This window comes from Chitinophaga costaii (assembly GCF_900094705.1).
Classification (GTDB): Bacteria; Bacteroidota; Bacteroidia; order Chitinophagales; family Chitinophagaceae; genus Chitinophaga; species Chitinophaga costaii.
This window is the reverse complement of the sequence record NZ_FMAR01000019.1, coordinates 1-57,671: the sequence shown is the minus strand read 5'-3', so window position 1 is coordinate 57,671 and position 57,671 is coordinate 1. Positions and strand designations below refer to the sequence as shown.

General features: G+C 48.4%; 49 protein-coding genes and 1 rRNA gene (1 of these 50 running past the window's edge). 22 read left to right on the top strand and 28 right to left on the bottom strand.

Going from position 1 to position 57,671, the window contains the following annotated elements:
• From GA0116948_RS19465 to GA0116948_RS19455, 3 genes are all read left to right on the top strand, one after another.
• Positions 1-80, top strand: partial view of an RDD family protein gene (locus GA0116948_RS19465; RefSeq protein WP_089715339.1) — the 3' end only. Its footprint begins 397 nt before the window's first position; 80 of the gene's 477 nt are visible here — the last part of the coding sequence; the start codon falls outside the window, past its left edge; the stop codon is at positions 78-80.
• Between the two features lie 145 nt (positions 81-225).
• Positions 226-717, top strand: coding sequence for an RDD family protein (locus tag GA0116948_RS19460; protein ID WP_170876092.1), 492 nt, complete (start codon positions 226-228; stop codon positions 715-717).
• 62 nt (positions 718-779) lie between these two features.
• A complete protein-coding gene (locus GA0116948_RS19455; RefSeq protein ID WP_240619266.1) occupies positions 780-1,214 on the top strand; it encodes a DUF5684 domain-containing protein in 435 nt (144 codons plus the stop codon).
• A 78-nt stretch (positions 1,215-1,292) separates the two neighbouring features.
• Here GA0116948_RS19455 and GA0116948_RS19450 read toward each other — a convergent pair whose 3' ends face one another.
• Entirely contained in the window at positions 1,293-2,018 is a 726-nt protein-coding gene (locus GA0116948_RS19450; protein WP_089715335.1) for an RDD family protein, read from the bottom strand.
• A gap of 93 nt (positions 2,019-2,111) precedes the next feature.
• Here GA0116948_RS19450 and GA0116948_RS19445 point away from each other — a divergent pair, with 93 nt between their 5' ends.
• Genes GA0116948_RS19445 through GA0116948_RS19425 form a run of 5 tightly spaced genes read left to right on the top strand, consistent with a single transcriptional unit; the run spans position 2,112 to position 7,693 of the window.
• Positions 2,112-3,104 (top strand): stage II sporulation protein M, encoded by a 993-nt coding sequence (locus GA0116948_RS19445; RefSeq protein ID WP_089715333.1) that lies wholly within the window; start codon positions 2,112-2,114, stop codon positions 3,102-3,104.
• Between the two features lies 1 nt (position 3,105).
• Positions 3,106-4,098, top strand: coding sequence for a DUF4129 domain-containing protein (locus GA0116948_RS19440; protein ID WP_089715332.1), 993 nt, complete (start codon positions 3,106-3,108; stop codon positions 4,096-4,098).
• Entirely contained in the window at positions 4,095-5,333 is a 1,239-nt protein-coding gene (locus GA0116948_RS19435; protein WP_089715330.1) for a DUF4350 domain-containing protein, read from the top strand. The genes GA0116948_RS19440 and GA0116948_RS19435 overlap by 4 nt, the downstream gene beginning before the upstream one ends.
• A 3-nt stretch (positions 5,334-5,336) precedes the next feature.
• Complete coding sequence (locus tag GA0116948_RS19430; RefSeq protein WP_240619267.1) at positions 5,337-6,326, top strand: AAA family ATPase; 990 nt, start codon at positions 5,337-5,339, stop codon at positions 6,324-6,326.
• 29 nt (positions 6,327-6,355) lie between these two features.
• Positions 6,356-7,693, top strand: a complete 1,338-nt coding sequence (locus GA0116948_RS19425) for a DUF58 domain-containing protein (protein ID WP_089715366.1) — start codon at positions 6,356-6,358, stop codon at positions 7,691-7,693.
• A gap of 561 nt (positions 7,694-8,254) precedes the next feature.
• On the opposite strand, the gene GA0116948_RS19420 is transcribed toward GA0116948_RS19425, so the two are convergent.
• Positions 8,255-10,870 carry a family 20 glycosylhydrolase gene (locus GA0116948_RS19420; protein ID WP_089715328.1) on the bottom strand — a complete coding sequence of 872 codons (2,616 nt, stop codon included), beginning with the start codon at positions 10,868-10,870 and terminating at the stop codon, positions 8,255-8,257.
• A gap of 132 nt (positions 10,871-11,002) precedes the next feature.
• Positions 11,003-11,575 carry an NADPH-dependent FMN reductase gene (locus tag GA0116948_RS19415; RefSeq protein WP_089715326.1) on the bottom strand — a complete coding sequence of 191 codons (573 nt, stop codon included), beginning with the start codon at positions 11,573-11,575 and terminating at the stop codon, positions 11,003-11,005.
• A 291-nt stretch (positions 11,576-11,866) separates the two neighbouring features.
• On the opposite strand from GA0116948_RS19415, the gene GA0116948_RS19405 reads away from it, so the two are divergent.
• Positions 11,867-12,118: a hypothetical protein gene (locus tag GA0116948_RS19405; RefSeq protein WP_089715323.1), complete on the top strand. Its 252-nt coding sequence runs from the start codon at positions 11,867-11,869 to the stop codon at positions 12,116-12,118.
• A 102-nt stretch (positions 12,119-12,220) separates the two neighbouring features.
• Here the strand turns inward: GA0116948_RS19405 and GA0116948_RS19400 are convergent, their stop codons facing one another.
• The 8 genes from GA0116948_RS19400 to GA0116948_RS19365 form a co-directional block, all read right to left on the bottom strand.
• On the bottom strand, positions 12,221-14,803 hold the full coding sequence (locus tag GA0116948_RS19400) for a phosphoenolpyruvate carboxylase (protein WP_089715321.1): 2,583 nt from the start codon (positions 14,801-14,803) through the stop codon (positions 12,221-12,223).
• A gap of 169 nt (positions 14,804-14,972) precedes the next feature.
• Positions 14,973-16,850: a monovalent cation:proton antiporter-2 (CPA2) family protein gene (locus GA0116948_RS19395; RefSeq protein ID WP_089715319.1), complete on the bottom strand. Its 1,878-nt coding sequence runs from the start codon at positions 16,848-16,850 to the stop codon at positions 14,973-14,975.
• 32 nt (positions 16,851-16,882) lie between these two features.
• Positions 16,883-17,467, bottom strand: a complete 585-nt coding sequence (gene kefF, locus GA0116948_RS19390) for a glutathione-regulated potassium-efflux system oxidoreductase KefF (protein ID WP_089715317.1) — start codon at positions 17,465-17,467, stop codon at positions 16,883-16,885.
• An 86-nt stretch (positions 17,468-17,553) separates the two neighbouring features.
• Positions 17,554-18,363, bottom strand: a complete 810-nt coding sequence (locus GA0116948_RS19385) for an N-acetylmuramoyl-L-alanine amidase (RefSeq protein WP_089715364.1) — start codon at positions 18,361-18,363, stop codon at positions 17,554-17,556.
• Positions 18,364-18,539: 176 nt separating this feature from the next.
• Positions 18,540-19,262: a 6-phosphogluconolactonase gene (gene pgl, locus GA0116948_RS19380; RefSeq protein ID WP_089715362.1), complete on the bottom strand. Its 723-nt coding sequence runs from the start codon at positions 19,260-19,262 to the stop codon at positions 18,540-18,542.
• A gap of 160 nt (positions 19,263-19,422) precedes the next feature.
• Positions 19,423-20,934: a glucose-6-phosphate dehydrogenase gene (gene zwf / locus GA0116948_RS19375; protein ID WP_089715360.1), complete on the bottom strand. Its 1,512-nt coding sequence runs from the start codon at positions 20,932-20,934 to the stop codon at positions 19,423-19,425.
• Positions 20,935-21,015: 81 nt separating this feature from the next.
• On the bottom strand, positions 21,016-22,422 hold the full coding sequence (gene gndA / locus GA0116948_RS19370) for an NADP-dependent phosphogluconate dehydrogenase (RefSeq protein WP_089715315.1): 1,407 nt from the start codon (positions 22,420-22,422) through the stop codon (positions 21,016-21,018).
• Between the two features lie 327 nt (positions 22,423-22,749).
• Positions 22,750-23,586, bottom strand: a complete 837-nt coding sequence (locus tag GA0116948_RS19365; protein ID WP_089715314.1) for a CvfB family protein — start codon at positions 23,584-23,586, stop codon at positions 22,750-22,752.
• A gap of 250 nt (positions 23,587-23,836) precedes the next feature.
• On the opposite strand from GA0116948_RS19365, the gene GA0116948_RS19360 reads away from it, so the two are divergent.
• Both GA0116948_RS19360 and GA0116948_RS19355 read left to right on the top strand, forming a co-directional pair.
• Positions 23,837-26,125 carry a GH92 family glycosyl hydrolase gene (locus GA0116948_RS19360; protein WP_089715312.1) on the top strand — a complete coding sequence of 763 codons (2,289 nt, stop codon included), beginning with the start codon at positions 23,837-23,839 and terminating at the stop codon, positions 26,123-26,125.
• A 66-nt stretch (positions 26,126-26,191) separates the two neighbouring features.
• On the top strand, positions 26,192-26,908 hold the full coding sequence (locus GA0116948_RS19355; protein ID WP_089715310.1) for a basic secretory protein-like protein: 717 nt from the start codon (positions 26,192-26,194) through the stop codon (positions 26,906-26,908).
• Between the two features lie 81 nt (positions 26,909-26,989).
• Here the strand turns inward: GA0116948_RS19355 and GA0116948_RS19350 are convergent, their stop codons facing one another.
• Positions 26,990-28,057 carry a LacI family DNA-binding transcriptional regulator gene (locus tag GA0116948_RS19350; protein WP_089715308.1) on the bottom strand — a complete coding sequence of 356 codons (1,068 nt, stop codon included), beginning with the start codon at positions 28,055-28,057 and terminating at the stop codon, positions 26,990-26,992.
• A 294-nt stretch (positions 28,058-28,351) separates the two neighbouring features.
• Here GA0116948_RS19350 and GA0116948_RS19345 point away from each other — a divergent pair, with 294 nt between their 5' ends.
• Positions 28,352-29,155 carry a hypothetical protein gene (locus GA0116948_RS19345; protein WP_089715307.1) on the top strand — a complete coding sequence of 268 codons (804 nt, stop codon included), beginning with the start codon at positions 28,352-28,354 and terminating at the stop codon, positions 29,153-29,155.
• A gap of 186 nt (positions 29,156-29,341) precedes the next feature.
• Positions 29,342-30,907: a S41 family peptidase gene (locus tag GA0116948_RS19340; protein ID WP_089715305.1), complete on the top strand. Its 1,566-nt coding sequence runs from the start codon at positions 29,342-29,344 to the stop codon at positions 30,905-30,907.
• Between the two features lie 154 nt (positions 30,908-31,061).
• On the opposite strand, the gene GA0116948_RS19335 is transcribed toward GA0116948_RS19340, so the two are convergent.
• Positions 31,062-31,946: a hypothetical protein gene (locus GA0116948_RS19335; protein WP_089715303.1), complete on the bottom strand. Its 885-nt coding sequence runs from the start codon at positions 31,944-31,946 to the stop codon at positions 31,062-31,064.
• Positions 31,947-32,292: 346 nt separating this feature from the next.
• Here GA0116948_RS19335 and GA0116948_RS19330 point away from each other — a divergent pair, with 346 nt between their 5' ends.
• Both GA0116948_RS19330 and GA0116948_RS19325 read left to right on the top strand, forming a co-directional pair.
• Positions 32,293-33,078, top strand: a complete 786-nt coding sequence (locus GA0116948_RS19330) for an SDR family NAD(P)-dependent oxidoreductase (protein WP_089715302.1) — start codon at positions 32,293-32,295, stop codon at positions 33,076-33,078.
• 339 nt (positions 33,079-33,417) lie between these two features.
• Positions 33,418-34,224, top strand: a complete 807-nt coding sequence (locus GA0116948_RS19325) for a phytanoyl-CoA dioxygenase family protein (protein ID WP_089715300.1) — start codon at positions 33,418-33,420, stop codon at positions 34,222-34,224.
• 157 nt (positions 34,225-34,381) lie between these two features.
• On the opposite strand, the gene GA0116948_RS19320 is transcribed toward GA0116948_RS19325, so the two are convergent.
• From GA0116948_RS19320 to GA0116948_RS19295, 5 genes are all read right to left on the bottom strand, one after another.
• A complete protein-coding gene (locus GA0116948_RS19320) occupies positions 34,382-35,761 on the bottom strand; it encodes a di-heme oxidoreductase family protein (RefSeq protein WP_089715298.1) in 1,380 nt (459 codons plus the stop codon).
• Between the two features lie 55 nt (positions 35,762-35,816).
• Positions 35,817-36,899: an imelysin family protein gene (locus GA0116948_RS19315; protein ID WP_089715296.1), complete on the bottom strand. Its 1,083-nt coding sequence runs from the start codon at positions 36,897-36,899 to the stop codon at positions 35,817-35,819.
• Complete coding sequence (locus GA0116948_RS19310; RefSeq protein ID WP_089715294.1) at positions 36,896-37,342, bottom strand: QcrA and Rieske domain-containing protein; 447 nt, start codon at positions 37,340-37,342, stop codon at positions 36,896-36,898. The genes GA0116948_RS19315 and GA0116948_RS19310 overlap by 4 nt, the downstream gene beginning before the upstream one ends.
• Before the next feature lie 103 nt (positions 37,343-37,445).
• Positions 37,446-38,714, bottom strand: coding sequence for a hypothetical protein (locus GA0116948_RS19305; protein ID WP_089715292.1), 1,269 nt, complete (start codon positions 38,712-38,714; stop codon positions 37,446-37,448).
• 273 nt (positions 38,715-38,987) lie between these two features.
• Entirely contained in the window at positions 38,988-39,884 is an 897-nt protein-coding gene (locus tag GA0116948_RS19295) for an aldo/keto reductase (protein ID WP_089715287.1), read from the bottom strand.
• 101 nt (positions 39,885-39,985) lie between these two features.
• Between GA0116948_RS19295 and GA0116948_RS19290 the strand changes: the two genes are divergently transcribed.
• Positions 39,986-40,450 (top strand): VOC family protein, encoded by a 465-nt coding sequence (locus GA0116948_RS19290; protein ID WP_089715285.1) that lies wholly within the window; start codon positions 39,986-39,988, stop codon positions 40,448-40,450.
• A gap of 35 nt (positions 40,451-40,485) precedes the next feature.
• On the opposite strand, the gene GA0116948_RS19285 is transcribed toward GA0116948_RS19290, so the two are convergent.
• The 3 genes from GA0116948_RS19285 to GA0116948_RS21835 all read right to left on the bottom strand — a co-directional run bounded on the left by GA0116948_RS19285 (position 40,486) and on the right by GA0116948_RS21835 (position 44,298).
• Positions 40,486-41,793 carry an alpha-L-fucosidase gene (locus GA0116948_RS19285; RefSeq protein ID WP_089715283.1) on the bottom strand — a complete coding sequence of 436 codons (1,308 nt, stop codon included), beginning with the start codon at positions 41,791-41,793 and terminating at the stop codon, positions 40,486-40,488.
• A gap of 905 nt (positions 41,794-42,698) precedes the next feature.
• Positions 42,699-44,018, bottom strand: coding sequence for an APC family permease (locus GA0116948_RS19280; RefSeq protein WP_108675067.1), 1,320 nt, complete (start codon positions 44,016-44,018; stop codon positions 42,699-42,701).
• A 10-nt stretch (positions 44,019-44,028) separates the two neighbouring features.
• Positions 44,029-44,298, bottom strand: coding sequence for an ATP-binding protein (locus GA0116948_RS21835; RefSeq protein WP_394363575.1), 270 nt, complete (start codon positions 44,296-44,298; stop codon positions 44,029-44,031).
• 170 nt (positions 44,299-44,468) lie between these two features.
• On the opposite strand from GA0116948_RS21835, the gene GA0116948_RS19270 reads away from it, so the two are divergent.
• The 4 genes from GA0116948_RS19270 to GA0116948_RS19255 all read left to right on the top strand — a co-directional run bounded on the left by GA0116948_RS19270 (position 44,469) and on the right by GA0116948_RS19255 (position 49,369).
• Positions 44,469-45,569, top strand: a complete 1,101-nt coding sequence (locus tag GA0116948_RS19270) for a hypothetical protein (RefSeq protein WP_089715277.1) — start codon at positions 44,469-44,471, stop codon at positions 45,567-45,569.
• Positions 45,570-45,787: 218 nt separating this feature from the next.
• Positions 45,788-46,810: an aldo/keto reductase gene (locus tag GA0116948_RS19265; RefSeq protein WP_089715276.1), complete on the top strand. Its 1,023-nt coding sequence runs from the start codon at positions 45,788-45,790 to the stop codon at positions 46,808-46,810.
• Positions 46,811-46,988: 178 nt separating this feature from the next.
• Positions 46,989-48,011, top strand: a complete 1,023-nt coding sequence (locus GA0116948_RS19260) for a DUF6807 domain-containing protein (protein ID WP_089715274.1) — start codon at positions 46,989-46,991, stop codon at positions 48,009-48,011.
• Positions 48,011-49,369, top strand: a complete 1,359-nt coding sequence (locus tag GA0116948_RS19255; protein WP_089715272.1) for a Gfo/Idh/MocA family protein — start codon at positions 48,011-48,013, stop codon at positions 49,367-49,369. Before GA0116948_RS19260 ends, GA0116948_RS19255 begins: the two co-directional genes overlap by 1 nt.
• A gap of 433 nt (positions 49,370-49,802) precedes the next feature.
• Here GA0116948_RS19255 and mnmE read toward each other — a convergent pair whose 3' ends face one another.
• The 6 genes from mnmE to GA0116948_RS19225 form a co-directional block, all read right to left on the bottom strand.
• The gene (mnmE, locus tag GA0116948_RS19250; protein ID WP_089715270.1) at positions 49,803-51,185 is read right to left on the bottom strand and encodes a tRNA uridine-5-carboxymethylaminomethyl(34) synthesis GTPase MnmE; all 1,383 of its coding nucleotides are present in this window, start codon (positions 51,183-51,185) and stop codon (positions 49,803-49,805) included.
• Between the two features lie 83 nt (positions 51,186-51,268).
• Positions 51,269-52,123 (bottom strand): energy transducer TonB, encoded by an 855-nt coding sequence (locus tag GA0116948_RS19245; protein WP_089715268.1) that lies wholly within the window; start codon positions 52,121-52,123, stop codon positions 51,269-51,271.
• Between the two features lie 291 nt (positions 52,124-52,414).
• Complete coding sequence (locus GA0116948_RS19240; RefSeq protein ID WP_089715266.1) at positions 52,415-53,248, bottom strand: energy transducer TonB; 834 nt, start codon at positions 53,246-53,248, stop codon at positions 52,415-52,417.
• Positions 53,249-53,292: 44 nt separating this feature from the next.
• On the bottom strand, positions 53,293-53,877 hold the full coding sequence (locus GA0116948_RS19235) for an ExbD/TolR family protein (RefSeq protein WP_089715264.1): 585 nt from the start codon (positions 53,875-53,877) through the stop codon (positions 53,293-53,295).
• 33 nt (positions 53,878-53,910) lie between these two features.
• Positions 53,911-54,576: an ExbD/TolR family protein gene (locus tag GA0116948_RS19230; RefSeq protein WP_089715261.1), complete on the bottom strand. Its 666-nt coding sequence runs from the start codon at positions 54,574-54,576 to the stop codon at positions 53,911-53,913.
• 66 nt (positions 54,577-54,642) lie between these two features.
• Complete coding sequence (locus GA0116948_RS19225) at positions 54,643-55,224, bottom strand: MotA/TolQ/ExbB proton channel family protein (RefSeq protein ID WP_240619268.1); 582 nt, start codon at positions 55,222-55,224, stop codon at positions 54,643-54,645.
• A gap of 45 nt (positions 55,225-55,269) precedes the next feature.
• On the opposite strand from GA0116948_RS19225, the gene GA0116948_RS21635 reads away from it, so the two are divergent.
• Together GA0116948_RS21635 and GA0116948_RS19220 are read left to right on the top strand one after the other, a co-directional pair.
• Entirely contained in the window at positions 55,270-55,431 is a 162-nt protein-coding gene (locus GA0116948_RS21635) for a hypothetical protein (RefSeq protein WP_240619269.1), read from the top strand.
• Positions 55,432-56,451: 1,020 nt separating this feature from the next.
• Entirely contained in the window at positions 56,452-57,498 is a 1,047-nt protein-coding gene (locus GA0116948_RS19220) for a LacI family DNA-binding transcriptional regulator (protein WP_089715257.1), read from the top strand.
• An 88-nt stretch (positions 57,499-57,586) separates the two neighbouring features.
• On the opposite strand, the gene rrf is transcribed toward GA0116948_RS19220, so the two are convergent.
• Positions 57,587-57,671: ribosomal RNA gene (gene rrf / locus GA0116948_RS19215) — 5S ribosomal RNA — on the bottom strand; the annotation flags it as partial.

The window sequence follows — 57,671 nt, the reverse complement described above, 5'->3', positions numbered from 1 at the left end:
CATTTGAAGTTTTCTCCGGGTTTGGCAATCAGCCCTGGCACGACAGTTGGTCCGGCACGGTGGTGGTGAAGAAAAAATAAAATATAATACATTCACCCACAATTCTTAGCAAGCCCCGGCCATGATGCGCCGGGGCTTTTGTAATGGAAATGGCCAGCGGCCGGGCCTTTTTGCCCATATTTTGCTTACATTTATTGACCACCACTGCCGGGTGGATTTATGCTTATGGCCATAAACCAGCACCTTACCGAACTACATCTTGAAGATATAGAAAAGCGTTCATGGGCGATCGCTTCGCCATGGGCGCGTGCCGTGAGTTTCCTGGTAGACGGATTCTTGTTTTATGTGAGCCTTTTCTTATTAAATTTCATGTGCCTGTACCTGCCAATGTTTGTATTTGGCTACACCCCTCCCCAGGCGGTACACCGGCCTTTGGCGGAGGGGTTGCCCAGCATTTTTACGCTGCTCTATGGAGTAGGTTGTATAGTGGCGTATCTGCTATATTATACCCTACAGGAAACCTGGCTAAGCGGCCAAACGCTGGGCAAGCGGCTTACCGGTACCGAGGCAGTGATGGTCGGAGGTGGACGTATTAATTTTTCGCGGGCGCTGGCTCGCAGCATATGCCGCCTCATACCCGGCGATTTTATATTTGGCCTCACCATTCGTGGGCCGCTCCACGACCGGTTATCCAACACTACCGTGATAAGGTTATGAGATATGGGGATATTTAATTATTTTCCAGGCTTGTATTAAAACCCTTTAAACACAAAACAACTATGAACGACTATTATTCCGAATCTTCTAGTGCTAGTCTTGCCGTCTTTGGCCTAGGCTTCTTCCTGTTCTGGTTTGCGGTGATGCTGCTGCTGACTATCTCCAACTGGAGAATTTTCACCAAGGCCGGCCAACCCGGATGGGCAGTGCTGATCCCAATTTACAGCACCCTGGTTCTCTTAAAAATCATTGGCAAACCAGCTATCTGGCTTTTATATTTGTTTATTCCATTTTACAATATTTACATTGCCATCGTGATGATCAATTTGTTGAGCAAAAGTTTTGGTAAGGATTCCGGATTTACGGTAGGGCTTATTTTTCTGCCCATCATTTTTTACCCCATCCTCGCATTCTCCAGCAACATTCGTTACATCGGCCCTGGCGGCCAGCCGCTGGAGAACCTGGACACTACCATTGGCAGCATTGGCCTTAGTTGATTTTCCGTTTTAGAGATTAAACGAAAAGCCCTGTCAGCAAAACCTGACAGGGCTTTTTCATATGGTGCGGATAAGGGGTTAGGCCCTTGTTACCAGGTAATTATAATCGTTTAGCAAGGTTTCCAGGAATTGCATATCGCTCATGTTTGTTTCTATTTTCAATACCGTTTTTACACGTTCGGCCACCCGGGCAGCCAGTACTAAATCGTGCTGCTTAGCAGCCCTGTCCAGCAGTTCTTTCACTTTGTTCAGGTCTTTGTCGGACAGTTTAAGAATCTGGTAAAATTGCGGTTGATAATCCATCTGCGACATATCGCGGAAAATGGTATCCTGAATGGAGTGTTTGGCCTTGGTATTTACGACGATGGTGCCGGCCACCAGGTCGCCCAGGCGCTGGCTGTAAGGGGAGCGGGCAATGGCTATCAGCGGCACTACGGCCCAGAATACCGCCGGTGTTTCAATGATGCGTAAAAGGCTGCGCAGCATGATCTGACCTACAGAGGGCTGATTGCCCAGGAGGCTTACCACTTTAATACCCATGGCTAGCTTACCTGGCGACTGCCCAGCCATGAGCCATTCGGTCAGGAAGAAATAAAGCGTCATGGGCAGGCCTACTACGAGTAAAATCAGCACTATTTGGGTCACTTCGTTGCGGATAAAAACTATGATGAGCCAGTAGGTAAGCAGGATGTAGGCCACCCGCACTACGTTATCAATCAGGTAGGCAAACAATCTTTTCCCGCTGTCGGCTGCTTCAAATTCAAGATCTATGTTAAAGGCAGTGGGTATTTTAATATAAGCCATGAACGAATTTACAAAAATGATTATATCTTGTGAGTGCTTAAAAAATCTTATTCTTTAGCCCGCATTTCTACAGCGTCCCCGTAAATTTAAGGCATGAGAGAGTCACTTTTCATAAAACGTAACCTGGAGCGCTGGCAAAAAATTCAGCAGGAGCCTGCCAAAGATCCTGACGAGATGGCCGCCGAGTTTACCACCCTGCTGGACGACCTCGCCTATGCGAAAACTTTTTACAGCTACAGCAAGGTAACCCGCTACATCAATGGGATGGCTGCGGGCATTTACCAGCGCATCTATAAAAACCGCAAGGAAGACCAGGGCCGCATCCGCAGCTTTTTCGCCCTGGAGCTGCCCCTCCTTTTCCGCCGTAACCAGGGCATTTTTTTGTTCACCACCCTGTTTTTTATTTTTTTCTGCGTAATAGCTGCTTTTTCTGCCGCGCATGACGACACCTTTGTGCGGGGCGTGCTGAGCGATAGTTACATCAATATGACGGAGCAGAATATTGCCAAGGGCGATCCCTTTGGGGTGTACAACGATGGCAACGAACTGCTCATGTTCCTGGAGATTGCCAAAAACAATATTAGCATTGCCTTGAGCTGTTTTGTAACGGGCATTGCATTATGCCTGGGCCCTGCTTACCTGCTGGTGGTGAATGGGATGATGCTGGGTGCCTTCCAATATTATTTTTTTTCCAAAGGGCTGGGTGCCGCCTCTGTGCTGGTGATCTGGATACATGGTACGCTAGAGATATCGGCTATTATTTTGTCTGGCACCGCTGGTTTTGTGATGGGCAGCAAAATATTATTTCCCGGTACCCGCAAACGGGTGGATGCCCTGAAACAAGGGGCCAAAGACGGGTTGAAAATTATGGTGATGGTGATCCCGATGCTACTCTGCGCCGGATTCCTGGAAGGTTTTGTAACCCGGCATACGCACATGCCGCTGGCAGCCAGCATTTCCATCCTGGCCCTGTCTTTGTCTTTTGTGGTGGGTTATTTCGTGTTTTATCCTATTTACCTGCACCGCAGGGGATATGTGCTGGAGCCAGACGGCGCCATTATCCGGCCCGCAAAAAAGAATGTGTAGCATGCGTTTTCCTTGTCAACATTATGTTTTCCTTACCCTGTTAGCTTGCTTATTGCTGACGGGTATAGCAGTCCATGCCCAACAAATCGTTGCTCCTGCGCAAAATACTGACGCACGCCAGACCCTGATAGGCCATGCCATCGAGGATACGATGTCTCAAAGAACCAATGTAAGGAACGGGTTGCTTAAAACTGCGCTCCACCCGGAGGCACCCGAAGACACACAGCCTACGGTAGAAGATACAGTGCCCATTACTGAAGACACAATAGCCTCCGATGCAGCCACCACCATTCCTTCGGCAGACGATCCTTACGCCACACGGGAAGAGCAGATCCGCAGTACCCAACGGGAGCTGTACGACAGTGTAATGCCGGAAGATGATGCCCGCGAAGGAATAGATTATGCTACCATCTGGTCGCGGCAGTTGCCCGCCAATGCTGCCCAATCGCTGCGTAGCAAAAAAGAATTCAATTACGAAACCACACCTAAGCCACCGCCCAGGTTTTTGGTCGTGCTGCTGGGCATACTGAGCCGTATTTTTACGCCCGTATTAATTGTACTACTGGCGGCCACGCTTATTTTTGCCATCCTCTATATTTTGCGCAATAATGATATCAAGTTATTTGCCCGCAAGCAAAAGCCCATGGCGTTGCCAGATGTGGAAGAAAAAATGGTGGAAGACATACAAAACGCCAATTTTCAACTCCTGCTGGAACAGGCTATTCATGCGGCCAATTGGACCGCCGGTGTACGGTATCTTTACCTTTACACTTTGCAACAACTGCAACGGAAAGGGCTTATTCATTTGGGACCTAACAAGACTAATCGCGATTACCTGCGTGACCTGACAAATACACGCTGGCACAACAACTTCTCGGTATTGACGCTGGATTACGAATATGTGTGTTACGGCAATTTCCCCCTGAGCCAACAGGACTTTGAGCTGATCCGTCAGCAATTCAACACTTTTAAAAACGAGCTTGGACCATCGTGAAACTAAAATTCATCATCATACCCGTGGCTATCCTGCTGGTGTTATTCATCATCCTGCTGATCTTAAGCAAGGTGGGGGAATCGCCAACAACGCCGCTGGACATGCAACAACCCGGAAACGTTACCTTCCAGTACAAAGACAAAAATCCGTATGGCGGCTATGTGGTGTACCAGTGGCTGGGTAAGTTGTGGAAAGATCAAACGCCTTCGGTGATTACCCGCCCCTTTGCATCGGCTTACAACAAAAACGCTTCTATGAAAAGTGGAGGCAATGTGTACGTGATACTGGCCAAACAAAGTTTTACCGACGCGGCAGATGTGCGGTCTATGGAGTCGTTTGTTATGGATGGCAATACGCTGGTATTGGGCGTCTGCGCTCCCGATACCTTGCTGCAACAAACATTTGGATTTACCATCAGTGACAGCCTTCCAGGTCTATACAACACGGCAGGCTTGAGCCGGGCAGAACATTTTGTAAGCCCCCGCATAGACACGCCAAGCTTTTTCTACAAGGGCATTATGTCCGAAAATTATTTCACCTCCGTAGACACTGCGGTGACCACTATCCTGGGAGAAAATAATATAAACCAGCCTAACTTTATCCTTGTGAATAAAGGCCAGGGCCACCTGCTGGTGTTGCTAGATCCGGTAATCCTTACCAATTACCCGCTGTTACATAAAGACAACAGCAAAATGTTGGAAGCCGTCATGAACTATGCGCCAGAGTATGAAACGAACAATACACTGTACTGGGACGAATTTTATAAATTACAAACCAAGCCCCGGGAGGGAGATTTCTCCGAATGGCAGGTACTGATGCGCTACCCGGCTATGCGCTGGGCATTCTGGCTCACGATACTCACGGCGCTCTTTTATGTGCTGTTTGAAAGCAAACGCCGGCAACGCATTATTCCCGACATTCCACCGCTTACCAACACCTCCGTGGAGTTTGTGACCACCCTGGGCAAATTATATTACGAACATCACGACAACAGCAACCTGGCTCACAAAATGGTGCAACACCTGTTGGAGTATATCCGTACCCGTTATAACCTGAACACCCAGCACCTTAACGAAGAATTTGCAGAAACGCTGGCCCGCAAATCGGGCTATCCCAGCGAACAAACCCGGCAGCTTATCCAGTACATACACCAGGTACGCCTGGAACCGCAGCTTAGCGACTTGCAGTTGCATAATTTTTATACCGCTACTCATCAATTTTATCAAAATAGTTAGTCAATGGAAGAAATGGAATTGCAAAGTTTTCAGACCCGCACCGATTTCTCTGCCCTGCATGAGATCATCAACGCCATCCGTGCGGAGATCGGAAAAGTGATCGTAGGCCAGCACGGCATGGTGGACCTGCTGATCACCGGCCTGCTTTCTGAAGGACATATACTCATAGAAGGTGTGCCGGGGGTGGCCAAGACCCTGGCCTCCAAACTGCTGGCCCAATGCGTGGACGCGCAATTTGCCCGCATACAATTTACCCCAGACCTCATGCCTGCCGATGTATTGGGTACTGCTGTATTTAACCCCAACAGCCGGGAGTTCGAATATAAGAAAGGTCCTGTGTTTGCCAACATTGTGCTGACGGATGAGATAAACCGTGCCCCGGCCAAGACCCAGGCCGCACTCTTTGAAGTGATGGAAGAACAGCAGATCACTAACGATGGCATTACTTATAAACTGGACGGACCTTTTATGGTGATTGCCACGCAGAACCCCATTGAACAGGAGGGCACCTACCGCTTGCCGGAGGCCCAGCTAGACCGTTTCCTGTTTAAGATCATCGTACACTACCCTACTGCGGCGGAAGAGGTTACCATGCTGCAATTGGCCCACCAGCAGCACCGCAAAGGCGGCAGCGCGCTGAGCGCGGCCAAGATAGTGAGTGGGGCGCAGATTAAAGCTTTCCAGGAGCAAATCCGTAGCGTGGTGGTAGAAGATAAGCTACTACATTATATTTCCGATATAATACAAGCCACCCGGCTCAATGCTTCGTTGTTCATGGGAGCATCGCCCCGGGCATCGCTGGCGGTGATGAACTGTGCCAAAACCGTGGCTGCTATGGCCAACCGCGATTTTGTAACACCAGACGACATCCGCTATATTGCCCCCCACATCCTGCGCCATCGCATTATACTCACCCCCGAGCGCGAGATGGAAGGCATTTCTACCGATGAAGTGATACAGGATATTTTGAAAAATGTAGAGGTACCCAGATAGGCCACCTTTATGCAATGCAGCATACCCATATGCTTAAACGATTCTATAAGGCACTCTTTTTTACCACCCGCTTTTACCTGGCGGCTGGCGTTATCGTGCTGCTGTTTGTCCTCGCCTTCTTTGTGCCACCCCTGCTGGCCGTGGCGGAGTTCTGCACCCTGGCCCTCACCCTGCTGGTGATCACAGACTTGCTGCTGCTATTTGCTATCAAGGCCCCGGTTACAGCTTTGCGTAAAATGAGTGCCCGCTTCAGTAACGGGGATGATAACAGTGTAATGCTCACCGTTAGCAATCCGCTGCGCTATCCCCTATGGATAAGCGTGCTAGAGGAACTACCCTTCCAGTTTCAGCGCCGTGATTTTGTGATGACGGCCCGGCTGCCCCCTCAACAAAGCCATATTTTTTCCTACACCCTGCGTCCGGTGGAGCGGGGAGAATACCGCTTTGGCAACAGCAACCTGCTGGTCACCACCTTCTTTGGCCTGGTGCAACGATTGTTTGCGGGCAAAACCGAACAACCGGTAAAAGTATATCCCTCCTATCTACAGCTTCGCCAGTATGAGCTGATGGCATTTCAAAATAAAATGCAGGATCTGGGCGTACACAGACGCCGCATGATAGGCCATAGCATGGAGTTCGATCATATTAAAGAATACACCCAGGGCGACGATGTACGCACCCTGAACTGGAAAGCCACCGCCCGCCGTGGTGTACTGATGGTCAATAATTATGTGGAAGAAAAATCGCAGCAGGTTATCTGCGTGATCGATAAAAGCCGCAACATGAAAATGCCCTTCGACGGCATGACGCTGCTGGACTACGCAGTGAACGCTACCCTGGTATTCAGCAACGTTGCCTTACAGAAAGGCGATAAAACCGGCCTGGTAACCTTTGTAGAACAACACATAGAATTTTTGCCCCCGGCCAATAAAAAAATACAATTGAATAAGATCCTGGAAATGCTGTATGCTCAGGAAACCCAATGGCAGGAAAGCGATTTTGAGCGGCTAAGCGTTCATTTGCGTACCTCGCTTTCCCAACGCTCCCTGCTGGTATTGTTTACGAACTTTGAATCCTTATCCAGCATGCAGCGCCAGCTACCCTACCTGCGCAAGTTGGCCAAGTATCACCTGGTGATGGTAATTTTCTTTGAAAACACCGGCTTGCGTGCGCTCACCACCGGCAGTGCCGTGACCACGGAAGATATTTATATACAGACCATCGCTCAGAAGTTCATCGACGAGAAGCGGCTCATTGCCAAGGAGCTATTACGTTACGGCATTGTGTCGGTGCTATCCACACCGGAACAACTGACTATTGACGTAGTGAATAAATACCTGGAACTGAAAGCCAGTATGCAGTTATGATGGCTGCTGATGTGTATGCGTTATAAAAAAAAGAACAGCAACTCATCGATCACTTGCTGTTGCCCCTCAGCCGAGCGTTCGCTTTTAGACAACCATTTTTTTATACGCGCAAAAATCACGAAACTCGTGGTAAATTTATTTATCTGCATCATTGGCGAGCCATTCACCGGCAATCGTACCCTGATGATGGTATAAGCTGACACACAACAACTTACCCTCTCCATGCTCCGCGTAGAAGGGGTATCAGTAGGCAACTGTACTTAAAACATATTTAAGGATATTTTATTAGGGATGTAATCGCAGTTACGGATATCCATCCGGTTACTGCTTACTTTTTTAAAATCTAAAAAGGAGCAACGGGTTCACACCCATTGCTCCTTTTTCATTGGCATTTGCCCCTTAAAAGCGCATTGTAGCGTATAATCGGGCGTTGTACTTTCTTACTCTTATGGCTGCGTTTATTGTACTTACCCAGCGGCATAACCTTACGCCGAGTACTTTGCGAAAAAGCATAGCCTAAAAAGGGGCAACGTAGCAAATAAAAGGCATACCCCACTTATTTTATGGTAGTGGCGCACCTTCCACGCTAGGGGTGGCAGGAGAAGGCAATATTTTCACAGGTGCATTTTCCAGCTCTGTACGGCCATTGCTGCTGAAAGCTTTAAACTGCAAGCGTGGATTGGCGGGCAAGGGGCTGGTGTATAGGCTACTTTTGGCGGTGGGCGTACTGCCATCGGTGGTGTAGCGGATCTGCAGGCCGGGAAACTGTACATTGGCGCTGGTAAGGCCTTGCACTGTACTTACCCCCACCGGAGGAATGCGGTAATTGTATCCTTTGTTATACACATCCAGCCGTGGCAGCTCCCGCTTGCCCAGCACGTTGGCGAATACAGACCAGGCCTCACTGTATAATTGCGCGCGGCGGGTACTGTCTGCTTCCTGCGCCCAGGCCGGATCTGGCGCCCAGGCACGTTCCGCCAGTGCAAGCAACTTGGGTAGCAACATATATTCCAGGCGTTTGTCGCTGGTAATGTTTTCACTCCAAAGCAGGCCTTCAAGCCCCTCAATATTGGAAGCGCCGTAGGCAGTAAGGCCATCTTTGCCCAGGAAGGTTTCAGCACCCACCGGGTTATTTTGGGCATCCACCGTAGCGTTTTTGTAATAGTTAAATGGAATAAAGTAAAAAGGTTTGTCCACATCCACATAACCACCCCAGTAATAGCCTGGTTCCGCAAAAGTTTTAGTGTAGGCCATATCGAAATAAAAGTTGCTCACTCCGCCCAGCACTATCTTATACCCGGCATTGGCCAGGCGATAGGCCAGGTCTTCTGCCCCACCGCCAATCACGTTGTTCCACACCACCAGGTGCATGCGGCTGTTCACAAAATCGGGATTGGGAATGTTGAGATCTTCCCCATTCATCCTGGTTGTTTTGCGCATGCCCACTTCTTCCCAACCATATAGTTGCAATCCGCGCTGCTGGAGTATTTTATTCACCCGGCCATAAAAATAATACCAAAGGTCCTGCGTACTTTTCAGGGAATCCTGCTGCATCAGCGCCAGGCAGGCAGGCGATTTTTGCCACACCCCTGCAGGTACTTCATCACCGCCCATGTGAATAGAAGATAGTTCAGCGCCGGCTTCGTTGTACATGGCTTTTATTTCGTCCACTACTTTTTCCAAGAAGGTGTAAGTAGAGGGCAGGGCTACGTTTATTACATTATCGTTCCAAAATTGCACGGAGTGATATATGGACTGGTCGTCCGGATCGGCGAGCAGGTATTTGTGCGCCCCGGCTATATCGTCGGCGGCCAGTAATTTCCGGTAACGCTGGGTCATGGAATACACGGCTGCACGGGCATGGCCGGGGGCTTCTATTTCCGGTATCACGCGAATGTGGCGGGCTTTGGCGTATTGCAGTATGGCTATAAAATCGGCCCGGGAAAAATAACCGCTGCCGGCTGCCTGCGTAGTATCTGGTCCGGAGCCGTAAGAAGGCAAGAGCATGGGCGCATCTGTAGGATCGGGGGCGTACCCCCGTTTGCCACCAATGGCGGTGAGTTCAGGCAGGCCGGGAATTTCCAGCCGCCAGCCTTCATCGTCGGAAAGATGAAAATGAAAGACGTTGAGTTTGTATAACGCCATCACGTCAAGTACCCTTTCCACTTCCTCCTTCTGGTGAAAGTTGCGGGCCACGTCCAGCATAAAACCCCGGTAGGCGAAACGAGGGGTATCGCTCACAGTTACGCCGGCTATTGGAATGCTTTTTTGAACAGCCTTCCAGTATGCAGCTGGGATAAGGTTTTTCAATGATTGAATGCCGTAAAAAACACCTGCCTCATCGCCCGCGCCGATGCTAATGCCGCCAGGCGTAACATTTAGCGTGTAGGCTTCATGCGGTGCATTTATTTTGTGCAACGCAATCACATGGCTGCCGCTGCCGCCCACAGCAGGCGCTTTCCCCAGGAGTGTTCCCAGTTCTGCAGCTAACGTACTGGCTTGGGCTGCAAAATCGGCATCGGCCTGTATGCTGGTATTTTTATCAAGCAGGAAAGGGTTATTATTTTCGATGTAATGAGTGGGTGTAGGAAAAATCTTCGGCAACTTTTCCGCCGCGAGGTCTTGTATGCCGGCATTTTGCGCATATATATCCGCAGCGGTTAGTACGCCTGTTTTATCCTGTGGACCACTGAGCAATTGCTTGGGCAATACAGAGGGCCGTATACTGAAATCACGGATCGCATATCCTTTGTCCGGCTGCTGATCCCACACGATGAAAAAACCGGAAGGGGCATCGGTGAAATTGATCGTCCACGCACCGGCCAGAAATTCCATACGCACCGAGTCGCCCGGCAACACCTGCTGGAAACCCGCTTCGGGAGCCAATTTGTAAACATCTCCATTTACATGCGAGGCCACCAGGTGAGCAGGTAAACTACCGGGCGTTATAGGGCGGTCGAAGTTAAAATAGAGCTGCCATCCACTGGCAGGCAATGGCTTTTTCGACTTATTAATAAGTGTAATAGCCGACAGTACTTCGTCTTTTCCTTCGTGGTGATTTTCCACCACTTCCCAATGTAGTTGCAGCCGGGCGGCATCAAGGGGCTGGGACGATTGTGCAAATCCCTGGCTGGTTATGCCCAGCAGGGCTGTTAGTAAAAATTTGTGGCGAAACATCAAGTGAAATTAAGGTGTGGGCTGAAGATAGAAACTTTGAGGGGTTATTTAATGCCCCGGAGAGTGTATTTTTATTTGTTTCCTGGCGGATGAAATTAAAAACACCACTTCCCGGGGAGAGAGGAAGAGTAGTTAGTGGGTTTGCCCTAATAGTTTTTTGGCGTGTACGGCGCTGGCCAGCCAGAGAAATTCTTTGAGGAAATCGGTGGCTTTGGTTTCAAAAGTGGTATCAGTAAATTCTGCATTATGATTCACTTTATCCTGCACCACGGGCACCAGCAACATTTGCGGCAAGGCTATGCCCCCTATGGCCAACACCAATTGTTGCATAGACAATGCCCCTCGCAGGCCGCCCAGGGCGCCAGTACTCACGCTTACACAACCAATTACTTTACGTGCAAATTCTTTCTTTCCCAAAGAATCTACCATGTTTTTCAGCGCGGGCGTGTAAGTACCATTATACTCCGGCGATACAAAAATAATAGCGTCTGCACTTTGCAACAAGTCGGACACTTTTTGCAGGTCGGCGCTGGGAATACTTTGTTTATCCAGCCTTTCCTCAAAAACAGGAATATGGTAAGCGGCAAGGTCTATCATTACCGGCACCTGGCCGGTGAGGTGTTGCAGCTTGGCTGCCAGCACGAGAGATACGTTATGGGAAAGTCTGCCGGTGCGCGTACTGCCGGAGACGATAGCTATGATCATGATCGCGGGCTTGTTTAAATATAGCAAAACGAACCGCAGTGTATGCACAACGGCCCGTGGATGATATGAAAAAACAATATTACGGATTATTTCCCCTGCTCAAAACACTTTTATCACCCTCCCTCCGCCCGCGCCCAGTACGCTTTTCGGGCACGCGGCCAATTTACCGTGCTTGGCCATGGAAAAGAAACACAACTGTATAGGCTTTAAGAAATACCGCCAGCAGGCCAATGCCACCGCCTGACACGGCACGGCGTTTGCCGCTATTTCCAGGTAAATACAATTAAACATATGGATCCATTTCTCCTAAAATTTGAATACGAAGGCACCCCACATATTATTACCGTAACGCCACAGGTGTCAGGTTATACCACGTCTTTTGTGCTTACAGTATCCGGCGTAGAAGTGCGCTACGAGGCAGATGAAGAAGGTTATTTACGCGCCATCGCCAAAGACCCTTCTCAAAAAAATTTGCCGGAAGGCCTGCTCCATGAAGTGGGCATACAACTGATACAGCATTTAAATACCTCCAATCCTGCATAACTTAGCACTGCTATTTATGCCCTATGAAATAAAAAATCCATGCACCGTAGTACATGGATTTTAATAGTTTACGCTTTTCTTTTGTAAAAGTATTTGCCTGGACTAAGCAGAATTGCGCCCCGCGTTAATGATTCCGAAGGAACAACGTACTACCAGTTTTTCAAACACTTCTTTTGCGGCATGGTGGTTATCGCCGCTTTCATCAAACTCACGGATGCGGTTGAGTGCATATTGCTGAATGGTATTGAGCGGCAGCACCACGCGTTCGCGCATCTGTATCGACAATTGGTCTACCGGGTTGCCAGACATGAGGTCTGCACCGCCAGAAAGTTTCAGCAGGTATTTTTTAGTAAGCTCAAATTCATCGTGCATTACATTCCATACATCACCAAAGTCGGGATGTTCCGACAGGTAGGCTGTAAGAGGGAAGTAACTTTTTTTCATGGCCATCTCGCTATTATCCAGCAGGGTTTTGAAAAACATAGAATGTTCATAAAGATTTTCAATCTCTTTCCAGTGGCCGGTTTCCTCCATCTTCCGCAGGGCGGAGCCTACGCCGAAGTAGCCAGGTACGTTTTGCTTCAATTGGCTCCAGGCACCCACATAAGGCACGGCGCGCAGGTCGTCCAGGTTTAGCTTAGCGGTATTACTACGTTTAGATGGGCGGCTGCCAATGTTGGCCTCTGCATAATACCGCAGCGGGCTTACACGTTGCAAGTAGTTGAGGAACTGCGGATGGGCTTTCAACACACTGAATGCTTTATAGCTTTCATCGGCCAGGGTTTGCAGCAAACTTTCCTCCTGCGATTTCAACGTCACTTCACGGGAAGAAAATAGTTCATTGGCAATGCCGGCATGCAGTAATTGCTCCATGTTAAACTGCGCCGTATCGATGGTACCAAAGTTGGAGCTTACGGTTTGCCCCTGTATGGTGAGCTGTATTTCTTTATTGGCAATGTTGCGGCCCATGCTCGCATAGAACTGGTGCGTTTTGCCACCACCACGGCCAGGAGGGCCTCCACGGCCATCGAAGAAGACCACGTTCACACCGTGATGGCGGGAAATGCTGGTAAGTTGTTCCTTGGCTTTGTAAATGCTCCAGTTGGCCATCAAATACCCTCCATCCTTGGTACCATCGGAAAACCCCAGCATGATCGTCTGGGTATTGCCCCGTTGCGCCAAATGACGGCGGTAAATTTCATTTTCGTACAATGCCTCCATAACACCACCGGCATTGCCCAGATCATCTATGGTTTCGAACAGGGGTATAATGTCTACCGTAAGAGCCTCGTTTTTCCAGCCGCTCAGGCGCAGCAGGCCATACACTTCCATTACACTAAGTACGCTGGTGCTATGGCTGATAATATAACGGTGGCAGCCTGCCTCGCCGTTGTTATGCTGGATAGTTTTAATAGCCTGCATAGACAGCAGCGTATCGCGGTACAGTTCATTTTCCAGTTGCTGCGGGTCCACGGTTTTTGTGGCTTTTAGCAGGGCATTTATTTTTTCGTCGGTCGAAAGGTCTTTGTAATTTTTAGGGAGTACGTCGGTTTTAGCGGCAATGGCTTCTACTGTTTTGGTATGCACGGTACTGTCCTGGCGTATGTCCAGGGAGGCAAAATACAGCCCAAACAACTCTACCTTGCTAATCAGTGAATCTACCAGGTCTACAAACAAGCCATTGTGCTGGCTGATGATGATCTCCCGCACCTGGTGCAAGGTACCCAGTATTTCCTGCTTGGATAAGTGAGTACGCTGGCCGGGTATAAAAAGGTTATTGAATAGTTTTACTTCCAACGCCGAGAGCAGGTTCTCAACGCCCTTAAAAGTAAGCCGTCGTTTAAGGCGGCGCACATCCAGGTAATAAGATTTAATAATACCGCCACGCAGCGCATCTGCCACTTGCAGGGTGGTCTCGGCTTTTACAAACGGGTTACCATCCCGGTCGCCGCCCGGCCAAAAGCCCATGCGGATCAAAGGATTCAGGGCGTTGATAACGCCCGGAAACTGCGATTTCAGGTGGTTAATAATGCGGGCTGCAGACTGATAAAATACATTTTCCAGGAACCACAGCAGGCTCATGGCCTCGTCGTAAGGAGTGGGCTTTTCTTTTTTAAGAAATGGCGTTTTCCCCAGTTGTTGCAGATAGGTGTTAACCAGCGCGGTGTTGTCTTGCTGCAATGCTTTGGACAGGTCGTTAATAATGCCCAATACCTCGCCGGGATAAAACTGGGTGGGATGCGCGGTAAGCACCAGGCGTACAGAGAAGTCGCTGAGTTTGCGGGCCAACGCATCCTCGGTATGCGTTTGCAGTATTTCGGACTGCAGGTGCTTCAACGTTCCGGCGCCATTAATGTCATGAATATCTTTAAAGGCAGCGTCTTCCAGCGCGTCGAACAGTACTACCTGGCGTTCGGTGTATTGTACAAAACGGAACAGCAGGTCTAGTTGTTCCTGTTCTGTAGCGTAAGCGGTATATTGCTTCAGGAAAGTGTCGATAATCGTCATCGGGCTTTCTTTGCGGCCAAATCCTTCTTCGCAGTGTAATAAGAAAAGCGACAACAGTACCCCGGTCTTCTCAATTTTATGAAAAGGCAATGCGGTGAACAAGCTATTGTATAACTGAAACTTTACCCCGACCAGGTTCCTAAACTGCTGCAATGTATTGTTAACGGGCACCTCCATAATTGTTGTATTTAACTTCCGGACTAAAACATCCTCCAAAGCGGCAGAAAATTACAGCGTTCCTATTGAATATAGTAACGTTAATAAGTAAAATTAGAAAATATCAAATTATGAAAAAAGCCAATAGCGGCGCGGGAGGGGCATTAGCGCTTCTGTAACAGGGGCAAAATTACTGAATGTCTTTGTCTTCCTGCAATGATTCAGTATCCCAACCCACATCTTCCCGCAGCATGTTGCGTTTGTCGGACTCCATCATCTGTTGCAGGTCGGCAATGCGCTGGCGCATTTGGTGTTCAAACAGGTTAGAATCGTCATGGATGGAGCTAAGCTCTTTCAACAGGCGATCGTCGTGGCGCAGGAAAAGTCGGGCAGCACGCTGGGTGTGGTAAGCGCGGTAGCCCAGGGCCACCAGTACATCGGCCCCCATGCGCAGCGAGGTATCGGAGGTTTCCCGGTAAATGTGCAGTACACCGGCATCCATGAGTTCATAAGAATCCAGGTTGCCCACTGCGCGCACGTACATGCGCAAGTGAGGGAAATGTTTTTTCACTACTTTCACGGCATCCATGTTTTTCTCCGCGGTATCCAGGGCCAGGATAATGATTTTAGCAGTGTCTGCGCCGGCGGCCAGCAGCATGTCGTGACGGGTACCATCGCCATAATACACTTTCATGCCCAGCTTGCGCAGGGTATCTACCCGGTCGCTATCCATGTCCAGGATGGTGGCGTTAATGCCATTGGCCCGGATAAAACGCCCGGCCATGTTACCAAAACGGCCAAAGCCGCAGATGATCACATCGGAGCGCTCGCTGATCACGTCTGCCTCGCGCACTACGTCTTCCGGGCCATCATTGATCAAAGGCCCCAGCCACTTCTCGTAGATCATCAGCACCAGTGGCGTCAGCACCATGCTCACGGCTACAACCACGGTAATCAGGTTGGTCACGGCGGGCTCCAGTGCATAAGTGGTGCGGATAAAGGAAATGAGTACAAAGGAAAATTCACCCACCTGGCAAAGCGCGAGGGAGAACAATAAATTTTGCCGGAAACTCAACGTAAAAAATTTGCCTAAGGCCAGTAGTACTAACGTTTTCACCAGCATTACCCCCAGCACCAGCCCCAGGATCAGCAGTGGCTTTTCCAGGATCAGTTTAAAATCGATGGTGGCACCCACGGCCATGAAAAAAAGACCCAGGAGCAAGCCTTTAAAGGGCTCAATGTCTGCCTGTAGTTCGTGACGGTACTCACTATTGGCCAGCACCACTCCGCCGAGAAAGGCCCCCAGCGCGGGGCTGAGGCCCACCATGGTCATTAGCACCGTTACAGAGATCACGAGCAGCAACGCCGTGGCGGTAAATAGTTCGCGGATGCCGGTACGGGCCACAATATTAAGCAGGGGCCGCACAAACAAATACCCGCAAATAATAATCCCTGCAACGCCTCCCAGCGCAATGAGCGACTGCTGCCAGCCTGCCATCCTGGAAAGCCAGGCCGTTGCTTCCTCCGAATGTCCGCCAGGCGCGGCACGAGGGGCCAGCAAGGGGAAAATGGCCATCATCGGGATCACCGCAATATCCTGGAAAAGCAGCACAGCAAATGCGTTCTCACCCGCCGTGGTATCAAGCAGGCCTTTTTCTTTCAATGATTGCAGCACAATGGCGGTGGAAGACAAACAAAGCGTCATGCCCACCATGGCGGCAATGCGGGGGTCCAGTCCTAGCAAAAAAGCCAGGACACTGAGTACTACCGCCGTGATGACCACTTGCAGGCTACCCAGCCCCAGCACCGATGCTTTCATTTTCCACAGCAGCTTAGGCTCCAGTTCCAACCCCACCAGGAAAAGCATCATCACCACCCCAAACTCGGCAAATTCCATGATGGCATGCCTTTCCGTACCAATTACGCCCAACACTGCTGGCCCAATGATAATGCCGGCCAGCAGGTAGCCCAGCACAGAACCCATACCAATGCGCTTTGCCAGCGGCACGCATACAACGGCTGCTGCAAGAAAGACCATGGCCTGGAAAAAAATAGTGTGTTGGTGCATATGGAGGTAATTGGGAGTTGGGTAAAATAGTTTTATAACAAATCGTTTAAGTATTGCGCTTGCTGCCAGACTGCCGGCGTGAACTTGCTTTGCTGCAATAATAATAACGCGCGTTTAAATTTTTCGCCCCACGCCAGTAGTTCCGGCTCCGCTATATGATGTACGCCATGCACCACAAAGGGTGGCAGGTACTGCATGCGGCATATTTTGGCAGTTTGTTCTATAGGGTAAAGAAATTCCCGCAAGGGGTGGTTATGGGCCTCTCCTACCGCATAACTTTGCTGCTGGGTACCGGCGGAAAGTGCCTGCAAAAACAGCTTTCCATCCAGCGCATGCCCTTCATGGCCATAGGCCCAGCCATGGACAAGTACCAGGTCTATCCACTGTTTCAGCAGGGCGGGCATGCTATACCAATAAAGTGGGTGTTGCAAAATGATGATGTCATGTACCTGCAATAGTTGCTGTTCTTTCTGCACATCTACGTCAAAGTCGGGATAACGCTCATATAGGTCCCGAAAAGTAACACCCTGCACTTGCTGCGCAGCAGTGGCGAGTACTTTTTGTGCGCGCGACCGCTCATATACCGGGTGCGCAAATAAGATCAGTATTTTTTTCATGTGATTGACCGCTAAGAAAGCAAAAAATACACCATGGAGGTAGTGTCATTCCGGAATGCATAAAAGTTCCATGGGGTTACACCATCTTAATATTTTCCGGAAACATCGTACAGTATCTTTTTCTCACCATCGTCCAGCACACGGGAAGAATCCTGGGGGATAAAGTGCCGCTTAAAGGCCAGCACCGCGGCGGTGCTATCTTTTACATCGTAACCGATGAGGTGAAGGGCTTGCAGGGAATTAAAATTTTCCGGCACCGTTACGCGGCTGGTATCACCATACCATTGACCAAAACCGTTGGCTGCCAGTCGATCCCAAGGAAAATAGGCACTAGGATCTACCTTCCGGCCCGGGGCGATGTCGCCATGGCCAATAAAATTACTGACCGGAATATTATACCGGTGCTTCAAGGTGTCCAGGAGCACCAGCAGTCCATGAAGCTGGGGGGCGGTAAAGGGTTCCTCTCCGGAATTATCCAGTTCAATACCGATGGAACTGGAGTTTATATCGCTCACGTTGCCCCACTTGCCCACGCCGGCATGCCAGGCGCGCAGGTAGTCATTGAGCATATGGTGAATACTACCGTCCTTACAAATCACGTAATGGGCACTTACCTGCGAGGCCACGGTGGTAAAGGTTTGCAGGGTTTTATCGCACGCGTGCTGGGCAGTATGGTGAATGACGACGAAGTTGGGCTTGCGCAGGTTAAAGTTTACCGTGCCGGCCCACCAGGCTCCTACCGGTACTGAGTCTGCCGGGATGGGCGCCGGCTGGGCGCGCAGGGTCTGTGCAAAGGCTTTCACCTGGCGTTTGTATTCTTTGTTGCTCGTAGCATATGGATTGCGGGCGCAGGCTGCCAGCAGGGCAAGGCAAAAAAGCAAAGACAGGTGTTTCATGTAGACATGTTTAAGGTAAACGTACAGCGGCATATCATTTATAATAGCCCGGAACGATGATGGCGCTGCCGTAAAAATAAACAGAAAAGCTGTTAGGAAAGGCCGGACTTTGCAATGGATGCAAGTAACCTGCCATTCCTAACAGCTTCCCCTATTTTCAGCGGGTAGCCGGAGCATTACTCCATAGCTGCCGCAGCGGCTTCGTCCACAAACCAGTGTAGCGACCCGTTGCTGGGCCGGATCTGCTGGGAAGGATACAGATCTGGATTATATTCTCCTTCTATCACATTTTTTAATGTCAATGCTTTTGCATTGCCGGTGGCCATGAATATAATGCAGGCGGCTTTATTTACCACCGGGGCAGTAAGGGTAATGCGGAACATGTCCTGCGCAGGCAGCCAAAAGGCAGTCACCCATTTTTGGTCCTCGTGAACCACTTTGGTGCCGGGAAAGAGGGACAGGGTATGCCCGTCATCCCCCATACCCAGCAGCACCAGGTCGAAGGTGTTAGTTTGGCCACGGAAATAATGTTCCAGGAACTTTTCGTATTCAGCAGCGCTGGCCACGGCGTCTCCTTCAGTTTTCATTACGTGGATCTGTTCCGGTTTTACGGGTACATGATTCAGCAAAGTATTGTAAGCCATGAGGGCGTTATTACGGCTGTCTTCAAACGGTACGGCGCGTTCATCGCCCCAGAAAAAGTCCAGCTTTTCCCAGGGGATCATGGTATTGTAAGGCGGCTTGGCCAATAGCTGGTAAAGGGCCTTAGGCGTACTCCCACCGGATAGCACGAAAGAAAAGCGAGGTTTATCCTGCAATACTTCCAGGATGTAATTACTGATCCAGGCCGCCAGGTTTTCGCTGAGCTGTACCGGGTCTTTCGCAATGTGTAGTTCCATTTTGAAAAAATTTCCTGATTTCAATTTCAAATACATTTCCAAAAAATCTTCCCACTGATATGCACGTTCCTAAAAACCAATTTCCAACTTCAAATCTATTCATCTGAAGTTGGAAATTGGTATTGAATGTTATGTTCAGTTGGAACCAGATCTTTGAAAACTAAGCTTTCGCCGGCGATAAATTTGTCCAGGCATGGCCATCGTTGGTAATCAACTTATCGGCAGCCTCGGGGCCCCAGCTATCCGGAGTATAGTTCGGGAAGTCGGGCTCTGTATTTTCCCAATGCTCCTGGATGGGCATCACTACTTTCCAGGCGGCTTCTACCTGGTCGGCGCGCATAAACAGGGTGGCATCGCCTTCCATTACGTCCAGCAGCAGCGTTTCGTAGGCCTCAGGGGCATCGTCGCGGCCATAAGCTTCGTCGTAATTAAAGATCATATTCACCGGGTCCAGCGTCATCGTCTGACCAGGGCGTTTGCTCTGGAAGCGGATACGGATATCCATTTCCGGCTGAATGCTGATAGTCAGTTGGTTAGGACGCCAGGTCTTGGTGCTTTCCGGCGGAAATGCAAAGTGCGGCGCTTCCCGGAAAGTGAGGGTGATATTGGTAGACTTTTGTTTCAGGAATTTACCCGTGCGCACGTAGAATGGAATACCCTGCCAGCGCCAATTGTCGATAAAGAATTTCACAGCGGCGTAGGTCATGGTCTTGGATTTTTCGGCCACGCCTTTTTCTTCGCGGTAGCCTACTACTTCCTTGCCTTTTACCACACCAGGCCCATATTGACCGCGTACCGCCACTTTATCTACATCTTCGGTTTTAATAGGGCGGATGGCATTCAGCACATCCACTTTCTTATTTCTTACCTCGTTTGCATCGAAAGATACGGGAGCTTCCATGGCTACCATGCAAAGCAATTGCAGAATATGGTTCTGCACCATATCGCGCAGCGCACCACTCTGGTCGTAGTAACCGGCGCGGCCTTCCAGGCCTACGGTTTCTGCCGCAGTGATCTGTACGCTTTCAATATAGTTGCGGTTCCACACGGGCTCAAACATGGCGTTCGCAAAACGCAGCGCCAGGATGTTCTGCACAGTTTCTTTACCCAGGTAGTGATCGATGCGGTAAATCTGTTCTTCGGTGAACATGCTTGCCAGCAAGGCGTTCAGTTCATGCGCGCTTTTAAAGTCATGGCCGAATGGCTTTTCTACCACGATACGGGTATTGGCCTTCTCCTTGGTGAGCGTAAGCTTACCCAATTTGGTGGCTATGTCTGGCACCAATTGTGGTGCTACGGCCAGGTAGAAAATTACGTTGGGTTCCTCCCCCCACTCCCCGCCCTTGGCTTTTACCAGGTCGGTGATTTTCTGGAAATCTGCCTCATTTTCGGCGTCCAGGTGGAGGTATTGCACGTGTTGGGCAAACTCGCCGAATTTTGCAGCATCTACATCTTTGCGGCGGGAAAATTTAGTAACACCATCCAACAGGCGGGTATGAAAATTATCATCCGTGTAAGGAGTACGGCCCAGGCCTGCAATATGAAATTTTTCCGGCATCCATTGGTCCAGGAAAAGATTGTATAAAGCAGGAGTCAGTTTCCGGAGGTTCAGGTCTCCGCTACCACCAAATATAAAAAGCACGGTGGAGGCAGGACGTTTGTGTTGTTCCATATTTTGGTTTTGATATGATACTTTCAGCACGTGTAGCAGGAAAGGCTTCTTCGCTCATGCCTGCCACCACGCACCTGTTTCTTATTGCCATTCTGTGTGGAAAGTTCCTTCAATATCAGTACGCTGGTAGGTATGTGCGCCAAAGTAATCGCGCTGTGCTTGTACCAGGTTGGTGGGCAGTCTTTCTGTGCGGTAAGCATCGAAGTAAGACAGGGCTGCGGAAATTGCTGCCACTGGTATACCTGCCTTGGCTGCTTCACCCACGATGATACGTGTTTTGGGCAGTTTGGATTTGATTAGGCCTGCAATGGTTTCATCCAGCAACAGGTTACTTAAAGCAGGATTTTTGAGGAAAACTTCGTAGAAGGTTTCCAGCAAACCAGAACGGATAATACAACCACCTCGCCAGATACGCACCACGTTTTGCAGGGGTATCTCCATTTTCAGTGCGGAAGATGCAGATTGTAACATGGCCAGGCCTTGGATATAGCTGATAAGGGTGGCGAAATACAATGCGTCGTGTACCTGGCCGATCAGCTCTTCCTGGCTGATGTTGATCTTATCCACACCGGGGAAAATTTTCGCAATCTTTACACGGTCTTCCTTAAAAGAAGAAATATTACGCAAAGCCACCGCCGTATCAATTACGGTAATGGGTACCGGCAGGTCCATGGCATCCTGGGAGGTCCACTTGCCAGTGCCTTTAGAGCCGGCTTTGTCGGAGATGAGGTCTACCAGGATTTTATCGGTCTTATCATCCTTTTTCGCAAAAATGTCACGGGTAATTTCTATCAGGAAAGATTGCATGTCGCCTTCGTTCCATTTGGAGAATACGTCATGAAGCTGGGCATTAGATAGGCCTGCGTGTTGTAGCAGGGAATAGGCTTCGCTGATAAGCTGCATGATACCATATTCTATACCATTATGCACCATTTTTACATAGTGACCGGCTGCATCGTGGCCCATATAATCGACGCAAGGGCTACCGTTTACTTTCGCAGAAACGGCTTCCAGCATAGGTTTCACATTGTTATAGGCTTCCACGTCGCCACCCGGCATAATACTAGGGCCAAAACGGGCACCCTTTTCACCACCGGAAACCCCCATGCCCATAAAGTGAAATCCCTTAGACTTCACATAATTTACCCGGCGCAGGGTGTCGATATAGTGGGAGTTACCACCATCAATGATCACATCTCCTTGGTCCAGCAAAGGCACCAGGGATTCGATCACATCGTCTACCGGCTGGCCGGCAGGCACTAACATCATAATGCGGCGCGGACGGCTGAGGCCCTGCACCAATTCTTCCAGCGAGCTTGTTCCTTTAACCGTAGTACCAGCCGTGGCGGACGTTTCGAGTGCCTGGGTTTTGGTAGCGTCGCGGTCAAAGCCCAGCACGGGAAATCCATGATCGGCCATGTTCAGCAACAAGTTCCGTCCCATCACTCCCAGCCCGATCATTCCAAAATCAAATAGTCTGTTTGCCATAAAATTGATCGCTTAAAGAAGTTATAAAAATAAATATTAAACGGTATCCGTATGGAAGTAATGTTAAAATAGCTGTCCTATTACAAAAAATAGTAAAGATGGTACAAGTCATTTAACAAGCAGGCAATCCGTCGCAATGGTTATGCCATTTAACGCCAAATGCCTATATATGGTTTAAATATACTTTTTTGCCGGCCGTTTTCCCGGCATACAAAGGTAGTAGCCAGAGAGGAATTATACTATGTTTTTCCTTTATATGGCCATCTGCAAGCCCCATATACCTCCAAATGCAAGCGGGCAGGCCCTTTTGACCCGCCCGTACACCTGTTATTCTGCTATTTTCTTGATCCCGGTTTGGGTAAATTCAATTTTTTTCTGCTTGTATAAGGAGCCCGTGGTCATCTTAAAGGTCTTTTTACTCATGCCAAAAAACTGGCGGATGGACTCAGGATCGCTTTTGTCATTGTAGGGCAGGTAGCCATCGTGGTCGTCCAGCAGCTCCAGGATACGGCTGCCTTCGTCTTCCACCTTGCCATAGCCGGCTTTGCCAATAGCAATGTCTATCTTATTACCTTCTTTAATGGCCTTTACGTACCCCTTCAGGCGTTCGCCAATCTCCAGTTCCCGGAATACATCGCTGTAATGCAGTAAACCATTGTACTGCTCATTGATCACCACGGCATAGCCAAGCTCCGTACGGCGGTAGATCAGCAGGTCTACTTCCTCTTTTTCCTCAAGGGTGAGGTTCTCATTGCTGAGCGATGGAAACAGCTTTTCCGTGGCCGCCACGCGGCCGGTTTGCTCATCAATATAAATGCGTACCAGGTATTCCCCTCCGGTAATCATCTTGCTGTTTTGCTGAGACAGGGGTACAAAAATATCCTTCATCAGGCCCCAATCCAGGAAAGCACCTTGTTTGGTAACCGATACTGCTTTGAGTTTTACAATATCGCCCACTACGCCCAATGGTTGCTGCGTGGTAGCGATGATACGGTTTTCGGAGTCGTGGTAAATGAATACTTCCACGGGATCACCTACCTTAAGGCCAGCAGGTACAAAGCGCTTGGGTAATAGTATTTCGGATTCGCCGAAGCCATCGAGGTATACGCCAAAGTCGGCAGTTTTCTTTACGCTGAGGCGGTTATATCGGCCTACCTGTATCATGTGTTTTAGTTTGCTTAAACCGCAAAGGTACGGGAAATACGCTCTCCGGGCTAGCGGCGCATGTACACCGAAGGCGTTTCTTCAACGCCATCGCCATCGTTAACCCAACTAACTTAAGAATGGGCTTATTTTAGTTAAAATTGTATGCAAAACTTTTGCTAAATCGATTTAAATTTACGTTTCCGGAGATCAATGGCGTGAATCCCGCCACCAGCCGCAATAACAAAACCAACTAAATATCTAAAACTACATGCGAAAAACTGCTTTCCTGTTGTACTGTTGCCTCCCGCTGGCCGCCCTTGCCCAGCAAAGCGAAGCGTCATTGGTACCTTATGTGAAGCCTATTATCGGCACACAAAAAATGGGGCATACCTTTCCCGGCGCCACCGTTCCCTTTGGCAGCGTACAACTTAGCCCAGACACCGACACCATCCCTTACGAAATGAATGGGCATTACAACGGAGATGTATATAAGTATTGCGCCGGCTACCAGTATGATGATAAAACTATTGTAGGTTTCAGTCATACCCATTTTAGTGGCACCGGCCACAGCGATCTGGGCGATTTCCTCATTATGCCCACCACCGGCCCATTGCAGATGAATCCCGGCACGGCAGATAACCCCGCCAGTGGATTCCGCTCGGCCTACTCCCACACCACAGAAGTAGCCGAAGCCGATTATTATAAAGTGAAACTGGACGACAACGACATTACCGCCGAACTTACCGCCACTACCCGCGTAGGCTTTCACCAATACACTTTCCCGAAAGCTAACGATGCCCACATTATCCTGGACCTGATGAGTGGCATCTATAACTATCCGGACAAAAACGTGTGGACCGTGGTACGCGTGGTAAACGACACCCTGGTAACCGGCTACCGCCAGACCAACGGATGGGGACGCAACCGTACGGTATATTTCGCCATGACCTTCTCCCGGCCGTTTAAAACATACGGCTGTAAGAATTTCTCTAAACGCGAAGTGTACCACGGCTTCTGGGGCAAGTTTGACCAAAATAATAATTTCCCCGACATGGCAGGCACCCAACTGCGCACTCACTTCGATTTTGCCACGCAAGCCGGTGATAAGATCAAAATTAAGTTTGCCATCTCCCCCGTGAGCCAGGACGGCGCCCTCCTGAACCTTCGCACGGAAACCCCAGGCTGGGATTTTGACCAGGTGAAAGCCAACGGCCAGGCCCAGTGGGAAAAGGAACTGCGCAAAATCACCATTACCAGTAAGAGCCGTGAAGAAAAGGAAAACTTCTACACCGCCATGTACCACGCTTTCATTAATCCTACCGTATACATGGATGTAGATGGACAGTACAAAGGCCTGGACCAGCAAGTTCACCAGGCACAAGGCTTTACCAACTATACAACGTTCTCTCTCTGGGATACCCACCGCGCCCTGCATCCCTTCTTTAATCTCATTCAGCCCAAACGGAATGCAGACATGGTACAAAGCATGCTGGCCCATTACGACCAGAGTGTGCTGCATATGCTACCGGTGTGGGCGCACTACGCCAATGACAACTGGTGCATGAGCGGCTACCACAGCGTATCCGTAATAGCCGATGCCGTTATAAAAGGCAATGCCCCTTTCGACGCCAACCGCGCCCTGGAGGCATGCATCGCAACCAGCACCCACCGCAGTTATGATGGTATAGGCGATTACATGGATCATGGTTACATCGCGGCAGATCACAACGGTGTGTCGGTATCTACCACGCTGGAATATGCTTACGACGATTGGTGTATTGCACAAATGGCCAAAAAACTAGGTCGCAACGATGTCTACGAAACATACATTAAACGTTCCCAGAATTATAAAAATGTCTACGATGCCAGCATTGGCTATATGCGCCCCCGCCTGGCAGATGGCACTTTCCGCCAGGACTTCGACCTACTGAAAACAGATGGTCAGGGCTTCATTGAAGGCAATACCTGGAACTTCAGCCTCTATGTTCCGCACGATCCGGCTACCCTCATCGCCATGATGGGCGGACCCAAAAAATTTGTACCGCACCTGGATTCCCTGTTCACCATGCACCTGCCGGATAAATTCTTTGAAGAAACGGAAGACATCACCCGCGACGGGATTATCGGCAATTATGTACATGGTAACGAGCCTTCACATCACGTAGCTTATCTCTATAACTGGGCAGGCTATCCCTGGAAAACACAGGAACGTATCCGCATGATCCTTAAAAAAATGTATGCTCCCCGCCCCGATGGCCTGGGCGGTAACGACGATTGCGGACAAATGAGCGCCTGGTATATATTCAGCTCCCTGGGCTTTTATCCCGTAGCTCCCGGCAATGATCAATACTCCCTGGGCAGCCCCGCAGTAGATGGAGCCACACTGCAACTGGAAAATGGCAAGACCTTCACCGTGGAAGTAAAAAATCCCGGCGATAAAAATGTATATGTACAAAAGGTATGGTTGAATGGCAAACCGCTGGATCGCCTCTATATTACACATGAAGAAATTATGCAGGGCGGCAGCATCACCTTCTTTATGAGCAGCAAACATTAATGTACACACATAAAGGTGGCAGCAAACCTGCCGCCCTTTTCTTTCACTGTCAACTATATACATCACATGAACCATCGCTTTAAAAAAGTTGCACAGGCCGGCGTCATCACCGCCCTATGCCTGGCGCCAGTACTCCTGAAAGCCCAGGACGAACGCACCGCTTCCGACACATTTTACCAGCGGGACACCACGGTAAAAAACGGCTTTACCCTGATCTTCATCAACAAAGCAGAAAGCTTTGACCTGCATGAAAAACAACGCCTGATAGACGCTTTCTTTACCGTGTACCCGAAAGAAGTAGCACACTACAATAAGGAAAGCCTTAAAAAAGTATTTTTTATAATAGACCCCGCCTACAAAGGGGTAGCTGCCACCGGCGGCGGCGTGGCCCGCTATAACCCCGAGTGGCTTACCAAAAACCCGGAAGATATTGATGTAGTGACACACGAAGTAATGCACATTGTACAGGCCTATCCTAACGGCAGTGGCCCGGGATGGCTCACAGAAGGCATTGCCGACTATGTACGCGCAGAATATGGCGTTAACAACACCGCTGCAAAGTGGTCGTTGCCTGATTACAAAGACACCCAGTCTTACAAGAACAGCTACCGTATTACCGCCCGCTTCCTGCAATGGCTGGTGAAAAACAAAAACCCGGAAATGGTGGATAAGCTGGACGCCGCCATGCGTAACAAAACTTACACCAACGACATCTGGAAACAACTGGCGAAAGCCGACCTGGATACGCTGTGGAAGGAATACGGGGAGCATCCTGCGATTTAAGAAATCCATACTAAGCATTAGAGAGCAAAAAGGCCATCGACATGAATCGATGGCCTTTTTGTTTTATAAAGTGCTTAATGATCAGAGCGAACCGCGCTGAATGAATTTACCCGCCAGGCGTACCTGCGTTTTACGAATACGGATATCTGTTTTGCCCAATTGTTTCATCAGTAGTTGAATGGCTGTTTTCGCGATCTCCTCCACCGGCTGCTCCATCACCGTGATACCAGGTTGGTAAAGCCGGAAAATATCATGATCGTCGAAACACATCATAGCAATGTCTTTAGGCAATTGCCAATTGAGCTGGCGCAGGCTTTCCAGCCCCAAAAGGCCCAGGTAGTTAGTAGAGAAATACACGGCATCCAGCCGGGGGGAGATGTTTTGAAGAAACTCCGCAATTAAGCGGATGGCATCGGCCCGGGGATGGTTATAAGGTATTTTGAGGATGCGTTTTTTTTGCACTGGCATGTTATTGGCCTCCAGGGTATCGCGGTAGGCATTCATGCGCTCGTCCAGCTGGATGAGGTCTACATCTGCCGTCACGTACCCAATGCGTTGGTAGCCTTTTTTAATAAACTGCTGTACCCCCGTTTTTACACCGGCGTAATTATCCACCAGCACAAAAGGAGCCTTAATGCTGGGGAAGAATCCATCCATCAGCACCACGGGACGTTTTTTATCGAGCAGTTCCTGTATGTCTTTTTCCATGCCGGGCGCCGGCGTGATCAGGTAGCCATCCACATGCCAGTGCGATAGCATATGAATCATGGCCCGGCCCTTGGCGGCGTCATTTTCCGTACTGGTATACACCACACGATAGCCGTAGCGGCTGGCCTCTTCCTCTATAACCCTTGCCAGGGCGGCAAAGAAGCTGCCGGATATACTTTCCACCACCAAACCCAGTATGCGCGATTGCCCGGTACGGAGGCTCACCGCCACCTGGTGGGGTGTGTATCCAGCTTTTCGTGCTACTTCTTTTACTTTAATGGCCACTTCTTCCCGGATACGCATTTCCTGGGCTTTCCCATTTAATATAAAAGACACAGTGGAAGGCGCAACACCCGCCAAGCGGGCCACGTCTTTGAGTGATACGCGGCCACCATTTTCTGCGCGCCCGGTGGATGAATTAGGCGAACTTTTCTTACTCATTCAATTACTTGCTTGTTAGGTCGGGTCATAGGGGTAGGACCCGCCAATTGGTTTTGTTAGTGTAAGGCGTAGTGCCTTCGCTCCCGCAAGTCGGAAATTTAAATAAACTTTCTTGTTTCATGGTAAGAAATTCCAGTAATGGACTATTTTCCGACGCTCAATCCCTTGTTTTAAACGGCCAACCGGAAGAAATTTCACCAATATATCCCTGACTCACTTGTTTAATGGGGATGGTTTAGCCGGAAAATTGGTAAACTTGTAGCCAGTATTAAAAACGAAGCTCTTCCAACGCATATGCAAGTCATCGCACCTTTTTACCATCGCCTCCTGGCCGCTGCACTATTGGCCACTCCGCTCTCCACCTTTGCACAGAAAGCAGATGCGCCCAATACCTGGGCTGCCAGCCCTGTGAAGGCAGACGGGCGCCTCGATGAGTGGAAAAACCCACTGCCACACTATAATAGCGACACCCGCCTGTTTTACGATATCAGCAACGACGGCACCAATCTTTACATTGCTATCTCTTCCCGTGACGAGATTACCCAGTACCGCATTATCAATGCCGGCCTGCACGTAACCATTAATACTGCTGGCAAGTCGAAGAACGGCCCAGGCGTTACCTTCCCGGTGATAGATCAGGACGCGCTCTACGATTACCGCCACACCCCGGCCCTCAATTATACCCCCAGCCCGCAGGAAAAGGCCGCCCAGCAAAAACTGCTCTTCCTGCACACCAGCGATATTTCAGTAAATGGTCTCAAAAATGTGAAAGATGGCAACATTCCCATGCAAAACGAATTTGGCATTCAGGCCGCCATTAGTAACGATAATACTGGCATGCTGTCCATGGAGATAATTATCCCCCTCTCCCGGCTGGAATTCCCGGAAGAAAATGAAGACAAAGTGGTGGCTTTTAATTTTCGCCTTAATAAGATCGATAAAAAAGAAGCCGAGAAACTAAAGGCTGAGTCCGACAAAGCCGCACAGGCCGGCGGCAGCAGCAGTGGAACACCTGGACCCGGTTCGGGATACTTTAATTATGTGCTGGGCTTTGAAAGCGCTTTCTGGACACGCCAATCCCTCGCAAAAAAAATATAACCTTGCTTTCCTCCGGACCGGAAGAACATTTTATCAGGGATAAACGTTTATCAATATTGCCTAGGCAATGTTATGTATTCCATTCCAGCAAAGGCGTCCATTATTTTTTTTGGAGCACTTTTTACTTATGCCGGATTGATAAGTCTAATCCAGCAAATTGATCCATCCGCTTAATTCGTTTTTTCTATGAATATGTTCTACCGTTCCGCAGCAGCCCCGCTGTGCCTGGGCGTTGTACTCCTGGCCATGGCTGGCATCTCCGCATGCAGCAAAAAAGATCATAAATCCAGCGGAGGCACCACCTCCGATACCACTGCCACTGGCACCGAACTGAGTGCAGCGGATGAGGATTCCCTGAAATATTTGATGTACCGCAATATGCAAGTGGATATCAATGATATTGGCGATAATCAGGACCTGCCAGCCTATTACTGGTACAAATCAGTACCCACCCTGGATCCGCACAGTAGCATCTATCCCAACGCAGATACACTGCTGAATGTAATGCGGCAATATGCCATAAACGCTACTACCGGCAACCCCTACGATAAATACAGTTTCCTGGACCGCGACAGCTCTATCAGTACGGAATTGGAAGACGGGAAGGTGGAAGCCACTAAAGCCGTGGAGGGCGACTTTGGCATACAGGTAGTCTTTGCAGCAGATAATAACAACGATGTACATACCCTGGTGGAATATGCCGATAAAAATTCGCCCGCTGGCAAGGCAGGACTTACGCGTGGCACTGAACTGATATCGGTGAACGGGATTACGGACTTTAGCTCCGTTACTAACCGAGAATCCGTATGGAACGCCTTCTACAGCGGCAATGCCACTGTATCCCTGATAACCCAGCAGTTTGGTAGCAGCGTACAATCCAGCATTACGCTGAGCGCTGCAGCCTATAACATCAATCCCATATTGTTTGATACTATTTATAATACAACCCAAGGCAATGTGGGGTATTTTGTATTCTACACCTTTACTAATACTTACAATAGCGCCGGAAGCCCCACGCTCACCAAACAGTTGCTGGATGCAGAAATCGGCAAGTTAAAGTCGGCCAATATCAACAACCTGATTGTAGACCTGCGCAATAACGGTGGCGGGGCTGTAGCCACGGCCGAATACCTGGACAGCGCCCTGGCCCCCTCCTCCGCGGCTGGCAAAACCATGTACTGGACCACTTACAATGATAAGCTCAATGCTGCCATTGGCGTGAGCGGCAACGGGGATGAAACCAAGTTCCCCTCTTCTACCGGCGGCCTTAGTCTGGATCATATATTCTTTATAGTAAACGACGGCACAGCATCCGCGGCAGAACTGACGATGAACAATCTGAAGCCTTACATGGATGTTAAGTTGGTAGGCGATACAACGTACGGCAAACCCGTAGGTTTTATAGGGGCCAGCCTGCGCGCGCACCGCAATGGTAAAGAAATATACCTGGCAGACCTATACGCGATTAATTTCGAGACCAAAAACTCCCTGTTGCAGGGCGGATATTTCACCGGCATTGTCCCCGACCAACTGGCACAGGATTATGTGGATGTACCTTTTGGCAATGCCGACTATGATGAAAACCTGTTAGACATCTTTAATTATATCAACACCGGCCGTTTTACCACCAATGGGCGCCAGGTGACACCACTACAGCAGTCCGGACGTGTAAAGCAGTCTAGCCTTAATACCCATATCAAATCACTGCGGTTCAATGGGATGATAAATTTCAGGGCAAAGCAGCTTAAATAATTACAATAAACTATGCCAGCCCTACCAACAAAAAGTGGCGGATAAGTCCGCCACTTTTTTTATGCTTTTCCCTCAAGGTATGCTTGCGGTACGTTTTATTCCAAACGATACCCAGGCTTTTAAACAGGGTATTTTATGGGATGTAACTAGGGTATTAATCCAATATAACTGGCACTTCCGTTTCAATAGAACCCTGTCCTTTTTTATCCCAAACCCGGAACTTCCAGATAGTTTTGATGCCTTTCAGGTGCGGATTCATATTCACGGTAATGCGGAGGCCCTCTTTTACCTGGGTATCTGTAAACCCTCCTGTTTGGCTGGCAAAGGCGTCGCCGGTGTTAAATAATGCTTTGCCGGTACTGTCGTACACCGCCAGGCTACCGCCGGGGAATACTTTGCCACTGTCTGCCACAAATCCTTTTAGGCCCTGGAAGTTTATACCTACGTGACCTTTGGCTGGCACGTGCCCTTGCTGCACACGTCCCGAATCGCTGATCATGAATATCCTTATCGCAGTAATGCCTTGCGGCGTGGTATGCAAGCCAGTGGTGTCGGGAAAACGGAGATCCATGGGCAACGTGGCATCTAACGTGCCTTTGCCCTGCTTATCCCAGATATGTACTGAGAGAGTATAACTACGGCCCGGCACTACTTCTGGCGGCCCGCTCTGGTAGGCGGCTCGCAGCCCACGGGCCTGTTCCGGAGACACGCCACTTTTAGACACATCGGCCAGCATGTCGGTAAAGCTGGATACTACAACGCCCTTGTCGTCTTTCACGTCCAGTTGCATGCCAGGATACACCAGGCCATCTTTCTCCGTGAAACCGCTTAGATTTTCCAACAGCAGGGTTATCCTTTCGCCATAACGTATATCCTTGTCCGTTAAGGGAAGACCATTCCGTTCTAGCAGGAAATTTTGGCAAGACAGGCCATGGCTCATAAGGGTTAATCCGGTCTTTTCGTCTTTGCGCGCCCCTGCACTAAAATGACAGGCGCTGAGCAGGCATAGTAAGCCTGCCAGAAGTACACGTTGTTGCATAATTTCAATATAATATACCAGGTATCAGGTACCGGGTACCTGCGTTTTGTCCAGGCGGCAAGGTACATAAAGCAGTGGGGTTTCAGATGCTTATAGTAGGCTATTTTTACATACATAGTATGGTTAGCCGGTTCCTAATACACAGTTACAGTGCGCTGCTAGCATATCATCTTTGGGCATAATAATTAAATCCCATTAAAATGCTATTAAAAGCTGTTGATTATGAGATAATTTGTTGCCCTATATCTGGAAAAACTGCATACATTTACCACCGCCCAACCTTCGCTCGTATTTGGCGGCAAAATTTTATGCATTTTTGTAGCTATTTAGAAATTTCAAACACAACATGTCCTCAACCTTCGCACTAATCACTGGCGCCAGTAAAGGCCTCGGACAAGCCATGGCGGTGGAGCTGGCAAAAAAGCAGTATAATCTGCTGCTGGTGGCCCGTTCAGAAGCCACGCTGCGCGAGTTGTCGGCCACACTTACTACAACATACGGGGTGCAGGTAGCTTATCTAGCAATAGATCTTTCCTTGCCGGAAGCACCTGCGCAGGTAGAGCGCTGGGTGAAGGAACATGCCTTTCCCATTTCCATCCTGATTAATAATGCGGGGTATGCCGTATGGGGTACTTTTGCGCAAAAGCCACTGGAAGATCAATTGAATATGTTGCAACTGAACATGCAAACGGTGGTGGCCCTTACTTATCGCCTGTTGCCTATTCTTGGACAACAAGCGAAGTCATACATCCTCAATGTAGCCAGCACGGCCGCTTACCAGGCAGTACCTACCCTCAGCGGGTATGCAGCCTCCAAGGCTTTCATACTTTCTTTTACCCGGGGCCTTCGGCTGGAACTGAAATCCAAAAACATTTCAGTAACCTGCCTAAGTCCCGGCCCAATTAATACTAATTTCCTGGATCGGGCCGGCATGGATGCCATCCGGGCCACTGCCGAAAAATTTGGCACACCGCCCGAACCCGTGGCTAAGGCTGGCCTGAAAGCCATGTTTAGCGGAAAGCCAGAGGTAATCCCGGGTACAGTGAACAGTTTAAGCGCTGGCGCTACCCGCTTTTTACCGAAAGCATTGATAGAAAAAGTGGCGGGTAGCCTATATAATAAATTTTATTAACGCAATAATAACAAGCCTATAGCCAGCCTGCTTCTTACGGCAAAAAGATGAGCTAAGTTTTTTTGGAAATCCCGGGAAAAACGGCTATTTTTACTCTACTAAATAAGTAGACTACTAGCCATGATTTTTAAACCTTTCTCCACTAGACTTCCCTCCTTTCATGTCCGTGTTTCCGGCTGCAAATTTCCCCGTTGTTGTTGTCTTTAATGATTTTTTAATAGTTTTTCTGCGCTTCAGGATTAATTATTTATTATCTTTTCGGTGTTATTTATAACATTATCGCTGTGCCTATTACGCGATTCGCACCGGGTATTTTTAAACGCTTTAAACCTACAGATCATGGACGCTGCTTATCCCAGGTTCACATTGTCAGACGTCTTGACGAACGAACAACGCGCATTTTTCGACGAGCATGGTTTTATACATTTCAGTAATTTCATTTCTCCCGAGGTAGTGCAAAAAGTGATTGACGCTTCCCGGGAAGTGGAACAGGATTGGTTAGCCAAAGGCTTGGAAAAGATTAATGGCGTACCTATCAAGTATGGCAAAGACCTAGATGGCTCCCCCATTGTACAACGCTTTGCATTTACCAATAAATTTCATCCTTTTCTTGCAGATCTTCTGAAAGATAATCGCCTGCAGGCATTGCTGGCCCTGGTAGGCCAAGGTGGGCGGATTGGTACGGATGAAAAAGACGGCATGGTGTTTAACCACTATGTGAACGGACCGTTGAGTAAATTCACCAAAATGGGCTGGCATACCGACGGCCTCCGCGACATTTTTATGGGCGGCCGCCTCAATCCAATGTTAAATGTGGGCATACACCTCAATAATCTGAAACTAGAAAACGGCGGCCTGCGCATTATACCGGGTACGCATAAGCAAAGTCTCTATCAGTTCCTATTCCGTAAAAAATATTTTATCTCCCACGATGAAGATCCGAACGAACTGGCAGTACGCCCCTCAGCCGGCGATCTCACGGTGCACGACGGGCGCCTATGGCACCGGGTTGCACAGTCTTCCGTGATTGGAGAAGAAAGCCGCCGCCGGGTAATTTATGTGCCGATCATTGCAGGCAAGTACCAGCCTAAACATGAAAATAGCCCTACCCAGTTTTACCAGCGGTTTGCAGGTATTGTAAAATAAATTTTGCGCAACCAGGCATCTATTGCCTTGTATCTTTTTTATACGGATGCATTTCTTTAAAGGGAATGCATCCTTTTTTTTATTGCGCCCTTTACCTAATAAAAAAGCGGCTGCACGCACCATGCAACCGCTTCATAAAAAATATATACCCGAAGGCTTATAACGATTTTAAAAACAGCAATACTGCCTGCCGGTCGCCGCTGCTGAGGTGGGCGAAGGCTTGTTTGGCCTTTTCCCCTTCCCCTCCATGCCAGAGAATCGCTTCTTCCAGGGTGCGTGCGCGGCCATCGTGCAGGTAGTAAGGAATGCCGTTCGTTTTTTCGAAAAGCCCCACACCCCAAAGGGCAGGGGTTTTCCATTCGCTGCCGGTGGCTACATAATCAGGGCGCCCGTCTGCCAGCCCATCACCCAAATCATGGAGCAGCAGGTCTGTGTAAGGATGTATGCGCTGGTTGCTCACCACGGGCAAGGTTTCGCTTACACCGGTATATAAAGTTTGTTTGTGACAACTTCCGCAACCAATTTGAGCAAAGAGGGCTTCCCCATTTTTCACATTGGCTTCTGTTACATCGCGGCGGGCTGGTACGCATAGGGTGCGCAGGTAGTACACGACGGAGTTCAGGATGCTATCTGGTAATTCGGGATCGTCTGCCAGCCCATCAAACTGGGTCTGTCCATAACTGCTTTCCTGCGGAAATACGGTACTAGTTACCCCCATGTCTTGCTGGTATGCCGAAGCCGTTTGCGTGAGCAGGGTGGCAGTGTTGGCCTTCATACCAAAGCGACCCAGCATCATTTTTTGCGCTGCCGGATCCCACACATAATTCGGACGGCCACTTATGCCGTCCCCGTCTTTATCGTTCTCATCTGCAAAAGACAAGATGGTGCTTTCCGGAATATTCTCCAGCAGGCCCAGGCCAAAGAATGGAGGTGCCATACGGGCAGATGTCTGCACATTACCCGGCAGGGGTATGTAAGGGTTGCTGAAAGAGTAGGTAGGTTTGTGCAGGGTGGCAACATTACCGTCAGGGTAGACGAATTGGATGTCGGCATAACTGAGGTTCACCTTAGCCTCCGGTTGCTTACTAAAATTGGCCAGGTCCTGCAATTGCAAGCCAAAGCCAGGCACGGGCACGGGGCCACCGTGTTCGTCCGTACCCGGCAAACTTAGCCGGGTAAGCATGGAAGAGGTAACGGTTCCGAAAGTGGGACTGCCCTTGCCATCATTATGGTGACAGCTTTTGCAGCTTACGTTATTGAAGATAGGACCCAGCCCTGCGTGTACGGCAGCTGGCGGGGCCACGAAGGTGGCCGAGGAAGACGCGTCACCCAGGTCATGGATATGCTGATCCCAAACATTGAGCCCTACCACACAATCGCCAAAAGCCTGGCTACTGGCATTTAAGGTAGTGGCTGCCCCCCCGCTCAGGCGGGAATCGTACTGGTCTTCACTAAATTCTCCCGCTTTCCGGCACATCACCAGTATGGCGGGTAGCACGGCCATCAACGATGCCAGGTATATTTTCCTTATCCTCATAACTCACTTTCGGCAATTGGTACCGGTGCGGCGCAGGGCCGCACCGGTGGTATGCCTAGTCTTTAATGTTCTCTTGAATAAATTGCACCACATCCTGCTGCATCACATCGCGTGCTTCCAGGATAGCGGCCATAGACTGCGCACATACGGGCTTTTCGCTCAGGATAGCCTTTTCATAAGGCAGGGTAAAGGAGCTGAAGCTGTTCAGGGCAGCATTGAATTTATCCTGCACTTTCTGATCGAGCGCCAAATTCTTGTTACTTACCAGTGCATGAAGACTGGTAGCTGAACTGCCCTGGAAATTACCCATGTATACGTCTAAAGCGCCTTTTACATTGTTCTTGAAATCTGCCAGGGAGTTACCGCTGAAGGGAGATTCCACGGTGAGGGGGGTACCGGCTAAGTAGGGATCTTTCATTTTACCATCGCCCACTTCGTTGCAGATCTCGCCAATTACGTTGGCCAGGTCCTGGAAAAATTGCAGTTTGGTAGGAAAAGGCTGGTTCCCTTGACCAGCGTCCAGTACTTTCTGCGCATAATTGCCACTGGAAGGTATCCAGGAGTCGTAGATGTTGGAGCAGGTATTTACTACGTCCTGGGTGAGGCTGGTGAGATAGGTCATTTCACGGGCAGAAATATCTGCGGCCTTCTTGCTGCCATCCACGCCCCAGAGGATGTATTCAGCGGGGTGGAAACCGTGCAGGGCGTCGTCTTCCAGGCTACTCACGGTGTTCAGATCCAGCGGAGTATTGCTCTTGATCAGGGCATTCAGGCTGCTGGTATCCACCGGCCAGGTATCCATATGGGGATCGTAGTTCAGATCTTCTACAGGACCGAGCAGGTATCCTTCACATTGTTCCCATACGGTACGCAGGTCGCGCCAGGATTGCTGTGCGGCAGCCAGGTTGGCATCGGTAGGGGTTTTGGAAAGTACCACCACGGCGCTATCAAATAAGATGGCTTTGGCTTTCAGGGCTGCATAGCCCGGAATAGCTGTCTTGTTTACAAAATCAGTGATCACGGTATTCTTGATCGTATTAAAGTCTCCTGACTGGCTACCGCCGTTGTTAGAATCCTTTTTGCAGGCAGCGAGAGTTACCACGCCGGCCGCCATAGCGAGTATAGCTATTTTTTTCATGCTTTTTGGTTTATATAGATTATAAGATGGTCTTGCACTACTTCGGTATGCAAGCGGGTAAGTGGCCTTTCGGCTGGACCTTTTTTCACCTGACCTTCCTGGTCAAACAAGCTGCCATGCAGGCTACAGTAAAAACCGGAGCCAGTGCGTACCAACTGGTTGTTCTGATGGGTACACTGCATGAGCAAGGCTTCGTACTGGTTATCTTTTTTGCGAACGGCGATTTCGTATTCAAAATGCTTGGGGCTTACCACCTGTAAATCGTTCGTTGCAAAAAGTGTAAGCGGCACGGACACCTGATTGTTGTTCATGTCTGCCGAGAAAGCCTTGGAAGGCGTTCCGCAGGAAGAGAGCAGCAGATCCCCAAAAGTGAGGGTCACAGCTCCCAGCAGGCATGCCCTGCAACCAGTTTTTAAAAAGTCTCTTCTTTCCAGCTTTTGCATAGCGTTCTATTTTTGTGCTTCCTTTTGTAACCAGGGAATGTCACGCATTCCGGACCATTTTAAGTAATTGCTTCCTGTGTAATATTGCTTGTATAATAAGTGACTAAAATGAATATCCAATGCCTACATTCAGGAAAGAATCGTTCTGTCTGTAGGGAATGCGGGCCGGGCTGGGATTGATCACCAACTGCGGGTTTTCCTCGCCGGTGTGCAGTAGGCGCACATCTGCTTTGATGGCTACGTTGGGAATGGGCAGGTAAGTAACGCCGGCAATGATGTGCTGCTGTTTTAGCTTACCATCATAGATCCCGTTGTCGGGTATCTTGGCGTTCATGTCCAGCAATTCGTAGCGGGCAAATACGTTAAACTGCTGCCCCTGAAGTTTTGGATTGTGTACTTTTTCAAAGAGGTTATAAGCCAGCTCGCCATAAGCGCCGTACATAAATTGGGCAATGTTATTTGCGTAAGCGCGGTTCATTTTATCAGCGCCGTCATAACTGATGAAGGTACCCAGCGCTTTAGCGGAGAAGCCATTGTGACTGTATTGCACATCGCCTTCACCGAGATATACGCTTTCAGCAAATGGACCGCTTTCCAGCATCAGGCTGTCCGACTTCCGTTTGCTCTGACCATTTGCCCCGCCGGCATAACCGGAGAGCTGAAATTTGAAGTCCTGGAGAAAATATTGCACAGAAGCCGTTATCGCAATATTGTTGGCAAAAGCGCCCTGGCCCTCTGCACGGCCTTCTATAAGGCCGGTGCCATGGGCAAAGGCGGAACCGTCCAAACCATTTACCAATGCTACGGTGTAGTTTATAGGTACTACGCGGGAATGGCCATAAAAGCCGATACCCAGTTCCCGCCAGGTAGCTGGAATAATAAGTTGCTCTACCATGGGACGTTCTACCCCATTGAAGTTTACCGGCAGGTGATTTTCGTTGAGGATACCGATGCGCGGCACAAACAAACCAGCGACCAGGTATTGGTGAGAATTTAAATTAAATTTCAGGTAGGCCTGCTCCATAGAAACTTCACCCTGAAAGCCCGCCTTCTGATCGGTACCGGGGCCTACTTTAGCATTTTCCAATTCCAGTTCTGTGAACAGGGATATTTTACTGTTGAATTGATGTCCCACAAAAAGCACCGCTCTTTCCAGCGTAGCCCGGGATAATTGTTCATTAAAATCGCGCTGAAAAAATGCTGATCCATAACCAGAAACAACAGTCTTAGAAGAAGAGGTGCCCATATTCAGGGAATCTTCGTTAGTCATCAGCAGCTTCTGGGCAGGAGTAACTGTGGGTTTAAGAGCTTGAGCCGTAAGTAATTGCGCCATTACCGTGCATCCAATTGAGAGTAGCACTAATTTTTTCATGGCGCAAAGGTGTGTCGAATTGGGGGTATTTTACTTACGCGAAACGGAATTTTTTTTAACAAAACCGATATTTTTATTGTCCATTCATTTCCGGGATTACCAGCAGTTAGTGGGCGCATCCGGGCATAAAGCGCTGCAAATAAAGAGGGTAATAGCAGTAGCCTTAATATTTCCTTATCCTTCTTTAAGCCTGGAGCAAATTAGACTTTTCTATTTTAAGCTGTTTTTAAGCAATTATTAAGCAAATTTTAACCTCTCGTTTTCTACTAAAATTTACCGGTGTGATTCATAAAAACGGTCAGGCAATACCGCTGCCAGATCCTGCATAGCTGCCGGCGTGAGAGCGGGTGCGCTCGCGGCGCCCAAAGCCTCCTCCAGTTGCTGAGTGGTTCTGATACCTACTACCAGGCTGGTAATGGCAGGGTGCTGCAGTACGTAGCGCATGGCGGTTTGCCCCATACTACGCTGCTGCCCTGACGCAGCCTTCACAGCGGCCTGCACGGTTTGCACAGCTTCCGGCGAATAGTCCAGGTACTCAGTGGCGGGCTTGCCTGCCAGCAGGCCTTTGGCTACGCTACCCCGGGCCAGCACGCCAATATTATTTGCTTCCAGTAGCGAAAGGGTACTTTCTTCGGGGCGGCGGTCCAGCAGGCTGTATTGCATCATTACGCTCACCAGGTGGGCGCGTTCCACCCAGGTACGGATCACATCGGGGCGGATGGAAGAAATGCCATAGTAGCGGATCTTGCCTTCCTGCTGCAACTGCTCAAAGGCAGCGATGGTCTCGTCGGTAGGATCATCCAGCGTACCGCCGTGAAGCTGGTATAAGTCGATGTAATCCGTTTGCAAACGGCGCAGGCTGTGGTGTACAGACTCCAGGATATAGTCTTTGCGCGGGTTCCAGTCCCACCCACTACCATCGGGGCGAAGCTGGTTGCCTACTTTGGTGGCCAGCACTACTTGATCCCGACGGTCTTTGAAGGCCTTGCCAAACAGGGTTTCATTGGCTCCCTGATCATACAGGTCTGCGGTGTCAAAAAAGTTAATGCCGCTATCCAGTGCCTGGTGCAACAGCGCGATATCGGATGCCTCCGCACCCTTGAGTGACATACCGCCAAAAGCAATTTCACTGACATGCAAAGCTGATTTTCCTAATGGGTGATACAACATATGCTTTCATTTTTATTCCTGGCTGAAGGTAGTATACTTCCTGCCAGCAAAAAGGGTAAAATCCGCTTTGCATTGTCGGCATTCCCTTGTAATTTGTTGGCATGCAAAAAATATTTTTCACCAGCCTGCTACTGCTGGCAGGCCTTACCGGACAAACCATGACCGCGGTAGCGCAAAAAAATTCCACGCCACAAATTAATCACATTGCCCTGTATGTATTCGACCTGGATAAGAGTACGGCCTTCTACACAAAGATTTTGCAACTGGATACCATCCCAGAGCCTTTTCACGACGGGCGGCATACCTGGCTGCGCATAGGTGCCCACAGCCAGTTACATATCATTCAGGGAGCGGCGGGCATTACGCAGCACGACAAAAATAGTCACCTGTGTTTTAGTGTACCAGACTTACAGGTATTCATGCATCATTTGGAGGAAAATCATATTGCCTATGGCAACTGGGCGCAGAACGCGCACACGCCTACCTTACGGCCGGATGGGGTAAAACAAATTTATTTTACAGATCCGGATGGGTATTGGCTGGAAGTCAATGACGATACATTCTAACAAAAAAGCCGGCCACGATAGCCGGCTTTTTTGCGTTATTCAAAAGTGAGGTCGATGATATTGTCGTACCCCGCATTGCCAAAGCCATCGAGGTATAGCAGGATGCCTTTATCTACCAGCGTATATTTTACGGGGAGTTCTGTGCCATAGGTGACGGCCTTCCTTAACTTGCCGGGCAGCCCGGGCAGGAACAATGGGTTTACACCCGGGTTTTGCAAGATATGCACATACTGGTGGCCGGCGCGGGCAGTGGTAACGCCCCAGGATTGTGGGGGCAGGAAGCCCTGACGGGTACCGTAAATGCTACTGCCGTAGCGGGCAAGCCATTTGCCGGCGGCAGTCAGTGTATCGGCAAATTCGGGCTGTATCACACCATTGGCCATGGGGCCTACGTTTAGCAACAGGTTAGCATTGCGACCGGCGGCATTTACCAGCAATTGGATAACCTGCCGTACGCTTTTATAATGATTATCAGTGATGGTGAAGCCCCAGCTATTATTCATTGTTTCACAGGTTTCCAGCGGCAGCGCGGCAGATATGGAAGCATCACCACTGAAGCCGGATTTATTTTCTCCCGGCAGATCGCGTTCAAACATCTGAAAATCTTCCCCGGCGCGGGCAGCGTGGTGATGGTTGTTGCCTATGAGAGCATTGGGTTTTAGTTTGTGAATGAGGGCATAGATCTCGTCGAAATGCCAGTTTACGTCCGGGCGATCCCATTCTCCATCGAACCAAATGCCGGCTATGTCGGGATAGTTGGTAAGTAGTTCGGTGAGCTGTGCCTTCATAAAAGCAATGTAATGATCCCAATCGCCCTTGGAGGGTTTGCCATTTACGATGGGCGAACCATAGGCGTAGTCTTCGCGTCCCCAATCCAGCAGAGAATAATAAAAAAACAATTTTATGCCTTCCTGTTTGCAAACCTTAGCCAGTTCGGCCAGCGGGTCGGTATGATAAGGAGTGGCCATGATGTTATAGGCCGATGCTTTACTATTGAATATACTGAAGCCATCGTGGTGGCGGGCAGTAATGGTAATGTATTTCATACCCGCGTCTTTGGCCATCTTTACCCAGGCTTTCGCATCGAAATGGTGTGGATAGAACGCATCTGGCAGGCGACTGTAACTGCTGTAAGGGATTTTTTTAAAATACATTACCCATTCGCCATCGCCTAATAGGCTGTATACGCCCCAGTGGATAAACAGGCCAAAACGCATGTCGCTGAAATTATCGCGGGCAGCTTGGCTGGCAGGTTCTGTCACCGCCTGCTGCGCGTGCAGCGGCCGTACTGGCAATAGGGCCAGCAAGAGCAATACTGGCCAAGAAAAATGATTGTTTTTCATAAAATTTTGGATGATAAATTAATCGCCTATAGGTATCCGGCGGCACAGCTCCAAGATAGCCCTTAGACGGCAAAGTGCATAATTTTCCTAAATCATTTTATGTTTTTATACTATGTAAAAGTACCGGTCATGAACGACTTTGGCCGGCGGGATGGCAACTTATCTATAAATGAGAAAATGGGGCGAAGGGAAAAATGGCTGGCAATAAAATTATAACCTGCCCCCTTTATTCTTTGTATTAATTGAACTCAAAGGGAAATTTGGCCAGATACCGGCCATCGTAATCATAAGTGAAACGGCCGGATACCCCTTCTTTGCGGTAAGGCAGGCTAAGCTGTGCTTTCACGATTGTAAAAGCAACCCGCTGCCATGTGGTCTTCCGACCACTATTATTTTGGCTTCCGCAAAGGTAAGCGCCGCTGGCAGCATGAAAGCCGCCATTGCCGTGCGCTGCGAGTAAGTAACATACCGGGCTGCGGAATAATCACCTTATTTTAAAAAAAATGAATGAATAACAAAGTTTCGGGGCAATGCTACGCCGGGCCGCTCATGTAGCCGTCACCTTTTTAAGGGCAAAATCATTCTCCGTCATACAGGGTTAATATTGTAAGTAGTACAACGCCATTGCTGCAGGAATGAGCGGTTGTCGGAAGGGAAAGGTTTTGTGTGAACCTGTTTTTAGATGGTGGTTGAATAACGCATTATACGATGCTTAAAATTTTTATGAATGGGCAGTTCTTATAGTTAATGGTAATCGCTGTCAGGACTATCAACTACATTTCCGATCTGTTCCAAAAAATAGATAGATGCTACCCTTCAAGTTGACAGTTTTTTCACTACTTACCATGTTAAATTATCCTATTGAATCGATTTTACAAACAATATCAAGCGTAAATAATGCGCCATTAAATCTTATTAGCAGGGTGGTGTATCCTGCGAATGCCCTGCCATACTACTTCTCCGCTGATCAAGGCGATGACGGAAAATAATAGTGGTTGGTTGTTTTGCCCGGCCATCAACGCGCCACTAAATGCCACGCCAAAAACTATCAGCGGCAGTAAGGTCATGATACAAAGCCCCGGTATGCCCAGCGGAATCCGGAATGGACGTTCCCATTGTGGCGCTTTGATGCGCAAAATAATCAGGGCTATAAATTCCAGGAACAACGCAGTGCCATACAGTGTAATATCTATGATCAGCAGGTCCTCAAACGTCCAGATGACCAACAAGCTTACCACCACGGCGCAGCAAAGAATGGATATCCAGGGGGTTTCATATCTGCGGTGTTCCCGGCTCAGTACAGGTGGTAATAACCTATCGTCTGCCATCGCTTTGGGCATGCGGGATACAGAGAGCATCACTGCCGAAAACAAACCCAGCGCACTGGCCATCCCTCCCAAGGAAAGCAAAGCCCCCAGCCACCAACCGCCTATCACAGTACCCAGCACCGGAAAACCCACCTCCTGCAATGTTACTACATCCACTCCTGCATGTAAAGCTACCAGCACAGTAACGAAATAAAGCACAAAAATGAGCAGGAAAGCCGCGCCCAGCGACCACAAATAACTCCGCACCGGATGGTCTACTTCTTCTGCATAAGTAGTGGCATTGTCCCACCCCAGAAAATTCCACATCACTGTATACAATCCCATGCCGATGGCAGACAAGCTCATCCCCCCCGCAGGACGGGGCAATTGCCACAAATGCCCTACAGGACTATGCCACAACGCCATACCGGCCAGTATAGCGAAAGGCAGTACAACCACAACACCTAGCACAACGGCCGCTTTGCCCACGGGAACTATGCCCCGGATATTAAGCCAGGCACCTCCCCATATAATAGCCCAGCAAATGGGCAGCTTATAAGCAGCGATGGCGGGAAAAAAGAAAGATGCATATTCTACAAACAGTACCGGGTAAATAGCCAGGTCTACAAAAGTATACAGCCAGGTCCACCAGCCTTCGTAAAAAGCCCAGCGCAGGCCCAGACCTTGCTTCACCCATTGATAGTATCCACCGTTCAATGGCATCATGCTGTTCAATTCCATCACGGTGAATATTGTAGGCAAATCCCAGAGCAGGGGTACCACGAGCAGCAGCAGGATGGCATTGTTTCCCCCGTACAGCAAAAGTGGCTCCAGGCCGTAGGGGCCACCTGAAACGGTCAGGAAAATAACGGCTGCCAGTTGCGCGGGGCGCAGCATCTTGCTTTTACTATGTTTCAATTGCACATATTCAGATAAAATAATAATGGCCACAAAGTAACGAAGCGTTTGTAGTAGTCCAATGCCTGGATTTTTTCTGCTGCCGGTGCCTCGCCGGCAATAATACCGGGAATACCACTCCGGCCCCCTCCTGCCCGGAAGCGGAGATATGGCCGCCGTGGTTTTCCATGATCTTTTTGCACTGCACCAGGCCAATGCCGGTGCCAGTAAAGGAATCGCGGCTATTAAGGCGCTGGAAAATTACAAGGATATGTTTTGCATAAAGGAGCTCAAAGCCTATGCCGTTACCGGGTATAGACGATCAACATTCCTGTTTACAGCCTGGGCAATAGGAATACAACTCCCTGCGTTTTAGGTAAAGTGGCCGGTCAACAATGCGGAAATATGCCTATTTTAGCCGGGTCCAATGATCTCCCGGCCTTTGTTAAGATTAGAACAGAACCATCATACATGAAAAGGATTTTCTTATTGATTGCCATTTTTCTCCCCCTGCTGGCAGGTGCACAGGTGAAGCTTGCCGAACCGGTAGCCAATGCCTTCTCTACCAAAATAGGCGAACACTACCAGCTTCCAAACGATACCGTGAGCGATTACATCGCTACCGCCATGACCCGTGCCGGCACCGGTGGCCTGGACATCGATACCACGATGATGAACCTGAAAAAAGACCCGGCTGCCCTGGACAATGCGCTTAAATATTTATACCAATACAGCAGCGTAAACCGGCAGCAACTCATTGCCAATCTTCGCAACCTGGGCTTCTCTACCAACGATGCCTTTGCGCTGGCAACCTACACCGAAAAGAAATTTAAAAACGATAGTAAAAATATTCTTGAAGACAAACGCCCTTACGAACGCTCCGGCAACCGTCCCGCCGACGTAGCCGCGCAAGCCGCCCGCGATGCCGCCGCAGTGAAGGCCGCCGAGGAAGCCCGCGCCAAAGCCGCCCTGGCCGCCGCACAACCCATTATCACGAAGGACAGCGCCGGCAATACTATTACCGTAGCCCCCCCTCCTCCGCCACCACCCGCACCGGTGTACAATATGGACGCACGCAACCTCTTTAAATTACATGACCCTAAATCACTGTACGATTTGTATGGAAAGGAAAATATCGTGATCCGCAATACCACTGATGTAGCCGGCAACGACATTGGCCAGGCCTATTTCCTGTTTCCCGATACCAATAATGAACTGGAATTTATTATGCATGCCGATAGTACCAACGTGATTACCTTCTCCCAGGAAAATTCCGGCTGGAAATTTCCCTTCGGCATTAAAGTAGGCGACCCGCTGGAAAAAGTGGTAAAATTAAACGGCCGTAATTTCCGCATCTTCGGCTTTGAATGGGAAGATGGCGGCACAGTGGAAAGCTGGGAAGGCGGCACCCTGGAAGGCAAAGGCGTGGAAGTACTCTTTAAAGTAGTAAACTCCGGCGACCCCAAACTTTACGATGCTGTAACCGGCAATAAAAAAGTAAGTGCAGATAATGCAGCCCTGAAAAAAATGGGCGTGGTGGTGGAAAGGGTTTCTTTCCAGAGCATTCCATAAAAGAAAAGTTGCACCACCCATGCATGAAAAATCTATAGCTTCAATAAGACGAAGCATAGCCCCTCGCCTGCAAAGATGCGTACGTTCTATTACCGGATTATACGTCCCCGTGTAAACTATATTTTAGCCAATACCAACCCGTACTAACTAAATAAATATTCAGCGGAAATGCAGGCCATTGCTTAATTTAAGGATACATTTATCTTAAAAGTTAAGCGATGAAATATAACCTGCTTGGCAACACCGGCCTTAAAGTATCGGAACTATGCCTGGGTACCATGACCTTTGGTGGCAAGGGTTTTTGGTCTGCTATTGGCACCCTGGACCAACAACCCGTAGATGATCTGGTAAAACGTTCTATCGACGCCGGCATTAATTTTATTGACACGGCCAATGTATATTCCGAAGGATTGTCGGAAGAACTCACTGGCAAAGCCATCCGCAACCTGGGCCTGCACCGCGACGAACTGGTACTTGCCACCAAAGTGCGCGGCAAAATAGGCGATGGACCCAACGATGTAGGCCTTACCCGCAAACACATCCTTCAGCAAGTGGAGAGCAGCCTGCGCCGCCTGCAAACAGACTACATCGATCTTTACCAGATACATGGCTACGATCCGCTGACACCATTGAGTGAAACGCTGGAAGCCTTAGACAACCTGGTGCGCAGCGGTAAGGTGCGTTATATTGGCGCCAGCAATCTCGCCGCCTGGCAGCTTATGAAAGCGGTAGACTATTCTCAGTACCATCACCTGTCCCGCTTTGAATCACTGCAAGCTTATTACACCATCGCAGGCCGCGACCTGGAACGTGAAGTGATCCCTTTATTAAACGATCAGAAAATAGGCCTCATGGTTTGGAGTCCGCTGGCAGGTGGTTTCCTGAGCGGTAAATTTACCCGCAATGGACAGCAGGCAGCAGGCGCCCGCCGCGTAGAATTTGATTTTCCGCCGGTGAATAAAGATCGCGCTTTTGATGTGGTAGACGTGCTGGCCGAAATTGCCCCCGCTAAAGGCGCCTCCGTGGCCCAACTGGCCCTGGCCTGGCTACTACAACAGCAAGCAGTAAGTACCGTGATCATCGGGGCTAAAAAACCGGAACAACTGGAAGACAACCTGAAAGCAGTAAACGTAACCTTTACCCAAGAGGAACTGAACCGCCTTCACGAGGTAAGCAAGCTCCCCGCCGAATATCCCGGCTGGATGCTGGAACGCATGGGCGCTGATCGTACATCCGAGTAATTTTGCAAAATACCCCCCCCCAAAAAAAAAGCCACCCTCAACAGTGGCTTTTTTTAACGGATACTAACTCCCCATCACTTTTTTTTCTATCTTTTATGCCTGTTTAAAACAAGCAGAAATTATTACCACCACGTTTTTAGCAATTATTCATTCCACGTACACCCGTCAATCATACATCATGAAACCATGGTACTCCCTGCTGCTACTGGTTATATTGCCCTGTTTTAGTTTTGCGCAGCAAAGCAACGTATACTTTAAGACCACCCGTGCACAACACAGCGTTGGTGTAATGATAGCTGGTAAATTATTTTGCAATTTCATTTACCCTGATACCCTGGAGAAACCCGTGCTGTATCCGGTTTTTTCACCCGACGGGCACCGCATTACCCGTGCAAATCCGCCAGCAGCAGGCGAAGCCACGGATCACCCACATCATGTAGGCCTTTGGCTGAATTATGAAAGCGTAAACGGCCTGGACTTCTGGAATAATTCTTCTGCCATTCCTGCCAGCAAGAAAGCCCATTACGGCTGGATACGCGGCACAATGGTAACCGGCACACATGATAGCACGCTCACCTATACAGCCAACTGGGAAAACCAGTCACATCACGTATTACTAAAAGAAGACACCCGCTTTGTTTTTAGTGGGGGTAGAAATATACGTATCATCGATCGTATCACCACGCTCACGGCACAGCGCGACTCCGTTTACTTTAAAGATGTAAAAGACGGTCTGCTGGGCCTGCGCGTGGTAAGCGCGCTGGAACTGGCAGATACTGCACAATCATTCACCGATGCACAAGGGAATGTTACCGCTGTTGCCACATCCGGCCACGAGGCCACTGGTCATTACCTGACCAGCACCGGCAAAACCGATAAAGATGCATGGGGCACACGCGGAGAATGGTGCATGCTGTATGGAACAGTGCAAAAAGAAAAAGTAGCCATCGTTATTTTTGACCACCCGGAAAATACCGGCTTCCCCACCTACTGGCATGTCCGCAACTATGGCCTGTTTGCAGCCAATCCACTCGGACAAAATGTTTTTAGCAACGGTTTGGAATCCTTGAACCTCTGCCTGCCTCCCGGAACTTCAACCACTTTCCGCTATCGTATCATATTGTACAGTGGCTCTACACCCAGTGCAACATTACTAAACGAACAAGCCAAACAATTTTCCTCCATAAAAATTCACTCGTAATGGAAAACTCAAGACGTGATTTCTTAAAAACATCTTCCCTCGCAGCGGCCAGCGTATACCTGGGCGCCATGGGCTTTGCCGCCAAAAGTTATGGCCGCATCCTGGGTGCCAACGATCGTGTGAGAATGGGCGTGGTAGGCTTCTCCGACCGCTTCCGCAATTCGCACCTGCCCAGCTTTATGCAGCATTATAAAGAATTGAATTTCGAGATCGTGGCCGTGTCCGACATCTGGAAACTGCGCCGCGAAGAAGGACAGGCTTACCTAAAATCTAAATTTGATCACGATGTCTCCGCCTGCCGCAATAACGATGAGCTGTATGCTATCAAAAATATTGATGGCGTATTTCTTAGCACCGCCGATTTTCAACACGCCCTGCTCTGCGCCGAAGCCGTAAAAGCCGGCTGCGATGTGTATTGTGAAAAACCATTTGCAGAAACGATGGACGATGCCATCTTTGCGTTGAAGACGGTAAAGGACTCGGATCGTATAGTGCAGATAGGCTCCCAGCGCCGATCCGGGAGTAATTACAAGGCAGCCGAACAATTTATAAAGTCCGGCCAGTTTGGCCCTATTACCATGGTGGAACTTACCTGGAACGTAAATCAACCCGGCCGCTGGCGCCGCCCCGCACTGGTGGCAAAATGTAAAGCGGAAGATCTGGACTGGAAACGCTTCTTGCTGAATCGCCCTCATGAAGATTTTGATCCGCGCAAATACCTGGAATATCGCCTGTTCTGGCCCTATTCCTCCGGACAGCCCGGCCAATGGATGTCTCACCAGATCGATACCGTACATTGGTTTACCGGCCTGCAGCATCCTCGCAGCGTGGTGGCCAATGGCGGCATTTACACCTGGAAAGATGGCCGCCGCAATTGGGACACCACTACGGCAGTATTTGATTACGGTCCGGCAGACGATCTCTCCACCGGCTTCCAGGTGGTGTTTATGTCGCGCATGAGCAATGGCGACGAAAATCCTAAAGAAATTTATTACAGCAATGGCGGCACACTCAATCTTAATACCAACAAGATCACACCCGAAGGTGGCCTCACAGAAAGAGCAGCCAAGGAAATGGGCCTACAGGCGAATTTGCTACCGGTAAAAGACCTCAGCGAACTGGCCATGAAAGTGGAATCCGGCGCTAACACCGGCGGCGACCCGCTCACCTCAGCCCACGTACGCAACTTCATGGAATGCATGCGCAGCCGCCAACAACCCAATGCGCCGGTGGAAGCAGGCTACTATCACTCCATTGCCAACATCATGACAAATGCCGCCATACACACCGGTGCCAAAGCCACTTTTGATACCACCACGCAGCAGGTGATGGCCAATGGCAAAGTATTTAAATACTAACCCGTCTAAATTGGCCGGCAGCATTGCGTTGCAGCCGGCCATGTATTTAGAATGTGAACTTTAATGATGAAAAGCCAATGGCACTTAATTTCGCAGTGGTATCCTGCTGTGCATGTGCCGAAGCGAATACGATAAGAACAACTATTAGCGTAGATATAATTTTAATCCATGTGGGCTTTTAGCAAATTAAATAGTCCCTGCGCTGTGCATAGCGGGAAATGCAGCGGTTAATCCCACGTTTAACTACGCGTTAATTAAGCCATTCAGAATTGTTACCTGGAGGTTGTAATGGGATATCCTACAAATTCATGGGTATTCACCTTAAGATGATCTATAACGGTAATCGTTTTAGTTTCTCCATTTTATTAGAGATATATCATTCATAGCTGAAGGAATAGAATAAGTCATAAAAACCGCATGAGCAGCGCCCTCGTTACTTTCCGATACAAAACTTAGAAAATATAAAATCCAACCGGTCTTCATTCGTCACCTCGCCTGTAATTTCTCCCAGTGCGTGCAAGCAAAGCCGGATATCCAACGCCAGCAAATCACCCGGTAGTCGATGATCCATTCCATTTTTCACATCGCGGAGCGATTTAAGTACCTCCTGCAGTGCGGCGTAATGACGCGCATTAGTTACAATAGTATCGCCTGTGGTTACATCACCGCTCATCACCTTATGCAACAGGGCGTCCTTCACTTCTTGGATATGCGAATGATGTTTGGCAGAGATGTATAAAATGTCCGGGATGGTTACAAACTTTTCCTTATAAAAAGCAGCTCCCTTCACATCCGCTTTATTACCTATCAATAAATAATTCACGCCGGAAGAGGCAAAGAAATGTGCCTGGTCCAACACCTCCTCCACACTCAACTCATTCACATCAAAAAGGTAAACAACGATGCCCGCCTCTTTAATCTTCTCCATCGTTTTCTGTACCCCAATATTTTCGATCGTATCATTGCTTTCCCGGATACCTGCCGTATCAATCAGGCGAAACAAGATACCGCCAATATTAAGCACCTCTTCAATTGTATCGCGGGTAGTGCCGGCAATCTCACTTACGATAGCGCGGTTTTCATTGAGCAGCGTATTGAGCAGGGTAGATTTCCCGGCATTGGGTTTGCCTACGATAGCCGTACTCACACCATTTTTAATAACGTTTCCCATGCGAAAAGAATCAATCAGTTGTTGCACCTGCCCCATAGCAGAGGATACAAGTGCATAAAGACGGGTACGATCTGCAAAAGCTACGTCCTCTTCACTGAAATCCAGCTCCAGTTCTATCAGCGAAGAAAACGTAATTAATTGTTCGCGCAGGTCCTGCAGTGCGCTGGAAAAACCGCCCCGCATTTGTTGTATAGCCGTTTGATGAGAGGCCGCAGAATTACTGGCAATAAGGTCTGCAACAGATTCTGCTTGCGTAAGGTCTAGCTTACCGTTGAGAAAAGCACGTTGGGTAAATTCACCTGGCTTAGCCATACGCGCCCCACTTTGGATACATGCATCGATAATTTGCTGTTGTATATAAGGCGAGCCATGGCAAGAAATCTCCACTACTTCTTCCCCTGTATAAGAAGTAGGTGCCTTAAACAAACTCACTACCACTTCGTCCAGCACCCGGCCTCCAAACAAAAGACTACCAAAATGCAAGGTATGACTAGCCTGTACTGCTAGATCTCGGGAAGGGAATAGCCCATTGGTAATGCGTATAGCGGCTGTACCGCTCAGGCGTATCACCGCAATGGCGCCAATGCCGGGCGCAGTGGCCAGTGCCACAATCGTATCATCAAATCCAGCCAGTTTACCTAACATCTTATTTTTGTTTTGCCTTTGCAAAAATAACGAATCCTCCACGGTTCCCGGCCATGGAGGATTACATAACGAAACACACAATATTAATGCTCAGATAATGAAAAGCGTATAGGTAAACTGAAAAATACTGCCACATTTCTTCCGTTCTGGCGTCCAGGTTTCCAGGTAGGCATTTTTTTGATGACGCGCATGGCTTCTTCCTCCAGGCCACCACCCTTCTGGGTACTCAACACTTTTACTTGCTGGATAGTACCATCCGGGGCTACGACAAATTGTACGACCACCGTGCCTTGAATATTATTTTCCTGCGCTAAAGAAGGGTAACGAACATTGTTATTCAGATATTTAATCATGGCAGTTTCACCACCGGGGAATGAAGGCATCACTTCTACCGTGGTAAAAGGACGATCCGTGGTGCCCTCGTTACTGCCAATTTCTATGTGCACCCCCCCATTTCCTCCTCCTCCCATGTCTGGTACATCGATATCACCTGCATTGGGATTGCCTGCCGCGTTTACCACGCCAATAGCATGATTGGTCATCTCTTCTTGTGTAGGGGGAGGGGTAATTTCTTTTGCGTCATCCGGCACCACTGCCAGCGTAGCATTGTGGATCATAGGCTTAGCTGCAGGTGGTGTGGTTACGGCGGCTAATGGCGGTGGTTGTATCCTTTTTTCTTCCAATTTTTCCAGATCAACTGGTCGCAGGATGGCCGGATCTTTCAAGGGTAGCCGCATGGTTGTATGCTGGTCATGAGCTAACATACTGTTGATCGTTAAAGCAGCCGCTAGTGCCAACAACGTCAAGGCAGTAATAGCAATGGCATTGCGCATGCGCTTTTCATACTGGCGGCGTAAACTATAAGCGCCATAGTCCTTGTTACGATCATTGAACAGTACGTCGAGGAAGTCATTTTGGGTAATTGTTATAGCGTCCATAGATGTAAGTTTTTATACTAATAGGATGCCTTCTCCAAAACTTTCCATACATTTTTAATAGGTATTTTATAACGTATACGCCTATACGTAAATAGCATTCACATGTATCCAAATGCGCTTTAGCAAAGCGTTTAAATACATGTAAATGCTGATAAGATTTGCATTTTTGAGATGTTATTAAGATGCAATTACAGCTGATTTACATACATTTTCAACAAAAATTAAACGTTAAGCAAAAAAAAAGCATCCCGGGAATTCCGGAATGCTTCTCTATAAAAATGTTTGTATTGACTACTCTTGCAATGTAAAGCGGATAGGCAGGTTGAACTGCACAGATACCTGGCGTCCGTTTTGCTTACCTGCTTTCCATTTTGGCATCGTTTTCACCACGCGGATCGCTTCTTCTTCCAGACCGCCGCCTTTAGTGGCACCTACGGTTTTAACATCCTTGATGTTCCCTTCAGAGTCTACGATAAACTGTACAAATACAGTTCCCTGGATACCATTTTCCTGCGCAACATGCGGGTAATGGATATTTTTAGACAGGTATTTGTTCAGTGCGTCTTCACCGCCCGGGAAGGAAGGAGGTTGTTCTACGAAGGTGAAGATCTCTTCTTTAGCGGGAGGTGGAGCTTCGACTACACCTGTACCTTTACTGTCTTCCAGCAATCCCGGATCTATCCCATTAGGATCACCTTCCACGGTTTTGGTACTTACCGCTTTATCTTTGATATCTTCCTGTTTCGGAGGTTCTTCATCGGGCTTTACCTCATTATCCTTCTTAATTACCGGAGGGGTAAATTGTACAGAAGGTTTCACGGGTGGTGGTGGTGCCGGTGGAGGAGGCGGTGGCGGTGGCTTATTCGGCTCATCCGGTATTTTCAAATCCTCCATCTTGATCGTTTCTACAACTGGCTTTTTTACATGAGTCAATTCTGATGCAGTTAACACACTATACAGAATATAAGCTCCTGCCAGGAATACAAACAGACCAAGGGTACCCAAGATCGCGTTACGCACGCGCTTGTCGTATTTTCTCCTTAATTCATACGCCCCATATTCTTTATTCCTGCCTTCAAACAGGATATCAAGAAAATCGGACTGTAAGGCTTTGGCTGAATCCATTGTTCAATTTTTTCTTTATGGATGCAAAAATTACATTCCTTTAATTACTTAACACCGTTTGCAGCTTCGGTCTGCCTAATCCATTGTTTATCCTGGTCGGTAATGTCAACGGTAGCATAACGAGAGATACGATTGATAGCCATTTCATCGAGGATGCCTACAAAGTCTTTGTAATTAGACCCGTCATCCGCTTTAATGATTACCACTACATCTTCAGGTTCACCTTTTGCATTACGCATTTGGGCAACTTGATCCTTCTTCTTGATGATTTCATCACGAATACCGCCTTTTGCAGCGAAGCTGGTTGCTTTAAAGAAGTCCGGATTTGCAGATGCATTTGGATCCTGGGCTAGTCCTTCGTAGTAATAAACTTTGTCGGCTTTACCCAATAATATGGTCAATGCAGTGCTCTCTTTAACTTTATTTTGTTCTTCTTCGTTCTTCGTGTCTTTTGGCATGATCAAGTCCATTGTTTTGGGTTTGGACAAGGTCGTAGTTAACATGAAGAAAGTAATGAGCAGGAATCCTAGATCCACCATTGGTGTCATATCCACACGAGTAGATTGTTTTTTGGATTTCGTTCCACCGTGTTTTTTCCCGCCGCCACTACTGGTATCCATTTCTGCCATGGTACGCTATTTTAGTGTTTGGAGATCAGCTAATTAATTTGCTTGTTTACTTTCCTGCTGGGCCAATGCTGCAGCTGTTCCGGGAGGAATAGCTTCCAAATTAGTTACCAGATTCAGTTTCTGTATATGCTTCTTTTTAAAAATATCCAGGATCTCTTTGATCTTTGGATAAGGCGTTGCATTATCCGCTTTTATACAGTAAGAGAGTTTATTGAATCCGGAAGAACCTGCCTGCGCAGTTGTACCGTACTCAATCCACTGATCTAATTCCCCATTTAAAGAATCAGTAGGTATCCCCTTTTCCAATCCGGATGCTTTACGCTGTTCGGGAGACATAGAGAGGTAGCTTTTAAGACTTTTGAAGTCTGTTCCTATACTACCACCTACCGCGAAATTATTCATCTCTGCATTATTCAAACCAAGCTTATACTGGGTATTGAGGTCTTCGATCAACTTTCTTCTTTTTGGCTGTCCATCCATGCTAAAGAATACACGACCGTCTTTATCTACCGTGAACAGCATCACATCAGAATCCGGTAAAACTTGTGTATTAATAGAAGACGGGGTTACCACCGCCACCGGTTCATCCGGCTTGAATTTCGTTGCCAACATAAAGAAAGTTAAAAGCAGAAAAGCTACGTCACACATCGCTGTCATGTCGATGGCCGTACTTTTTCTTGGCATTTTTACTTTTGGCATCTTTACGTGTTTTAGTATTTACTATTAGATTCAGAACTATTGTGTTTCCACACGCCTCACAAAAAATTATTTGTGATTAGCGGCAAAGCTCTGTGTCAAAGTAAATCCAGACTCATCAATAGCATAAGTGATGCTGTCGATATTGGTAGTAAAGTAGTTATAAGCAATGATGGAAATGGCGGAGGTGCTAATACCCAGGGCCGTATTGATCAGGGCTTCGGAAATACCAAGCGCCAACTGAGTGGAGTCTGCTGCACCACCGGAAGACATAGCGGTAAAGGCTTTGATCATACCCAATACCGTACCGAGCAGACCGAGCAGCGTTGCTACGGAAGCAATGGTAGAAAGGAACACCAGATTTTTTTCCATCATAGGAAGTTCCAGCGCAGTGGTTTCTTCAATTTCATTTTTAATGTGCAGCAGTTTCTGTTCTGTGTCTAGCTCAGTATTGCCGATCATTTCTTTGTATTTCTTCAGGCCTGCTTTCAGCACGTTACCTACAGAACCTTTTTGTTTGTCGCATTCAGCCAATGCTGCATCAACATTTTTGTTAGCCAGGTGGTACTGAACTTTTCTTACCAATTCAGCGCCGCTGAATTTGCCCTTAGCTTTGCTCAGGTACAAAGCGCGTTCGATTACAAATGTCAAACACGTCAGCATTACTGACAGCAGGATAGGTACTATAATACCGCCATGATAAACAGTGCCAAACCATTTTCCAATGCCCGCTTCAACTGGTTTGCCTTCTACATTGCCACCCTGGAAATTGGAAGGATTACCCAGTACAAAAAAGTAAAGGCAGAATCCGATTACCAGACAGATGGGCACAGCCAACGAAGAAAAAAGATTGGATGATTTCGCTGGTTGATGAGAAGCCGTTTTTGCACTAGCTGCAGTCACAGTTGTTTTAGTCTCAGCCATTTTGAGTTGAATTTTTAGTTGTTAAAGATTAAACTGTTGTTGTTAGTAATTATTTAGATTTTAGATATTTCAATAACGGTGATTCGCAAAGTTATACGCTTGGTTTAAAAAAACAAGTTTACCAACGAAAAACCCAAAAAATTTAATGCTATGTGGAAAGTCGCAACTGTAGCGCCTTTTATAGTATTTTTTGCATTCAGTCGAACGGACACTTTAATTATTGAAAAAAGCCGGTCATATCACTAAGCACAAGCTAGGTTTTACGATACTGATTTCTCTATAAGCGATTGATAATTTTCAAAGTTGGACGCACAATGTAAGAAAATTTCAAACAGTTCCAAGAGATTTTTTTACCAAATTAATATGGTTAAAATTTCCTGACATTCAATACTAAATACAAACTTTAAACCATAGATACAATGTTCAGATTTAGCTAATACAGCGATATCAAAGTCTTACAAAAACATATTTTTCAACATATATTAATGTGGTCATTTAGGTAAAAAAGCAATGCTCCCCCCGAAAGTTGTATATCAATCATATCCACTTGGCTTTTTTAACATTTTATTCGAATATATATGCCATGTATAAAAATTACTTTGCATACATGCACGCAATGATCCAAAAGTTAAGCGATATTCCGGGCATTTGCAACAACGTTAGCAAGAAAATTACAGAATAAAAAGTAAAATACTAACAATCATTTCTTTAAATAAAATAATGAACACTGTCAGGCATGGCGGCCACTACCGCCCTCCTCCATATCTGGAAATATCCTATCTTGCTACATGACCAGCAATTACCTGTTGCATACTTGAGAATGCCGGATATATAATTAGCAGGTAATAATTTAGGAACCCTATTTATAAAGTAAATGCTAGTAATATAGCTACTAAATATTTTATAGCTGAAATTGATTAATATGCTTCCCTAAATCACCAAAACATACTACTTGTGAAACAACGCAACCGTACTACTATTTACGATATTGCGCGTGCCCTAAATCTATCCCCTTCCACTATATCCAGGGCATTGCAACACCACCCACTTATTAACGCACTTACACGTGAACGTGTACAGCAATTAGCAGAGGAAATGGGTTATGTGCCGAATTGGATCGCCTCCAGCCTACGCAAACGCCGCTCTAATATTATTGGGCTGATTGTGCCCCGCACCTCCGTATATTTTCAATCTACCGCCATCAGCGGCGTTCAGCATATTGCACATAGGCATGGCTATAGTATCGTAATTGGTCAGTCAGAAGAAAATATGGAAATGGAGCGGGAATTGGCCAAAACCTTTTTCTCCCTACGTGTAGATGGCCTACTTGCTGTATCTTCTATGTTTACACCTAACGCCGACTATCTTTCTCCCTATGTAAAAAACAATATTCCCGTGGTACTTTACGACCGTATTCCAAACGGTTTTACCGGCCACTCCATTACCGGCGACGATTTCCATGGCGGATTTCTAGCTACGGAACATCTCATTCATCATGATTGTAAAAATATCATGCACATTACCGGCGAACTAACCTGTAACCTTTACCAGCAACGGCTTGATGGCTATAAGGCTGCCCTGCGAAAATACCAAATCCCTTTCAATCAAAATAATGTACACGTCTGTAATCTAACGCTGGAAACTGCCACCGAAATTGCGGAGGAAATTTTTTCTACCCAGGTTCCGGATGGAATATTTACCGCCAATGATACTGCTGCTATTGCTTTTATTCAGACCGCACATAAACTAGGCATTTCTATTCCACAGCAAGTGAAAGTAGTAGGTTATTCCAATGATCTTTCTTCCCGCATCGTTTCTCCATCACTCACTACGATTGAGCAATCTGGTTATAAGATGGGCGAAAAAGCAGCCGAGACATTAATACGGTTGCTGAATAATGAGTTAGAAACAGAGTCACCGGTAAATTATATTTTTGATGTAGAGTTGATTGCGCGTAACTCTACTGCCTACGTAAAATTGAATACGTTGAAGGAGGGGTAGTGGGCAGTGTAACATAGATCAATTAATAACCTCTCAATGGCTTAAAATAGAAAAGGCTGCATCGCAATGATGCAGCCTTTTCAAATAAATATGGCAGCTACCTACTCTCCCGCATGATTGCGCAGTACCATCGGCCATGAGGGGCTTAACTTCTCTGTTCGGAATGGGAAGAG

What these genes read in the sequence shown, in the direction of transcription:
- GA0116948_RS19460 (WP_170876092.1), top strand. Translation starts at nt 226, where the DNA reads ATGGCCATAAACCAGCACCTTACCGAACTACATCTTGAAGATATAGAA.
- GA0116948_RS19455 (WP_240619266.1), top strand. Translation starts at nt 780, where the DNA reads ATGAACGACTATTATTCCGAATCTTCTAGTGCTAGTCTTGCCGTCTTT.
- GA0116948_RS19450 (WP_089715335.1), bottom strand. Translation starts at nt 2,018, where the DNA reads ATGGCTTATATTAAAATACCCACTGCCTTTAACATAGATCTTGAATTT.
- GA0116948_RS19445 (WP_089715333.1), top strand. Translation starts at nt 2,112, where the DNA reads ATGAGAGAGTCACTTTTCATAAAACGTAACCTGGAGCGCTGGCAAAAA.
- GA0116948_RS19440 (WP_089715332.1), top strand. Translation starts at nt 3,106, where the DNA reads ATGCGTTTTCCTTGTCAACATTATGTTTTCCTTACCCTGTTAGCTTGC.
- GA0116948_RS19430 (WP_240619267.1), top strand. Translation starts at nt 5,337, where the DNA reads ATGGAAGAAATGGAATTGCAAAGTTTTCAGACCCGCACCGATTTCTCT.
- GA0116948_RS19425 (WP_089715366.1), top strand. Translation starts at nt 6,356, where the DNA reads ATGCTTAAACGATTCTATAAGGCACTCTTTTTTACCACCCGCTTTTAC.
- GA0116948_RS19420 (WP_089715328.1), bottom strand. Translation starts at nt 10,870, where the DNA reads ATGTTTCGCCACAAATTTTTACTAACAGCCCTGCTGGGCATAACCAGC.
- GA0116948_RS19415 (WP_089715326.1), bottom strand. Translation starts at nt 11,575, where the DNA reads ATGATCATAGCTATCGTCTCCGGCAGTACGCGCACCGGCAGACTTTCC.
- GA0116948_RS19405 (WP_089715323.1), top strand. Translation starts at nt 11,867, where the DNA reads ATGGATCCATTTCTCCTAAAATTTGAATACGAAGGCACCCCACATATT.
- GA0116948_RS19400 (WP_089715321.1), bottom strand. Translation starts at nt 14,803, where the DNA reads ATGGAGGTGCCCGTTAACAATACATTGCAGCAGTTTAGGAACCTGGTC.
- GA0116948_RS19395 (WP_089715319.1), bottom strand. Translation starts at nt 16,850, where the DNA reads ATGCACCAACACACTATTTTTTTCCAGGCCATGGTCTTTCTTGCAGCA.
- kefF (WP_089715317.1), bottom strand. Translation starts at nt 17,467, where the DNA reads ATGAAAAAAATACTGATCTTATTTGCGCACCCGGTATATGAGCGGTCG.
- GA0116948_RS19385 (WP_089715364.1), bottom strand. Translation starts at nt 18,363, where the DNA reads ATGAAACACCTGTCTTTGCTTTTTTGCCTTGCCCTGCTGGCAGCCTGC.
- pgl (WP_089715362.1), bottom strand. Translation starts at nt 19,262, where the DNA reads ATGGAACTACACATTGCGAAAGACCCGGTACAGCTCAGCGAAAACCTG.
- zwf (WP_089715360.1), bottom strand. Translation starts at nt 20,934, where the DNA reads ATGGAACAACACAAACGTCCTGCCTCCACCGTGCTTTTTATATTTGGT.
- gndA (WP_089715315.1), bottom strand. Translation starts at nt 22,422, where the DNA reads ATGGCAAACAGACTATTTGATTTTGGAATGATCGGGCTGGGAGTGATG.
- GA0116948_RS19365 (WP_089715314.1), bottom strand. Translation starts at nt 23,586, where the DNA reads ATGATACAGGTAGGCCGATATAACCGCCTCAGCGTAAAGAAAACTGCC.
- GA0116948_RS19360 (WP_089715312.1), top strand. Translation starts at nt 23,837, where the DNA reads ATGCGAAAAACTGCTTTCCTGTTGTACTGTTGCCTCCCGCTGGCCGCC.
- GA0116948_RS19355 (WP_089715310.1), top strand. Translation starts at nt 26,192, where the DNA reads ATGAACCATCGCTTTAAAAAAGTTGCACAGGCCGGCGTCATCACCGCC.
- GA0116948_RS19350 (WP_089715308.1), bottom strand. Translation starts at nt 28,057, where the DNA reads ATGAGTAAGAAAAGTTCGCCTAATTCATCCACCGGGCGCGCAGAAAAT.
- GA0116948_RS19345 (WP_089715307.1), top strand. Translation starts at nt 28,352, where the DNA reads ATGCAAGTCATCGCACCTTTTTACCATCGCCTCCTGGCCGCTGCACTA.
- GA0116948_RS19340 (WP_089715305.1), top strand. Translation starts at nt 29,342, where the DNA reads ATGAATATGTTCTACCGTTCCGCAGCAGCCCCGCTGTGCCTGGGCGTT.
- GA0116948_RS19335 (WP_089715303.1), bottom strand. Translation starts at nt 31,946, where the DNA reads ATGCAACAACGTGTACTTCTGGCAGGCTTACTATGCCTGCTCAGCGCC.
- GA0116948_RS19330 (WP_089715302.1), top strand. Translation starts at nt 32,293, where the DNA reads ATGTCCTCAACCTTCGCACTAATCACTGGCGCCAGTAAAGGCCTCGGA.
- GA0116948_RS19325 (WP_089715300.1), top strand. Translation starts at nt 33,418, where the DNA reads ATGGACGCTGCTTATCCCAGGTTCACATTGTCAGACGTCTTGACGAAC.
- GA0116948_RS19320 (WP_089715298.1), bottom strand. Translation starts at nt 35,761, where the DNA reads ATGAGGATAAGGAAAATATACCTGGCATCGTTGATGGCCGTGCTACCC.
- GA0116948_RS19315 (WP_089715296.1), bottom strand. Translation starts at nt 36,899, where the DNA reads ATGAAAAAAATAGCTATACTCGCTATGGCGGCCGGCGTGGTAACTCTC.
- GA0116948_RS19310 (WP_089715294.1), bottom strand. Translation starts at nt 37,342, where the DNA reads ATGCAAAAGCTGGAAAGAAGAGACTTTTTAAAAACTGGTTGCAGGGCA.
- GA0116948_RS19305 (WP_089715292.1), bottom strand. Translation starts at nt 38,714, where the DNA reads ATGAAAAAATTAGTGCTACTCTCAATTGGATGCACGGTAATGGCGCAA.
- GA0116948_RS19295 (WP_089715287.1), bottom strand. Translation starts at nt 39,884, where the DNA reads ATGTTGTATCACCCATTAGGAAAATCAGCTTTGCATGTCAGTGAAATT.
- GA0116948_RS19290 (WP_089715285.1), top strand. Translation starts at nt 39,986, where the DNA reads ATGCAAAAAATATTTTTCACCAGCCTGCTACTGCTGGCAGGCCTTACC.
- GA0116948_RS19285 (WP_089715283.1), bottom strand. Translation starts at nt 41,793, where the DNA reads ATGAAAAACAATCATTTTTCTTGGCCAGTATTGCTCTTGCTGGCCCTA.
- GA0116948_RS19270 (WP_089715277.1), top strand. Translation starts at nt 44,469, where the DNA reads ATGAAAAGGATTTTCTTATTGATTGCCATTTTTCTCCCCCTGCTGGCA.
- GA0116948_RS19265 (WP_089715276.1), top strand. Translation starts at nt 45,788, where the DNA reads ATGAAATATAACCTGCTTGGCAACACCGGCCTTAAAGTATCGGAACTA.
- GA0116948_RS19260 (WP_089715274.1), top strand. Translation starts at nt 46,989, where the DNA reads ATGAAACCATGGTACTCCCTGCTGCTACTGGTTATATTGCCCTGTTTT.
- GA0116948_RS19255 (WP_089715272.1), top strand. Translation starts at nt 48,011, where the DNA reads ATGGAAAACTCAAGACGTGATTTCTTAAAAACATCTTCCCTCGCAGCG.
- mnmE (WP_089715270.1), bottom strand. Translation starts at nt 51,185, where the DNA reads ATGTTAGGTAAACTGGCTGGATTTGATGATACGATTGTGGCACTGGCC.
- GA0116948_RS19245 (WP_089715268.1), bottom strand. Translation starts at nt 52,123, where the DNA reads ATGGACGCTATAACAATTACCCAAAATGACTTCCTCGACGTACTGTTC.
- GA0116948_RS19240 (WP_089715266.1), bottom strand. Translation starts at nt 53,248, where the DNA reads ATGGATTCAGCCAAAGCCTTACAGTCCGATTTTCTTGATATCCTGTTT.
- GA0116948_RS19235 (WP_089715264.1), bottom strand. Translation starts at nt 53,877, where the DNA reads ATGGCAGAAATGGATACCAGTAGTGGCGGCGGGAAAAAACACGGTGGA.
- GA0116948_RS19230 (WP_089715261.1), bottom strand. Translation starts at nt 54,576, where the DNA reads ATGCCAAAAGTAAAAATGCCAAGAAAAAGTACGGCCATCGACATGACA.
- GA0116948_RS21635 (WP_240619269.1), top strand. Translation starts at nt 55,270, where the DNA reads ATGATAAACAGTGCCAAACCATTTTCCAATGCCCGCTTCAACTGGTTT.